This is a genomic window from Curtobacterium sp. AC273, assembly GCF_979253735.1.
In genome coordinates this window covers 331770-385698 of sequence record NZ_CEEDDU010000001.1, presented here as the reverse complement: position 1 = coordinate 385698, position 53929 = coordinate 331770, and the positions used below count along the sequence as shown (strand labels likewise).

Genomic DNA, 53929 nt, shown 5'->3' with positions numbered 1-53929 from the left:
GCACCGGCGCCGGCCTGAAAGCCAATGAACTCCTTCAGGTCCGCCGCCGCGACATCACCATCGACACCGACGGCATCCTCGTCACCGTCGCGTCCACCGGCCGCGCCGTGCCGCTGCTCGCTCGCTTCGAAGCCCTGCTGCTCGATTCCATCACCGACGTCGCCGCCGAGGACTGGGTGTTCGGCTCGGCGAAGCGGATCAAGCACGGCATCAGCACCCTCACCACCTTCCTTTACGACACCGACCGCGGCAACGAACCAGACCCCGTCACCACCCGCATGCGGAACACCTGGCTCATCACCCACCTCATCGCCCGCACCGACATGCGCGCCCTCATGACCGCCGCTGGCGTCACCAAGTTTGAACACCTCGACCAGCTCGTCGCCCACGTCCCCGCCCTCGACGCCGCCTCGTACCGCCGTCAGCTCCGCGCCGAGGTCACACGATGACCGCAGCACTCTCGAAGTACCACGACGCCGAACACGTCGACCGGTGGTTCGAACAGAGCCTCGAGATGCCCCTCGGCAAATGGGTTGAGCTTGGCCGCAAGTCAGTGAAGCGCGCTGTCCGTGAAGTATCACTCGTCTGTCGCCACGGCGATGTGCAAGCGGTGATCGAGCGCGCCAAGGCGGAGACCCGCAAGTCAAACGCCGGTCAGAAGGCGAAGTTCAGCGAAGCGAGCGCGCTCATGCTCGTGTTCGTCTCACTCCGCGTCAACGGGAAGATGTCCCTGATGGCGGCCGTGGAGATGCTCATGCGGATGAATTGGAAGCAGCGCCGTCGCCTCGGGATCACCGAGGTTGTCGAAAACCGTCAGGAGCTCATGTACGACCGGGTGTGGGCCGCACTGGCGCGGCTCCGGGACCTCGTCGACGACGAGCCCGGCGACCGCCACGAAGGCATGCTCTTCGGCGAATACCTGCAGGCGGTCGCCAACCGCGATCCCGAGGAAATGGCCGCCCGAACCCGGCGACGAGCCGAACTCATGAGCGCGATCGTCCATGGCTCAGTCCTTCTCCTTCCCCAGGAGATTCGGGACCGATCTGAGGGCGTCCACGCCATCGATGCCACCATCGCGGAACTCGTCGGCATGCACAAGACGTTCAAGAACATGAAGCCGACCGACAAGATGCCCACCAACCATGGCGGCGGCCTCTACGTTCGGCACGGCGACCACGACGGTTCCAAAGAGGGGCCTGGCAAGCGGGAAGTACGGCCAGGAAATCGAGTACTGCATCTGGGTGCGGAACGACCCCGACGCAGACAAAGACTTCCCGCTCTTGTTTACGGCTATCGGAGATCACAAGCCGGGAAAGCTCGCCGGTCACGGGCAGAAAATGCTCGAGTCGCTCATCGCGAACGGCATCAAGATCAAAACACTCATCGCCGACCGCGCCTACACGCCGAACGCCAAGGTCGAAGACCTTCAGCTTCCGTACGCGCAGCACGGTGTGAAGCTCATCATGGACTACGGCATCGATCAGAAGGGAAAGCAGGCGTTCTGGGCGAGCCCAGACGGCAAGCACAACCTCGTGATGTGCGACGGAAGCTGGTACCTCAGTTCGATGCCAGAAGCGCTCCAGCTGGCCGAGAAGACCTACGCCGACGCGAAGAAGGCGGCGAGCAAGATCGAGGACGAGACCGTCCGAGAGGAGCGAATCGCTGCAGCCCACGCGCTGGTCGTTCTCCAGCGCGCACGTCGTTCTCGCTTCCGCCCGAGCCCCGAGGCCGCCACCGCGCCGACGGAGCTCGCCAGTACTTCTACCCAGCTCTTCGACCCGAAGACCGCGTCGACATCGACCCTCAGACGGCGGAACTCGTCGAAATCACGGTGCCGAGTAAGACAGTTCTCATTCCAGGGGTCATCGGCGGAAGCAAGCGGGACGGGGAGAACGTCAAGCACCTCAAGTACGGCCAGGAGTTCGAGTACAAGTCCGAAAAGTGGCGGCGCATGTACGGGCTGCGCAACACGGTCGAATCCGGCAACGCATCCGTGAAGAACCCGGAGCACCTCGCACTCGGAATCGCAATGAAGCGCCTCGTTCGCGGCCCGTGGTTCGCTGCGCTCTGCGCGGCGATGGCAGCCGCATGCGAGAACATCAGCCGCATCGTCGACTGGTACCAGGAACGCCTCGATCTCGCACACAGGAACCGCAAGAACCGCTCGCATCCCGCCGTGTACAAGCAGCGTGACTCTGCCAAGTACTGGGCAGACCGCCGCGCGTCCACGGCACCGCAAGACATACCGGCCGCGGCCTGACCAGGCCCACTCCGAACTGAACACAACCAACCCTGCACGACGCAGAATCAGTCTCGTCGAGCCAACACCCCCTGCCCAGATCTGGGCCAGGGGGTTTTCTGCATCCGCTCGCAGCCCAGCGGGCGCTCCCCACGCCACTCGACCGCGCCCACTGAAGTCGCCTGGACCCTCGAAACGCGCCCAAGAGAGCCTCGAGCGCAATACACCGAAGCGATTCCGCCGATAGACCGATCGGTCCAGAGCTCCGCCTCCAGGATTCGAACCCGGACCTAACGGCACCAAAGGCCGTCGTGCTGCCATTACACCAAGGCGGAACACACCCCGCGGAGTGCCCGACCATCCTCCCATGCCGACGAGGCTGGCCGTGCAGCCCTCGCTTCGGCCAAGATGGTGGGATGCCGCAGGAGGACGAGGTCGATCGCATCGTCGCTGCGTGGGGACGCGAGCGTGCCGACCTCGACTTCGGGCCGCTCGAGGTGCTGTCCCGCGTCGACCGGCTCGCCCGACACCTGGACCGCGCGCGTCGCGCCGCGTTCGACGAGAGCGACGTCGAGCCGTGGGAGTTCGACGTCCTGTCGGCGCTCCGGCGGGCGGGCGACCCGTACGAGCTCAGTCCGAAGACCCTCCTGCAGCAGACCCTGGTGTCGAGCGGCACGATGACGAACCGGGTGGACCGCCTGACGGCCCGGGGCCTGGTGGCCCGTCGCACCGACCCGAAGGACGGCCGGGGCATCCTCGTCTCGCTCACGAGCGAGGGGCGCCGGGCGGTCGATGCCGCGATCGCCGATCTACTCGCCGCGGAGCGGGACATCCTCGCCGGCGTCTCGGACACCGAGCAGGACCAGCTGTCCGGCCTCCTGCGCCGACTCATCCTCGGCCTGGGCGACTGACCGCACCGCGTTCGGCTCCCGACGCGACTGACCGCCCGCCTTCACCCGGCAGGACGAACGGGGCACCCTCCCTTCGGTCCAGCGGCCGATGCCGACGAGCGGTGTTCGTCGCGACGATGAACGGGTGAACAGAGCCCGCGCCATCCTCCGCCGCTACCCGCACACCATCGCGCTCGCGACGGTGCTCGCACTGGTCGTCGGCGGCATCGCGGTGGCCACCGCGGCGATCGGGAGCTCGCACGACCGGGCGACCGCCGCGGACGCGCGCTGCACGGCGGAGTCGCTCGCCGGACGGTGGGACACCGGCCAGCTGTTCCTCGACGCCCGTTCGGTGCGCACCGGCAAGTCCGTCCTGACCGTGCGCGGGGACGAGCCCACGCAGACCGGCAGCACGATGAAGCTCCTCACGGCGTCCGCGGCGTTGAGCGCGCTCGGCCCGGACCGCCGCTTCCACGACCCGGGTGGTGGCTGGCTCGACCTCGGGAAGCGTCGTGCTCGTCGGCGGTGGCGACCCCACGCTGAGCCGGCTGCCGAGCGGGCAGGACGGCGTCTACCCGGGTGCTCCCCACCTGGACGACCTCGCACGCCAGGTCCGCGCGGCGCACCCCGGTCCGATCGACGTCGTGCAGGTGGACACCGGGTTGTTCGACGGTCCGGCCTGGCATCCGACCTGGACGCAGAGCGCGCGGACGAGCGGGAGCGTCTCGAACATCACCGCCCTGATGGTGGACGGCGATCGGGACGACCCGACCGATGCGTACTCGCTCCGGGGTTCGGCCGCGGTCGCTCGGGCGGCGTCGGCGTTCGCCGCCCTGCTCGGTCCGGACGTGCGGGTCGACACGACCTCGTTCGGGGTGCCGTCGGGTGCGACCGCGCTCGGCTCGGTGCGGTCGGCGACGGTGGCCGATCTGGTCGGGACGCTGCTCACGCACTCGGACGACACCCTCGCCGAGGTGCTCGCCCGGCACGTCGCCGTCGCGGAGGGCACCGGCCGGTCGTTCGACGCGATCCAAGCCGGCACGACGAAGGCCCTCCGACACGTCGACGTGCCGACCACCGGCCTCCGGCTGGTCGACGGGTCCGGGCTGAGCCCGGACAACCGCGTGCCGGCGTCGGCCCTGACGAAGCTGATGCGGGCGGTCGCCGAGCACCGCCACGGGCTCGCTCCGGTCGATGCGGGGCTGGCCGTGGCCGGGAAGACCGGCACCCTCGCCGAGCACGGGCGCTTCACCGGTGCGGCCGCGGACGCCCGCGGTCACGTCCGGGGGAAGACCGGGACGCTCGACGACATGTTCGGCTTGACCGGCGTCACGGACGAGGTCGGCGGCGACCGGATCGCGTTCACCGTCTTCGCCGAGGGCACCGCCGACCCGACAGCGCGGACGGACATCGACACCCTCGCGGCCGCCCTGTGGCGCTGCGGCGGCAACGCGGGCTGACCGGCACGGTACGGGAGCCCGCGACGGCGGTACCGCTCCGGCGCATGCACGCGATCACCCTGGCCGTCGCCGACGTCGCACGATCGGCGGACTTCTACCGTGCCCTGCTCGGCATCGACGGCAGCGGGGTGATCGGCACCGAGTACCCCGCCACCGAGACCGAGGCCGGCGGCACCACCGCGATGTTCACCCTCGACGACGGCTTGATCGTGAGCGTCTACGGCCGGGAGGACATGGCCAAGGACGGCGGCGTCCGCCTGGCAGGCGGCCCCAGCAGCACGATCGGGCACTTCGTGGACTCCCGCGAGGCTGCGGACGCGTTCCTCGACCGGGCACGAGCAGCGGGTGCGACGATGCTCGCGGCGCCGTACACGCGACCGTGGGGCATGTACTCCGGCTTCTTCCAGGACCCGGACGGCCACCTGTGGGAGGTCGTCGCGAACCCCGGCGGCGGCGACCCCGCGGACGCGGCTCCATCGGACAGCGGCACGCAGGACGACGTCGACCCCCAGTCCGTCGAGTAGCACCGACGGCACGAACGGGGGATGCTCAACTGCGTTGACCGTGCCCTATGGTGACGACGTGGACTACGGGCGGGCAATCCTCGGAGCGAGCACGGTCGGGGCGGTCGTGCTGGCGGTCGGTCTCGGGGTGGCGATCACACCGGGCGGCGCACTGTCGACGGAGGCCCTCGGCGGTGGCGTCTGCGGGACGTACCCGGACGACGCGACCGCCGCTTCGGCGTGGTTCCTCACGTCGTTCCGCAACGACACCGGACGGGGCGTGCGGGTCCGCGACGTCCGAGCCGTGGACGTGCACCGCGTCACGCTCTCCCACCTCGCCATCGCCACGAGTCCGAGTGACGACAGCCCTGGACTCATCGTCACCACCGAACCAGATCTGCCACGCCAGTACGGCCCCACGGTTCCGGTCGACTCGGGATTCGTCGTGCCGGCCCACGGGGAACTCGACGTCGTCGGCCGCATCGTCCTGCGTGACGGCGCTGACGCGGGGCGTGTCCACGGCTTGGTCGCGACCACCGTCGGTCCGCTCGGGACGATCCGGACCGTGACCGACCCGGAGTCCTTCGGCGTCGGTATCGGCGAGGGCCACGACGCGTCCGACATCGGCTGCACCGGCGCCTGAGCCGGCCGGTCCCCGCTACACCCCGAGCAACTCCGCGACCTCGAGCCAACGCTCCTCGAGCTGCTCGATCTCGGCCTCGTGCGCCGCGAGCTCCGCCTGCAACGCCCCGAGCCCGGCGTAGTCCGACTGGTCGTGCGTGGCGAAGGCATCGAGCAGCTTCTTCCGGTCGGCACCGACCTTCGCGATCTTCCGGTCGAGCGCCGACATCTCCTTCTCGGCCGTCCGGCGCTCGGCACCCGACAAGCCGGAGGCCGCCGCGGCCGATGCGCCGGAACCAGCCGACGCACTGGAGCCGGCCCCGCCGCCAGCCGGGCCCGTGCCGCCTGCCGTGTCGGGCCTCCCGGCAGACGCGGCGGCAGCCGCTGACGCGGTCCCGCCACCGGTGCCGGCCGCCCGGAGCCGCATGTACTCGTCGACGCCGCCCGGCAGGTGCCGGAGGTGCCCGCCGAGCACCGCGTACTGCTGGTCGGTCACGCGCTCGAGCAGGTACCGGTCGTGGGAGACGACGAGCAGGGTGCCGGGCCAGGTGTCGAGGAGGTCCTCCATCGCGGCGAGCATGTCGGTGTCGAGGTCGTTGGTGGGCTCGTCGAGGATGAGCACGTTCGGCTCGTCGAGCAGGATGAGCATGAGCTGGAGCCGACGCTTCTGCCCACCGCTGAGATCGCGAACGGGCGTCGAGAGCTGCTCCGAGGTGAAGCCGAGCCGCTCGAGCAGCTGCGACGGCGTCATCTCCTTGCCGTCCGCCACGTAGCTGGTCTTCTTGCGCGCGACGACCTCGCGGACGCGGTCGTCCGCGAACTGCGCCAGGTCGGCGAGCTGCTGGTCGAGCACCGCGACCTGGACGGTCTTGCCGGTCTTCACCCGGCCGCTCGTCGGCTGCAGCCGACCCGACACCAGGTTGAGGAGCGTCGACTTGCCCGCGCCGTTCGGGCCGAGGATGCCGGTCCGCTCCCCCGGTGCGATCCGCCACTCGATGCGGTCGAGGATCTCGGTGTCGTCGAAGGAGACGCTGACGTCGAGCAGGTCGACGACGTCCTTGCCGAGGCGCGCCGTCGCCGTCTTCGCGAGCGCGACCGTGTCGCGGATCGGCGGCACGTCGTCGATGAGCGCGTTGGCCGCGTCGATGCGGAACTTCGGCTTGCTCGTGCGGGCCGGGGCGCCGCGGCGGAGCCACGCGAGTTCCTTGCGGGCCAGGTTCTGCCGGCGCTGCTCGCTCGCCGCGGCCTGCCGGTCGCGTTCGACGCGCTGCAGGATGTAGGCGGCGTACCCGCCCTCGAACGGGTCGACGATGCCGTCGTGGACCTCCCACGTGTCGGTCGACACCGCGTCGAGGAACCACCGGTCGTGCGTCACGACCACCATGCCGCCCTGGTTCGACGACCAGCGGCGGTTGATGTGCTCCGCGAGCCACTGGATGCCCTCGACGTCGAGGTGGTTCGTGGGCTCGTCGAGGAACAGGACGTCCCAGTCGCCGACCAGCAGCCGCGCCAGCGCGACGCGGCGACGCTGCCCGCCGGACAGCTCGTCCACGCTGACGTCCCACGGGATGTCCGACACGAGTCCGCCGATGATGTCGCGGATCTTCGGGTCACCCGCCCACTCGTGCTCCTCGCGGTCGCCGACGACGACACTGCCGACGAGCTCGCCCGCGGGCAGGATGTCGCGCTGGTCGAGGTACCCGACCGTCAGACCGCGGCGGTGCGTGACCCGTCCGCCGTCCGGCTCGAGTCGCTGGGACAGCAGGGCGAGGAGCGTCGACTTGCCGTCGCCGTTCCGACCGACGACACCGATCCGGTCACCCTCGTCGATGCCGAGGGTGACGCTGTCGAAGACGACCTTGGTGGGGAACTCGAGATGCAGGTTCTCGGCGCCGAGGAGATGTGCCACCCGTCAAGGGTAGGCGGCTGGGCGGGCGGGTGGGTGCGGTGGCGCTCTGGTGGGCTTCGAACCACGTTTCCGACATCGAACCGACGCTGGCAGGTGGTGCGACGTCGGATGCGTGGTTCGTCACGCGAGAGGGTGCCGGGCAGGCGGCCTGGGAGGCGCGGCTCAGCTCCCCGGGGTCGGCTCGCCCTCGCCGGCGGCCTCCTTGGCACGGCGCAGTCGCGCCTGGGCCTCCCAGTACTCGATCTCGCGCTCGAGCTCGGCGAGCTCCTGCTCGGTCCCGGTGACGCGGGTGTCACCGTGGGCGGCACGGGCGTGCCCGAGGCTCGCGTACTGGTCCTCGTGGCGCCGCGGCTCGAGGTAGCGGCCGTGGTTCCGGTCACCGGGGGCCCAGTCGTGCCCGACGGCGAACCACACGATGCTGCCGACGACGGGCACCAGGATCACCAGGAACACCCACGCGACCTTCGGGAGGCCGCGCACTTGGTCGGCTCCCTTGGTGAGGATGTCGATCAGGGCGAAGACCAACAGGACGATCGAGGCCCCGTACAGCAGCACGCTCATGAGCAGCGAGTCTATGGATCGGCTCCGAGCCGCCGCTACGCCCCGAACGCGTGCCGCGTTGCGATCTGGCAACGGTCTCCTGCGGGGTCACACAGGTGCTCGACCGAGGTACCGCCGTACTGCCGTCAGAGGGCCGCGACCCACTCGTCGGTGCCGTCGGCGAAGCGCTGGTGCTTCCAGATCGGCACGTGCTCCTTCACGAGGTCGACCAGGGCACCGCACGCCGCGAAGGCCTCGGCCCGGTGCGGCGACGACACGGCTGCGGCGAGCGCGACGTCCCCGATACCGAGCGCCCCGACCCGGTGCAGCACGGCGATGCGGACCTCGGGGTGCGCCTCGGCGATGTCACGGGCGACCGCGGCGATGACCTCGCCGGCGCTCGGGTGCCGCTCGTAGTCGAGCGCGTGCACGCCCTTGCCGCCGTCGTGGTCGCGGACGACCCCGGCGAAGGTCACCACGGCGCCGTCCTGGTCGGTGGCGACGACGGCCGAGACCTCGTCGACGGTGATCGAGCGGTCGACGACGTCGGCGAGCACGACACGGTCGCTGGCGGGGGCGGCCCCGGTCACGACGCGCTCCGGGGCGCGTGGCCCTCGCCGTGCACCTGGGCGAGCACGTGGTCGAGCAGGCCGTCGAGCACGTCCAGCCCGTCGGCGACGCCGCCGCGCGACCCCGGCAGGGTGACGAGCAGGGCCCCGCCGCCGGTGATCCCGGCGACGCCCCGGCTCAGGAGCGCCGTCGGTCCGGCCCCCGCGAGCCCGCGGCGGCGGATCTCCTCGGTGATGCCGGGCAGGTCGAGGTCGATGAGCGGCGCCACGGCCTCGGGAGTGCGGTCAGTGGGGGTGACCCCGGTGCCGCCGGTGGTGATGACGACACGTGCCTCGCCGAGGAGTTCGGCCGACACCGTCTCGGCGATGGGTCCGCCGTCGGGCACGACGACCGGGTCGCCGACGGTGAAGCCGCGCTCGCGGAGCCAGGCGGCGATGACGGGTCCGGTGCGGTCGAGGGCGGGATCGGTGGACGCCTGGGTGGACACCACGACGACCCCCGCTCGGCCCCTGGTCGGTTGCGAGGTCATCGGTTGCTCCAGTCCCCGGAGCGTCCGCCGTGCTTCTCGAGCACCCGGACGTCCGTGATCGATGCCGTGCGGTCGACGGCCTTCACCATGTCGTAGACGGTCAGTGCGGCGACGCTCGCGCCGGTGAGCGCTTCCATCTCGACGCCGGTCCGCGAGGTCGTGCGCACGGACACCTCGACGACGACCCGGTCGCCGGCGCCGGTGATGTCGACCTCGACGCCGGCGATCGGCAGCGGGTGGCAGAGCGGGATGAGGTCGGAGGTCTTCTTGACGGCCATGATCGCGGCGATGCGTGCGGTGCCGATCACCTCGCCCTTGGGCAGCGAGCCGTCGAGGATGCGCGTGACGACGTCCGGCCGGGTGACGAGGGTCGCCGTGGCGGTGGCCGAGCGGGCGGTGACGTCCTTCTCGGAGACGTCCACCATGTGGGCGCTGCCGTCGGCCCGGACGTGGGAGAGCTGCGGTTCGGTCATCGGATGGTCCAGACGGTCAACGGGTCTCCGGGTTCGACGGTGTCGGTGCCGACCGGCACGTGCACGAGGTGCGTGGCGGCGGCGTAGTGGGCGAGGAGGTGGGAGCTCGGACCGCCGACGAAGTGCACGTGGCCGTCCTGCACCCGGCCGCGACGGACCTGGTGCTTGCCGGCGGGCGAGGTCGCGGCGTCGGCGGATGGCAGCACCTGGACGGTGCGGTCGTCCGCGACCCCGGCGTCGGCCGCGAGGACCGGACGGAGGAACACCTCGAACGAGACGAGGGCGGAGACCGGGTTGCCGGGGAACGAGACCACGGGCACGGGGCGTCCGGCGATCGTCACCGTGCCGGACGCCTGGGGCCCGCCGGGCTGCATCGCGACCGGGGTCACGGCGAGCCCACGGGGCTCGAGGGCCTGGCGGACGACCTCGTACGCACCGGCGCTGATGCCGCCCGTGGTGAGCACGAGGTCGGCCCAGTCCCCGACCGCGTCGTCGAGGGCTTCGAGGAACGCGCGTTCGTCGTCGGGCACCCGGACGGCCCGGGCTTCGACGCCGACCTCGGCGAGCGCCGCTCGCAGCGCGATGCCGTTCGCGTCGCCGATCATCGCGGAAGCGCCGTCGGGGCCCGCACCCGCACCGTCGGCCCGGAGCTCTGACCCGGTCGACACCACCAGGACCCGGAGGCGTCGGACGACCTCGACGGCGGCGACCCCCGCCGATGCGAGCGCGCCGAGGAGCGCCGGCGTCACCGGGGCACCCGCTGCCGCGAGCTCGGCGCCCTGCGGCAGATCGGTGCCGGTGCCACGGACGAAGGTGCCCGCCACGAGGTCGTCCGGAACGGGCACGTCGGTGAGCTCCAGCGCCGCGGGGAAGGAGCCCCGCACGGTTCGCTCCACCGGGAACACCGCGTCGGCCCCGACCGGGATCCGTGCGCCGGTCATGATCGGCGCTGCCGTGTCGATGTCGAGCGGCGGCGGGACCAGCCCGGCGGGGATCGGCGCGACCACCCGCACGACGCGCCCCGCGTCGTCGGCGCGGACGGCGAAGCCGTCCATCTGGCTGTTGTCGAACGGCGGCAGGGGAACCGGTGCGACGACGGCCCGTCCGAGCACCCGGTGACCCCGTCCGGCCCCGGCATCGGTCGCGAGGTCGTCGATGCCCCGTGCCTCCAGGTCGGAGCCGTGTCTGCCGGACAGGACCGGCGCGACGAGCGCGGCGATCTCGTCGCGGTGTTGACCGATCGTTCGCACGCGGGCCTCCGAACAGGTGGGAAGTGTGCCGCTCCCGGTTCGTACCGGGGCGGTCTCAGTAGGCAAACCAGCGCGCAGAACGCGCCGACGACCATTCGGAGGACCTGTGGAGAACGACGTGACCACGACCGGAGCTGTGGACGAGACCGTGGGCATCGGGGTGATCGGCGGTTCCGGCCTCTACGAACTGTTCGAACCGGGCACCGCGGACGAGGTCGACGTCGACACCCCGTTCGGCCCCACGTCGAGCCCGATCAGCATCGGCACGATGGCCGGCAAGCGGGTCGCGTTCCTCACCCGGCACGGCCGTGAGCACTCCGTCGCCCCGCACCGCATCAACCACCGCGCGAACCTGTGGGCACTGCGGTCGCTCGGGGTGCGCGCCGTCGTCTCGTCGAGCGCCGTGGGCGGGCTGCACCCGGACTACGCGCCGGGGACGTTCGTCGTCACCGACCAGCTCGTCGACCGGACGTGGGGTCGCGCGGACACCTTCTTCGAGGACGCCGTCCAGCACCTGTCCTTCGCCGACCCGTTCGACCCGGTCCTGCGACGGGTGGCCGTCACTGCGATCGAGCAGCTCGACGTGCCGTTCCGGCCGACGGGCACCTGCGTGGTGATCCAGGGCCCGCGCTTCTCGACCCGCGCCGAGTCCCTGTGGATGCGCCAGGCCGGCGGCCACACCATCAACATGACGATGACGCCCGAGGTGCCGCTCGCGGCCGAACTCGGCATCGGCACGGTGAACCTGTCGTTCGTGACCGATGCCGACGCCGGGCTGGCCCCCACCGAGCAGGAAGCGGCCGACGCCGGCGAGGCCCCCGTGACCCACGGGATGGTGATGGAACGCCTGGCCCGTGCGAACGAGGTCATCGTCCGCGCCATCGGCTCGATCGTCGCCGCGATCCCCGACGACTACACGCCGCGTGAGCTCGTGCCCGCCGCCGCGAGCGCCAGCGTGGCCGGCGGACACGCCACCACCACCGGAGCCACCGCGTGACCCGCCTGCTCGTCACCGGCGGCGCCGGGTTCATCGGCTCCGCGATCGTGCGCCGCGCCCGGGCCGAGGGCCACGAGGTCCGCGTGCTCGACTCGCTCCGCGACGACGTGCACGGCGACCCGTCCGAGATCGTCCTCGCCCACCAGCAGCAGGGCATCGAGTTCGTGCACGGCGACGTCCGTGACCGGATCGCCCTCGACGCGGCCCTCGACGGCGTCGACGTCGTGTGCCATCAGGCCGCCAAGGTCGGCCTCGGGGTCGACTTCCAGGACGCCCCCGACTACGTCTCGTCGAACGACGCCGGCACGGCGCACGTGCTCGCCGGGATGGACCGGCTCGGCATCGGCCGGCTGGTGGTCGCCAGCTCGATGGTCGTCTACGGCGAGGGCGCGTACACGACCGCTGCCGGGGAGCCCGTCCGGCCACCGGCCCGTCGTCGCGAGGACCTCGACCAGGGGCGCTTCGACCCGATCGGCGCGGACGGGCAGCCGCTCCTGCCCGGGCTGATCGACGAGTCCGCGTCGCTCGACCCGCGCAACGTCTACGCGCAGACCAAGGTCGCGCAGGAGCACCTCGCGTCGAGTTGGGCGCGCGCCACGGGTGGCCGCGCCGTCGCGCTCCGGTACCACAACGTCTACGGTCCCGGGATGCCCGCGAACACCCCCTACGCCGGTGTCGCCTCACTGTTCCGCTCGGCTCTGGCCCGCGGCGAGGCCCCCTCGGGTCTTCGAGGACGGCCGCCAGCGTCGCGACTTCGTGCACGTGGACGACGTCGCCGGGGCGAACGCCGCGTCGATCGCCGCCACCGCCGATCTGCCGTCCGAGTCCTTCCGCGCCTACAACGTCGGCTCCGGTGTGGTGCACACGATCGGCGAGATGGCCGCGGCGATCGCCGGACCCGACGGCCCCCAGCCGGTCGTCACCGGCGAGTACCGGCTCGGCGACGTCCGGCACGTCACGGCGTCGTCGGACCGGATCGCAGCGGAGCTGGGCTGGCGCGCCCGGGTGGACTTCGAGCGCGGCATGCGGGAGTTCGCGACGGCCCCGCTGCGCGCTGCGGTGCAGTAGCAGCGCGGCACCGGACCGGGCCACCCGTCGGACGGGAGGCACGTGGCGAGTCGACCCGCGCCTCCCGTCCGCCATCCGCTGCGTCCACCGCTCCCCCGCCCCCGGGTCGGGACCGCGTCGGGACCGCATCGGCGACGCGTCGGCGCCGCGAGATCGCACTTTCGCCGCCTGCCCACGCCCAGGACGCCGCCGGAGTGCGATCTCGCCGAACCACCGCCGAACCACCGCCGGCCGGACGGCCGGAAGGACCGCCAGCCGGCCCGACCAGACCGACCCGCTGCCCGCGCCGCCGCGTCCCCACAGCAGTGGACGCCCCTGTCCCCCGAACAGGGGGAACCACGCGCACCGAGTGCGCAGAACGTCCAGCGGGGGACGTCGTTCCTGTACCCCGCGGCGCCGCGACGTGTTGGCTCGAAGGCATGGAACGACAGCCGGCCGCCGACGAGACCGACCGATCCTCCGCCGCGACGCGCGCGGAACGGCCCGACACCAGTCGGTCCGCACGAGGGCACCGAATGGCAGTCATGAACGTCGACGTCATCCTCCCCTGTCTCGACGAGGCCGATGCCCTCCCCGAGGTCCTCGGCCGCCTGCCCACCGGCTACCGGCCGATCGTCGTCGACAACGGCTCGACCGACGGCTCCGCCGACGTCGCCCGCGCACACGGCGCACTCGTCGTCACCGAACCCGTCAAGGGGTTCGGCTCGGCCTGCGCCGCCGGCGTCGCCGCCGCGACCGCCGAGTACGTCGCCTTCTGCGACGCCGACGCCTCGATGGACCCCGCCGAACTCGTCCCGCTGGTCGCACGTGTCGCGACCGGCCACACCGACCTCGCACTCGGCCGCCGCGTCCCCACCACGCCCGGAGCATGGGCGCCGCACGCCCGCTTCGCGAACCGCGTCCTCGCCGTCCTCATGCACCGCGCCACCGGCTACAGGCTGCGCGACCTCGGTCCGATGCGCGTGATGCGCCGCGAGGACCTGGTCGCCCTCGACCTGCGCGACCGCCGCAGCGGCTACCCGCTCGAGATGGTCCTCGCCGCGCACGCGGCGGGCTGGCGCGTCGACGAGTCCGACATCGGGTACGCGCAGCGCATCGGTGACAGCAAGGTCACCGGCGCGCTCCGCGGCACCATCAACGCGGTCAAGGACATGTCCCGTCTGCTCCGCACGTACCGCCGAGCAGCGCAGACCGCCAGCCGGGAGGCACGGGGCCGCGTCGTCGCACCGGCACCCGTCGGGCAGTCGGCCGGGTCCACCCCGGAGATGGTCGCCTCGACGACGGACGGTGCGCGCTCGTGACCGCCGACATCACCGTCGCGGTGGTCGCGAAGGAGTGCCTGCCCGGCAAGGTGAAGACCCGGCTGACGCCGGCGCTGACCCCCGAGGGTGCCGCCCGTGTCGCCGCCGCGAGCCTCGCGGACACCCTCGCGACCGTCCGCGCCCTGCCCGCCGCACGCCGCGTCCTGTTCTTCGACGGCACCGTCCTGCCCGAGGGGGCAGACGGCTTCGATGTCATCCACCAGACCAGCGGTGGGCTCGACGAACGCCTCGGCGCGCTGTTCGACGCCGTCGACGGCCCGACGCTGCTGGTCGGCATGGACACGCCGCAGTGCAGCGCCGCCGACGTCGCCCCGGTGTTCGAGGACCCGTCGCGCGACGCGTGGTTCGGTCCCGCTGAAGACGGCGGCTTCTGGTCGCTGTACCTCCGCGAGCCGAACGGCGCGCACCTCCGGGGCGTCCCGATGTCGCAGGACGACACCGGAGCCGTGCAGCTCGCACGTCTGACCGATGCCGGCCTCGACGTGGGCGTCCTCGGGGTCCTGCTCGACGTCGACACCGTGCCCGATGCCGAGCGCGTCGCAGCACTCGTGCCGGACTCCCGGTTCGCCGGGGCCCTGCGCGCCGAAACCGTGGGGAGCCCCCGATGACCATGCACGCACCCGTCTCGTTCGGCGCCGGCGGCGGCGAGCCCTACGCCCGCGCGCTCCGCACCGATGGCCGGATCCGCCTCACCGACCCCGAGCGCCCGGACGCCGAGGTCACGCTTGACGTCGGCCGCTGGAGCGCCGCTGCCGACCGCGTCGACCGTTCGCTCCTCGACGGCGCCGACGGCCTCGTGATCGACATCGGCTGCGGGCCCGGGCGGATGCTCGTCGCCGCGCAGGCGCTGGGCATCCCGGCGCTCGGCGTCGACGTCTCCGCCGAGGCCGTGGCGATCGCCCGGCGCTCCGGCGGCACCGCACTGCAGGGCTCGGTGTTCGAGCCGGTCCCCGACGAGGGGCACTGGGACACCGCACTCGTCATCGACGGGAACATCGGCATCGGCGGCGACCCTGCGGCGCTGCTCGCCCGGTGCCGGGAGATCGTGCGCGAGGGCGGTCGTGTCATCGTCGAGACGCACGTCGACCACGAGGCCGACCGCACCTTCACCGCCCGCGTCGTGGACGCCGACGGCCACCAGAGCGCCGGTTTCCCCTGGGCCGAGGTCGGTGTCGACGCGCTGCTCGAGCACGCCGAGCGCGCCGGGCTGACCGCGCGTCAGAGCTGGACGGCCAGCGGCCGGACGTTCTGCGAGCTGCTCGCCTGAGCCTTCCTTCTTTTGCGTGATGCAAAAGTAGAAGGTAGGCTGGGTGTCATCAAGCCGACGGCGTCGCGGTCGCCGGCCTGGTGACCGACGACCCTCGGCACGACGACGAGGAGCACCCATGCAGAACCGTCAGAACCCCCTGGGCGGCGCCTACGTGACCGGCCTCGAAGCCCGCGACGAGCTCGGCGGCTACGCCGTCACCGCAGCCTGGCGTCCGATCGGCACCTACACCGGGACCGGCATCGGCCGCGCACTCGGCCGGTTCGTCGACACGCAGTTCCGGCGCCCCGGCACCGCGACGTCCTCGACGCGCACCGCGACCGGTTCGCTCCGCACGGCGACCGGATCGTTCCGCACCGCCTGAAGCACTGCCTCCCCAGACCGCGAGCGGTCGTCCTCCCGGGGTCTCCCCCTTTCACTCCGGGCTGGACGGCCGCTCGCTTCGTCAGTGCCGGACCTCGCCGGGTCGGTCGAACCTCACTCCGCTGCGATCGCTGTCCTGCGCGTTCCACACGAGCAACAGGAACGGCCCGACAACCCAGACGAGCCCTCGGCTCCGACGGGACAGCGTGCACCGTCAGACCGCTTCGCCCAGCTGACCGTATCCTTCGGACTCCGCCTTCAGCACGACGACCTGCGAGACACGATCCCGAACGTCGATCAGCCATTCGCGAGTCGATCTCCCAGTGTCAGCAAGGGGAACCAGGCCCGAATCAACGTACGCGACGAAGCCGTCAGCCAACCGCTCGGACCCGAGCATGCCCACGAGGTAGTCGAGTTCGGTCTGCAGCGCTTGGTTGTCGGCCAGGGGTGCTTCGTCGATGTCTTGCGTGAGCACTGCCTCGGCATCTGGCCAGTCGAGTCGCCAATCGAAGTTGAACTCCGCGCCGAGCAGCGACGTCATTCTCGGTGCGTGACGGACCACATCTCGGTAGAAGTCCTCGTCACTCACAGAGCACCCTCGCGGGTGACTGGTCGAGAACGGACTTCACACCGAACACTGGTGAATTCGAGAACGTTGGATCCCACCACTCATCCACGCTTCACTGGTCTGGCTACGGAGCATCGAGCGCGACTCACAGCGGCAACCCCTGCAACGCCAGCCGCGCGTCGGTCAACCACTGACGCACATCTTCACCGAAGTCGCGCCGAAAGTCGACGTCAACGTCGAACGACCGCACGAAATCCTCCACCTCCGATGTCGTCGGAAGTGCCCGTAGAATCGCATCGATCTCACTGACTATGTCAAGGCGCTCTTCCAGAGAACGGTACCCGAAAGCAAGATCAAGCGACTCATTTGCCGTTCGATCTTCGTACCAACCTTGGTAGAACAGGCCTCCGATCAGATTGGCCATGTGCGGTGCTCGCTTTTTGAGCTCTTCAACGTCCAATACGACCCCATACCGTCACTCCGAAGAGAGAATCCCCATCCGTACCGCGTAGACCGTCACCCTTCCGAACCCTTCCGGCGAAGCCCGCGGCTTAACCGGTGTGAGACAACCAGCAACCACTCTTCGCCATTCGACTTGCTCCGCACGAGCCGGGCGGACGACCGGAGGCACAATCGAACTCCTCCGTCTTCAGAGGTCCCGGAGGACCGCCCGTGCACCCTCGAGCCACTTGCGTACCCCTTCCGGGAAATCCCGATCGAAGTCGACATCGACGTCGAAGGACATGAGGTGCTCTCTGACATTTTGCTCGGAATGAAGCTGAGTGAGCAGGAGGTCGATTTCTTCTAACACACGGTCTCAATAGCCTGTCGCGCGCTGCCCGAAGGCTAGCTCTAACGCCTCGTTCGCCGTCCGGTCCTCGTACCACTGTTGTCAAAACAAAGCACCGAAAAGATTTGTCAGCTTCGGAGTTCTTCGTTTGATTCCCGAATAGTCTGTCATTCCATCTACTCGATCATGCATCCGCTGCGTCGAGCTCGGAGATGCGTCCGACGAGGTAGTCCACCCAACCGAGAGCGCTCATGTCTGCATCAACTTCCGGTTGAAAGCCACTGCCAATCGACTCCAACGGGTGGATCACGTCGGTTTCCTGACAAATCGTCCGGATATCGAGCAGCTCCAGCGCCAGCGCCCCACGGGTCGCCGGGAACCCGTCCAGGGCCTTGGACAGAACTTCATTGGCCGAAGACGACTCATCCTTCCAGCCCTGGCTGAACGCACCTCCCATCAGCGAGTCAAATGCGGGGAAATCAAGCAAGGGTCTCAAGTGATTCACCACTGCTGACGCCGTGCGACACCGTCTTGTCCACTCTCAGTGGTGGAGATGTGACGCTGCAGCCGCTCGCCGACACTCCGCAGCCACTGCCGGTCATCGATGCCATCCTCCGCTGGTACGTAGTTGCAGTCGAGTTCGACGAGACGACCAGCGAGGGAGGCTTCGTCGGGAAGGATCGAGTCGAGGTCTCGGACGTCCTCCAGGAGCGTGCGCAATGCCCCTTCGGACCCAACTGTGACGTGATCCTCCAGTGCCTGCTCGGCTGAGTACGGCTCCTCCGCCCAGTCCTGGTGGAAGTACGAGCCCACGAATGCGTCGAAGCCGTGGAAGTTCTGCGCGGTGATGCTCGCCACAGCGGGGTACGCGGTGAACACGGTGTAGCCCGACGGATTGTCGGACGCTCGCGTCAGCACGACTCGCACGCCTTCCAGGTCCTGGGGTTCCGCGAAGGGATTGCCGCGACCAGTAACACCACCCGGCACCGCGTAGATCCGCAGCGGCCGGACGGCCCCTGCAGCCACCCATTGACGAATGCGCTCGTGATTGAAGTCGAGTGCGTACGCCACGGCTTCGTTCGCGCGTTCAACGCTCGGAAAGTAGGACTCCCCGTCCGGACGGCGTGCACAGTCAACACTCGTCGCACTTCTCGTCGGTCGCCCGAGTAACCTTCTTCGTCATTGCACAACCTTTCTCAAGCCCTCGTCGTCTCAATTAAGCCTCAAGATCAGCCGACAAGATAATGCTCGTTGCTTCCGAGAAGTGGGGTCGCCTGTCGAACCCATCTCGACGCGCTTCGGTAGGCCAGAAGGCTGTCACAGAGCATCAGTCGGTAATCTCCAGACCGTCCTGCAGGCGGTCCCGGATCCCGCAAAGCCACGCGCGCGCTGATTGCGCGAAGTCGATCGTGGGCACCAGGCCCGAGCCTACGAAGTCCAAGAAGTCTTCGACATCCTGGTCGGTTTCGAGCGCACTGAGAAGCGACTTTACTTCGCGGAGCAGAGCTCTTTTCCGAGCACTGTCAACCTCGTCGATCCGACAGATCAGCACGTCCTCCGCCGATTGCCAATCGAGCATCCAGTCCTGATTGAAGTCGGCTCCCAACAGCGTGTTCATCTGCGGCGTCCGCGTCAAAACCGCGCGCAGCTCTGCTTCAGTTCTTCGCAACGAAGATCCCTCTCGGATAGGAGGTCAGCACGTTGTACGGGGGCTCGCCCTCACCGGTGTACTTCAAGACGACCCGCACGACTGAGCTGTCGGTCATCGGGGGATGCCCGTTGGGACGGTAACTGCGGCCAACGACCGACTCAGCGGGCCAATCGAAGCCCTCGGTCGGCGCGAGCTCCGGGTGACTAGCCTTTGCCTCCACCCAAGCACGGATGTGTTCGTGGTTGAAGTCAAGATTATCGGCCACGAGCTCGTTGAGGCGATCCTTCGACACAGTGTAGGCACTGTTCGGACGCTTACCTTTGAAGCGAGCCTTGATCCAGTCATCGAGTTCGGTCCCGCTCAGGCCCTCTTTGGCAAGGTGAACATCCAACGTGTGGCCGCCAGCGCGATCAGTGGCGTCCAATCCTCCGCGCTGGAGGAAGGTGCTCGACTCAACGCCGTGCTCGATTGCATCGACGTCGTGGAGACGATGGAAGTCCGGATGCTCTCGCCCGAACCGATCGAGCTCATCGCGGAAGAAGTTCGCGAACGCGTCGTCTCCGACGCCGAGCCCCGGAGAGTACCCGCTCGTCTGCGTCCACTTCGCGTACTCGCGATCGACGAGGTCCGCGAGCGCGTTCACGTTCGACTCCGACGCCCCGCCCTTCATCCAGGCGCGGACGTCTGCTTCCACCCCGCGCAGGCCGAGCTTCCCGAGCCCGGAAGCGAGCTCTTCCGCACGACCAGCTCGCCCGGCCCATCCCTCCGGCCCGAGGAAGCTCGTCCCCACTGCTGACGCTGCCGCACCGGCCGCGACTCCGGGGTTCTCCCTCGCGTCCTTCCACCAGTTCTGAGCGGCGTCGCCCATCGCACCGAGTGCCTGCCCGGACTCGCCCTTGGGGTTCACCGCGGCATCGAGCCACGACATCGGGTTCACCAGCAGACTGAACGCCACGGCGCCGTCGGCCGCACCCTTCCACGCCGAGCCGAGGTTGCCCCAGCTCCAGTCCCCACTGTTGTCCCAGCCGCCGAGGTGCGTGAGACCCAGGATCGTCGTGAGGATGTCGTCCTTGAAGCCGTCCTCGAACTGTTCCGCCCAGGACTTTCCCTTCGCCGTTCCCACGCGAGACCAGGGGAGGTCGATGCCCCGCTCGTTGAGGTCGCTCTCGGAGGGCGCTCTGTACGCCTTCTTCACGCTGGCGCCCGTGGCACGCTTGATCGCGAGCGCGCACTCGGCTTGGGCGGCTTGCAGCAGTGCCACCTGTTCGTTGATCTGCCGGACGAGCTCGTTGTTCTGCAACAGCGCGCCGGGGTCGTCGTACCACGGAACGGTCTCCGTCTCGCCGTCGTACTTCCCCGGGTCGTAGGCGTCCCATTCGGCGGCGGATTTCGGGATGGGGACCTGCTTCGCCCGGGTGACGCCGTCCTTGACGTCGGCGACGAACGCCTTCGCCTCCTTCCGCAGGACGTCCAGCTGCTTCTTCGGGCCGGCTGCCGTGCTCGCGTAGGTCTCCAGCGCCCTGGCCACCTTGCGGGCGATCCCGCCGATCGTGTGGACGTCCTCGGTCACCGGGTCCATCAGTGCGAACACCTGGTCAGACTCCGGCGCTTCGTACACCCCGGACAGCTTCTGCCACTTCGCCGGCAGGTCGTCGGCGACGGTCTTCATCGACGTGCCGCCGGTCTTGATGCTGTCGGCGCCGGTCGAGACCGCGACCAGGTCGAGATCGGCCCCGGGGATCCCGGCCGGGTTGACGAGACCGTGGTCGCCGTACGCGACGCCGCTCACCGCTGGCGCTCCGCTGCCTGGACGAAGAACGAGACGTCGTGGGTGTCTGCCGCGGTCACGCCGGCACGCTGGGCGTTCGCGGCCATGTCCAGGTCGCCCGCTTTGTAGGCGTCGACCGCGTTCGTGACACCCTGCACCCCGCCGATGAGGCGGTAGGTCACCTGGTCCACGTCGTCCTGCGTCTTCGTCAGGAACGCGCCCAGCGCTTCGTTCACCACGTCGCCCGCACCCCCGGCGACCTCGGCGACCCCGCCCTGCACGGACTGCAGCGCGCTGGCGGTGCCGTTCACCGATCCACTGACGTCGTGCAGCACGGTCTGGACCCCGGCCAGGTCGATCTTCCACCCTTGCGTACTCATCGTTCTCCCCCCGTCCGCGTGCCATCGTCGCGGGTTCCGCGGTCCCGCTGCAAGGCCTCGGGATGCATCGCATCTGCTCGGAGATCACCGAGCCGCCGACCGAGTCCGGCAGCGGCGGCCCACCGCTCGCGTTCGGTGCCGTGGAACCAGATCACGAGGCCGGGTGCGTGCGCCGGACCGACGAGGTGTCCGCCGAGCTCGCGTCGGCGCTCGAGCAGGCCGCTGGCGCGCGCGGCGCGCACACCGGAGAAGACCCCGAGCGGCGCTGGCGGCCCCGCGATCGCCGTGTCCACGACCCCGTCGGCCCGGCCACGGCTGGTGGAGAACAGGGCCGACTGCGGATGGCGACCGAGCATGACGGACTGGAGGCCCGCCTCCAGTCCGTCACGCAGCCCACGGAATCCGTCGATCCGGTCGAGGGCGCCCGGTACTGCGACCGTGCAGCGGAGCGTCTCGAAGACGGTCCGCGGGCCGCGCTCCACGGTCAGCACGCCGCCGACCACCGCTCCGCGGGTGCCCGTGACCACGAAGGTGGCCGCCCGCGGCGACCGACGCTCCGCCATGGCCGTCATCCGCGCCGGCTCGAGCGGCGGCAGCCCCTCGGCGAGGGAGGAGGCGACGTCGACGTCGAGCGCCCGTGCGAGGAACCGCGCCGGGGTCGCGCCGAGGGCGATCCCGGGTCGGGCGGGGTGCTCGATCGTGAGGTCGACGTGCAGTCGGTGCCCGACCGGGCCGCGAGCGGCATCCTCGGGGCACTCGGGCCTCCAGCGGAACCCGTGCTGCGCGAGCAGGTGCAGCGCCGCCCAGGAGATCTCGGCACCGGCCGCGGTGTGCAACGTCGCCGCGTCGCCGGCCTGCACGGCGGCGAGCAGCGCCGCGTCCGCGCGGATCGTCTCCCCCATGCACCCGACCCTACCGCCGTTCGCCAACATGTCGGATACGACGAGAACGCCCGAGGGGCCGGGGTGCCAGGATGGACCCATGAACGACCGCGCCGGCACCCCCGCGACCGCAGACGACCTCGTCGACCTCGACGCCCTCATCGCCGCCTACCACGAGCGCGTCCCGGACGTGTCCGTGCCGGAACAGAAGGTCGTGTTCGGCACCTCGGGCCACCGCGGCTCGTCGCTCGACTCCGCGTTCAACGACACCCACATCGCCGCCATCACGCAGGCGATCGTCGAGTACCGGCAGACGCAGGGCACCGACGGCCCGCTGTTCATCGGCCGCGACACGCACGCGCTGTCCGGGCCGGCGGAGCGCACCGCGCTCGAGGTCCTGGCCGCGAACGGCGTGCACGTCCTGGCCGACAGCGAGAACGGCTACGTGCCGACGCCCGCACTGAGCCACGCGATCATCGCCTACAACCGCGCGGGCCACGCCGACACCGCGGACGGCATCGTGATCACGCCGAGCCACAACCCGCCGCGTGACGGCGGCTTCAAGTACAACCCGCCGCACGGTGGCCCCGCGGACAGCGACGCGACGTCGTGGATCGCGAACCGGGCGAACGACATCATCGAGGGCGGCAACGCCGCGGTGCTGCGCACCGAGCAGGCGACACCGGACCGGTACGACTTCCTGGGCGCGTACGTCGCCGACCTCGAGAACATCATCGACGTCGACGCCATCAAGCGCGCGGGCGTGAAGATCGGCGCCGACCCGCTCGGTGGCGCGTCCCTGCCGTACTGGAACCGCATCCGCGACCACTACGGCCTCGACCTGACCGTCGTGAACCCCGACGTCGACCCGACGTGGTCCTTCATGACGCTCGACTGGGACGGCAAGATCCGGATGGACCCGTCGAGCCCGAGCGCGATGGCGTCCGTGGTCGCCCGCAAGGACGAGTTCGACGTCCTGACCGGCAACGACGCCGACTCCGACCGCCACGGCATCGTGACGCCCGACGGCGGACTGATGAACCCGAACCACTACCTCGCCGTCGCGATCGAGTACCTGTACGCGCACCGTCCGGCATGGCGCAACGACGCCGCGATCGGCAAGACCCTGGTGTCGTCGAGCATCATCGACAAGGTCGCCGAGTCGCTCGGCCGTCGCCTGTGGGAGGTGCCGGTCGGCTTCAAGTGGTTCGTGCCGGGGCTCATCGACGGCTCGGTCGCGTTCGGTGGCGAAGAGTCGGCGGGGGCGTCGTTCCTGCGGAAGGACGGCACCGCCTGGACGACCGACAAGGACGGCATCATCCTGGCGCTCCTGGCGTCGGAGATCATCGCGGTGACGGGCAAGACCCCGTCGCAGCTCTACGACGAGCTCACCGAGCGCTTCGGTGACCCGGTCTACCAGCGCGTCGACGCCGCCGCGAGCAAGGACCAGAAGGCCCGCCTCGGCAAGCTCGACGGCGACGCGATCACGGCGGAGACCCTGGCGGGCGACCCGATCACGGCGAAGCTGTCGAAGGCCCCGGGCAACGACGCGGCGGTCGGCGGCGTGAAGGTCGTCACCGACAAGGCGTGGTTCGCGGCCCGTCCGTCCGGCACCGAGGACGTCTACAAGATCTACGCAGAGAGCTTCGTCGGGCAGGAGCACCTCGAACAGGTGCAGCGTGAAGCCAAGGAGATCGTGGACGCCGCCCTCGGCGCCTGACGCCGCCGCGCGCATGGGGTGGTTCGGACGGAGGAAGCCCGACGAGGCGGCACCGAGCCTCGTCGTGCTCGCCCAGCGCGCCCTCGCCGAGCGCGGGATGGAGACCACGGTCGAGGGCCCGGCCGGTGACCTCGGCGAGGCCCGCCTGATCGCCACCGACGGCCGGGTGTTCCTGCTCGAGAACCTCGCGTCGCTCGTGCGCGGCGAGACCCCGGCGGTGCAGGCCGACATCGTCGCCGAGCACTTCGACCGGATGATCCAGGCGTACAGCGAGCCGCCGGTCGAGGACCTCGACCCTGACGAGCTCCGCGAGCGCATCCGGCTCCGGGTGCTCGCCGACGACGCCGCCGTGCCGTCCGACCCGACCGACCTGTCCTACGCGCGACCGTTCGCGCCCGGGCTCGTGCTCGGGCTGTGCGTCGACTACCCGACGATGGTCACGACGATCTCGACCCCGTCGCTCGAGCGGTTGTCGCTCGGCGTCGACGAGCTGTTCGCCATCGGCCAGCTCAACACCGACTCCGAGCCGGTCGACGAGCACACCGAACTCGCGCCCGGCGTCTTCGTCGTCGAGGGCGAGTCACTCTTCGTCGCGTCGAAGGCCGTCAACCTGCCCGCCGTGTTCGGCTCGGCGCCCTACGGCACGGTGTTCGCGATCCCGCACCGCCACCTGCTGCTCGCGGCCCTGCTCCGGGGCGCCGACGGCATCGCCGCGGTGCAGACCCTGGCCGGCATGCTCGTGCAGGTCCTCACGAACACCGAGCGCGGGTTGCCGGGTGGCCCGCTGTCCCCGCTCCTGTTCTTCTCACGGAACGGCCGGGTCAGCGCGGTGTCGGGTTTCGACGAGGAGACCGGCGCCATGCGCATCGAGGTCGACGAGCGGTTCCAGCAGGCGCTGGAAGAGGCCGCAGCGGCCTAGGCGTCGGGAGCAGCCCCGTCGCCGCCGTCCTCCGCCGTCGCGAGGGCGAGCTCGCAGAACATCGCGTCCGCCCACGAGAACCACGGACGCGAGTACTGCGTCGGGTCGTCCACGTCGAACGACTCGTGCATGTCGCCCGTGCCGGCATCCGTCGCCGCCAGCAGCTGCAGGAGCTCCCGGCGCCGCTCGCCCGACGCCGAGACGAGGCCCTCGACGGCGAGCGCGATCGGCCAGATCCGGTTCGGCAGGGTGTGCGGGCTGCCGATGCCGGACGCGGCGGTGCCGGAGAACCAGTACGGGTTCGCCGGTGACGTGACGAGCGACCGGGTCGCCGCCCACACCTCCGGGTCGAGGACGTCCGGCGCGTCGAGCGGCAGGGACAGCAACGATGGGGTGTTCGCGTCGTCCATGAGCAGCGCGCCGCCGAGGCCGTCGACCTCGTAGGCGTACACGGGCTGCCCAGCCGGCCCCGGCACGACGCCGTACCGGGCGACGCCGTCCAGGATCGCGGACCGGAGCACGTCGGCGTCGTCCGCCAGGCGGTCGTCCTGCCAGACGGCGCGTGCGATCTCGGCGACGGCGAGCAGCGCCTGTGCGGCGAACAGGTTCGCCGGCACGTTGTAGCCGAACGTGCAGGCGTCGTCGGAGGGCCGGAAGCCGCTCCACGTCATCCCCGTGACCGCCACCGGGGTACCGCGACCGTCGCGCGCGAGCGTCTCCGTCGCGATCGCCCCCGGCCGGACGAACCGGTACGACGACCGGTCGTGGTCCTGTTCGAGGGCCCACTGCTCGACGATCGTGCGGAACACCCGGTGCGCCCGCTCGTCGAGCACCGCCTCCGAACCGGTCGCCCGCCACAGCGCGTGCGCGAAGGTCACCGGGTAGGCCAGGCTGTCGACCTCGTACTTCTGCTCCCACACGAGCGGGTCGGCGTTGAGGTCGTGGTCGTCGTAGTGCGCGCCGTCCGGCTCGCGGTTGAACGAGTTCGCGTAGGGGTCGTGCTCGATGAGCCGGAACTGGCGTGCCACGACCGACCACAGCAGGTCGGCGAGCGCCGCTGATCCGCCCGCCGAACGGTCGACGAGCCGCAGGTAGGGCGTCATCTGCGTGGTGGAGTCGCGGAGCCACATCGCCGGGATGTCCCCGGTGATCACGAACGCCCCGTCGTCGTCCACCGTGATCGTGTCGGTGAGCGTCCGGACGAGCGCCCGCTCGACGCGGTCGCCGGTGTCCTGCCCGAGTGCGCTCCGGACCCGCTCGGCGGCCCGCCGCACGGTCTGGGTGATCTCGTGGTCGAGTGTCGTCGTCGTCACCGGATCCACGGTACGGCTCCGTCCTCGTCGGTGACGCGCACACGCTGCGCGTCGCCCGGCGGGTCGAGCTCGTCGGCGGTCCAGCAGTCCACCTCGAGCGGTGTGGCCAGGGGGCGGAGGTCGCTCCCCAGGTGCCGAGGGCCTCGGCGTCGAGCAGGAACGAGGACGCGACCGCCCCCGCCGGCGGCACGTCGACGGTCAGCAGGGCGAGGAGCACCCGCCGTCGTGGTCGCACCCCCGGTTCGCGTCGCCGCCCCCAGAGCGGGACCGACACCCGTCGGTGCACGGGGGACGCGTTGGTGACGGTGACCGGCACGCGGACCGTCCCACCGGCCTGGAGGCGCGACACCGTGATCGCGTCGGTTGCCTCCCCGAGTGCCACGTCCACTGCCCGCCCCGGCCCCGGCAGGCCGGTCACGGTGTTCGGGGCGGTGACGTCGACGTACCCGCGCGCGGTCTCGAGTCGTTCGTCGTGCGCGACGGGCACGACCCCGTCGGCTCCGGGCCAGGTCGCCGGCAGCCGTCCCTCGGCGGGCGCCCCGAAGAGCACGTCGACGACCGCGGCGCCGCCCGTGGGACCGGGGAACGGCACGACGAGGACGGCGTCGGCGAGCGCCCGGACCTCGGTGAGGACCCGGGGTCGGCCGTCGACCACGACCGCGACGACCGGCAGCCCCGAGGCGTGCGCGCGCCGGAGCACGGCGAGCTGCGCCTCCGGGACCGCGACGGACGCGAGGTCGACGCCCTCACCGTTGGTGGTGTCCGGCGCCGGGCCGCTCACCGCCCCGTTGTCCTCGAAGCCGTCGTCGTAGGCGCGGCGGCTCGACCCGCCGAGCACCACGACGGCGACGTCCGCCCCGGTGAGTGCCGAGGCGACCGCGGCGTCGGAGTCCGGCAGGGGGTGTCGGAGGCGACTGCCCGCGGTGTGCCGGACCCGGTCGGGGCCGAGCCGCGCCTCCAGGGCGGAGCGGACGGTGGACGTCCCCGGGTCGGGCGCTGGTCGCGGCGGCGAGTAGTCGCCGAGCAGGGCGTCGACGTCGTCGGCGTTGGGCCCGAGCAGGGCGACGGTCGAGTCCGGTGCCAGCGGCAGCGCACGGGTGTCGAGCGCGACCACCGCGCGTCGGGCGGCCCGGTCGGCGAGCACCGCGGTGGCACGCTCCCGCGCCGGGTCGTGCACGGGCGGGACGGGCGGGCCGCCGAGCAGCCCGACCCGTTCCTTCAGGGCGAGCACCCGGCCGACCGCGCGGTCGAGGTCGGTCAGGTCGACGAGCCCACGGTCGAGGGCCTCGTCGAGGTGGGTGTACGCCTCGTCCCACAGGCTCAGGTCGACCCCGGCCCGCAGCGCGACGGCGGCGGCGGTCGCGGGGTCGGGGGTGGTGTCGCGCAGGCGGTCGATCGCGGTGCCGTCGGCCATCACCAGGCCGTCCCAGCCCCACCCGTCGCGGACGGTGTCGGTGAGGAGCTCGCGGTTGCCGCAGCAGGGCACGCCGTCGACGTCGTTGTAGGCGGCCATGAACCCGGCGACGTGCTCCGCGGCGGCGGCGTGGGCCGGCGCCAGGTGCACCTCGGCGAGTTCCCGACGACCGATCGGCGCACCGGACCCGTTGCGGCCGCCGATGCCGGCGCCCTGTCCGGCGAGGTGCTTCGCGACGACAGCCACGTGCTGCTGGTCGATCGGTCCGGCACCGCCGCCCTGCATGCCCCGGACGGTCGCGCGCACCATGATCGCGGCGAGCCGGGCGTCCTCCGACCAGCACTCCTCGGCGCGACCCCACCGCCGGGTCGCGGAGCACGTCGAGCCCGGACACGAGCGCCACGTGGGTGCCGCGGGCCCGCACCTCGGCGGCGACGGCGGCGGCGAGTTCCTCGACGAGTTCGGCGTCCATCGCGGCGCCGAGCGCGAGGTTCACCGGCACGGTGGTGCCGCCGAGCGCCTGCAGGCCGTGCGGGACCTCCTCGACGAACAGGGTCGGGACGCCCCCGTCGCTGTGGGCGACCACGTGGTCCTGGACCGCGGCGTAGGCCTCGGCGGAGCGTTCCGGCGGGATCCCGTTGCGCCAGTGCACGCCCGACCACGGGTCGGCGCGGAGGACGCCGTACAGCGCGCCGATCCCGCCCCACCGGTCGACCTCGGCCCGCAGCACGTCGGTGATCCGCGGGCGCCCGTCGACCCAGCGGACGGCTTCCCACCCCTTCAGCCGCTGGTTGACCTGGCCGATCCGGGCTCGGACGTCGAGCATGCTCGGGGTGGTCGGGGTGGTCTGGGTGGTCCGGGTGCTCGCGGTCATCCCTTGATCGCCCCGGACACGAGCGCACGTTGCATCTGCCGCTGCAGGATCGTGTAGCCGAGGTACACCGGCAGCAGCGTGAACAGGGTGCCGGCCATGAGCATGCCGTAGTTCGTCCCCGCGTCGACCTTGAGCGTCGGCAGCGCGACCTGGATCGTGCGCTGCGCGGTGTCCGGCCCGATCAGCACGAGGGCGTACAGGTACTCGTTCCAGAACGACAGGAAGTTGAGCAGCAGCACCGTGGCGATGCCGGGGATGCAGATCGGCAGGTACACCTGCCGCATCACCTGCCACGGGGAGGCGCCGTCCATCGACGCCGCTTCCTCGAGTTCGCGCGGGATCGTGCGCATGAACTGGGTGAGGATGACGATCGCCAGGGGCATCGCCGTCGCGGGCAGGAGCAGGACGAGGAACGTCCGGGTGTGGAACAGCCCCATCCCCGCGGCGAGCAGGAACGTCGGGAAGAGCGCGGCGAACGACGGGATGAGGAACCCGAGGGAGAACAGCCCCTCGACCACCTTCCCGGCGCGGCCGGTGGCCCGTGCGAGGGCGAACGACGCCGGCAGGGCCAGCAGGAGGGTGAGGACGAGCGCCGCCACCGTCGTGATCGCCGAGTTCGCGATCGCCGTACCGAGGGACGCCTGTCGGATCGCGTCGGCGAAGTTGCCGAGGTCCCACGACGCAGGCAGCGACAACGGGGACTCGAAGATGCCGTCGTTGTCCTTGAAGGACGAGACGACGAAGTAGTAGAACGGCAGGATCAGCAGCGCCGCGTAGATCCACGCCACGGTGCCGCTCGTGATGGAGCCGATCCGGTCGCGGAGCTTGGTGCCGGGGGTCGCTTTCGCCATGGTGGCCTCCCTGGTCAGTGCGTCTTGCGCAGGACGCGGCGGATGATGAACATGCCCACGAGGCCGAACACGAAGAGGACGACCCCGACCGCCTGGCTGTAGCCGAGGTCGGTGTCCACGAAGGCCTTCTGGTACACGAGGTACGACAGCGTCGTGGTCGCCGTGCCCGGTCCGCCCTGGGTGAGCAGCAGGACGTTCTGCGCCGAGCTGAAGAGCATCGACAGGAACTGCAGCATCGCCACGACGCCGATGAAGTCACGGGCGATCGGCCAGTAGACGCCCCACGCCAGCCGCCACGACCCGGCACCGTCCATCCGCGCAGCCTGGACGACCTCGCCGTCGACCCCGTCGAGGCGCGACGCGATGAGTACGGCCGAGTAGCCGATGCCCGCCCACAGGTCGACGACGATGAGCGCGCCGAGGGCGGTGGACGGGTCGGCCAGCCAGGCCTTCCCACCGATGCCGACGGTCTCGAGCACCCCGTTCACCAGCCCGTCCGGGTTGAGCATCGCGTAGAACATCATCGCGGTCGCCGGCGCCGAGATGAGCGCGGGGATGAAGAGCAGGTACCGGAGCACGCGGTGTCCGCGGGGCTTCTGCACCACGTGGAAGGCGAGCAGGAACGCGAGCACGATCATGATCGGCAGACCGACGACGATCTGCACGGAGCTGTTCCGGACGGCCGCCCAGAACGTCTCGTCCGAGAACAGCACCCGGAAGTTGTCGAGCCCGGCGAAGGTCGGGCTGACGAGCATGCCCGGCCAGCTCAGGAAGGCGATCACGATCATCGCCACGACGGGCCCGATCATGAACAGGCCGTACCAGGCGAGCGCCGGGATCGCGAAGGTCGGGAAGCTGCCCCGGGCGGTGCCGACCGCGGTGCGCCGACGGGGTGGGCGGGGTGGTGCGCCGGCGGACCGGACGGGTGGTTCCTCGACGAGCACTGCCATGGGGAGCTCCTAGCGGGACGGGTGGGGCTGCTGGGGAGGGGGACGGCTCAGGCGGCCGTGTAGGCCCGTTCGAACAGGTCGATGATCCGTTCGGCCGAGGTGCCGGTGCCGTACGCGAGCGAGGTCGCGCGGATCATCGGTTCGTACGCCGAGTCGGGCACGAGCAGGTCGGGGAGCATCACCGGCGTGACCTGGTCGTCGGTGAGCTTCGACGCCTGGGCGACCAGCGGGAAGTCGCGACTGACGGTGTCCGTGACGCGGCTCATGTCGCGACCGGAGTCGAGGATGAACTCGCTCGTCACGGCGGCCGAGTAGAGGTACTGCACGAACGGCTTGATGAGGTCGAGCTTGTCGCGGCCGTTCTCGCTGATCCAGATGCCGTGCCCGTTGTAGCTCTTGATGACGCTCGGGTGGGCGATCGCCGCGTGCTGGGACGGCACCGGCCAGCCGCCGACGGTGACCTCCTTCGCCCGTTCCTTCGACACGAGCGCGAGGGCCGACGACATAGCGGGGACGATCGCCGCCTTGCGGGTGTTGAACTGCGTCAGCTCGGAATCCGAGGTGAAGCCCTGGACGGAGTCGACGAAGACGCCGGCGGCGCGGAGCTCGACGAAGTGCTCGACCCCTCGGACGGCCCCGGCGCTCTCGGAGATCTTGCCGGTGGAGAACACCGTCGTGGCCTCGTCCTGCGAGACGAACCCCTGGATGACCTGCATCAGGAGCTTCTGTCCGCTCCAGTCCGACCCGCCGACCGTCACGGGCCCGATCCCGGCGGCGCGCAGCCGGTCCGCCGCGGCGATGAGCTGGTCGGAGGTGGTGGGGATCTCGCTCACCCCGGCCTGCTCGAGCAGCGCGGTGTTGTACGACACCGGCCAGTTCGTCCGGGTGAAGGGGAACGCCCGGACCCGCCCCTCGGAGTCGGTCCACTCGTCGATCGCCTCGGGGATGATGAGGTCGCGCAGGCCCCACTCGTCGAGGTAGCGGTTCACGGGGAGCGTGGCGTGCTCCCCGGTCCACGAGAGCGTGCGACCGACCATGTTGACGATCGCGACGTCCGCTTCCTTGCCGGCGAGCGAGCTGGTCTCGAACACGATCGGCAGGTCCGATCCGTTCGAGAGCAGTGCGACGTCGCGGTCGGTCCGGCGGCGGTAGGCGGCGACGACGTCCGTGAACGTCTGCGCCCCGGCGACCGCGCCGCTGAGCTGGGTGTGCACGCTGAGGGTCCCCGGCCCGCTCGAGGCCGGGGTGAGCGCGCTGCACCCGGCGAGGATCGGCGCGAGGAGCCCGGCGCCGAGGCCGGCTCCGAGGAGGGTGCGCCTGCTGATGCCGTCCGTCACGGTGCCTCCCTGGCAGTGGTCGGTGGAGCGGTTCGCGATGCGTTTGGTACAGCGGTGTACTTCAGGTGACGAGCAACGTATACCGCTTTACACGAATGGGTCAACCCTCTAGTCTCGACGGCATGAGCGACACCACCGCCGGAGCCGTCGACCGTCGTCGCGTGACGATCGCGCAGGTCGCCAAGCGGGCCGGCGTCTCGACCTCCGCCGTCTCGCACGTGTTCAACGGGCGCCCCAACGTCTCCGCCGCCACGGCCGCTCGGATCCGGAAGGCCGCCGACGACCTGAACTGGCGGCCGAACCTGGCGAGCCGGAAGCTCTCGGGCAGCGCCGGCCGGAGCCTCGGGCTCGTGCTCGCCCGGTCGCGCGACACCTTCCAGCGCGACCCGTTCACGATGCGGCTCATCGCGGGGCTCACCGAGCCGCTCGCCGCGATCGGCTGGTCCCTGTCGATGACCCTGGTGCGCGCCGAGGACGAGGCCGAGGTCTACCGCCAGTGGTGGACCGAGCAGCGCGTCGACGGGTTCCTGCTCGTCGACGTCCGCACCGACGACCCGCGCGCCTCGCTGCTGCAGCACCTGTCCGCGCCCGCCGTCATGCTCGGCTCCCCCGTCCCCGGCAGCACGATCCCCGCCGTCACGGTGGGCGACGCCGATGCGACCGAGGCGCTGCTCGACCACCTCGGGTCGCTCGGGCACCGGCGGATCGCCCGCGTCGGCGACGGTCCGACCCTCGCGCACACCGGTTCCCGCGACGCCCGCTTCACGGCGGCGGCCGGCCGTCGGGGCGTCGACGCCCTCGTGCTCGACTGGCGGGCCCACGCCGAGGACCCGGTCGCCGACCTCCTCGGCCGCCTCGACGGGGCCACCGCCATCGTCCTCGACGGCGAGGCGATCGCGGCCGAGGTCATCGCCCACGCGCCCGAACTCGGGGTCCGCATCCCCGACGACCTCTCCGTCGTCGCGTGGGAGGACTCGTGGGTGTCGTCGATCGTCCGCCCCACGCTCACCGCGCTGGACGCCCCCGTCGAGGAGTCCGCACGCACCGCCGTGGCCCTGGTCGAGCGGCTGGTCCGCGGCGACGAGGTCACCGACGCCGAGGTGAGCGGCCGTGCGCTGCACGTGCGGGGCTCGAGCGGCCCCTCGCTCCGTCCGGCGCGCCCGCCACCACGCCCACCCAGGCCACCCGGGCCGCCCCGACCGAGGGAGACCGATGACCACCGCCACCCGCTTCGGCGTGAACTACGTGCCGTCCACGGACTGGATGTTCCAGTGGCAGTCCGTCGACGTCGACGTCGTCCGCCGTGACCTCGAGGCCGTCGCCGGGCTCGGGCTGGACCACGTCCGCCTGTTCCCGCTCTGGCCGACGCTGCAGCCGAACCGGACGCTGATCCGCCGCCGTGCCCTCGACGACGTCGCCGCAGTGGTGGACGTCGCCGCCGAGTTCGGGCTCGACGCCAGCGTGGACGTGGTCCAGGGACACATGTCGGGGTTCGACTTCGTGCCCGCGTGGCTCGTGAACTGGCACGACGGCAACATGTTCACCGACCAGCCGGCGATCGACGCGCAGGCGGCCCTCGTCGCCGCGGTCTACGACGCCGTCCGCGACCGCCCGAACTTCACCGGCCTGACCCTCGGCAACGAGGTCAACCAGTTCCAGCCGCCGAACCCCGCCGCGATGCCGGCCGACACCCCGCAGGTGACGCACTGGCTCCGGTCGCTGCTCCAGGCGCCACGCGACAAGGACCCGCGCCACGTGGTCACGCACAGCGAGAACGACCACCTCTGGTACCGCGACGGGCACCCGTTCGTGCCCGCGCACGCGAGTCGACTCGGTGACGTCACGACGGTGCACTCGTGGATCTTCAACGGCGTGGCAGACCGGTACGGGCCCCTGTCGGACGAGTCCGTCCGGCACGCCGAGTGGATGATCGAGCTCGCCCGCGCCTTCGCCACCGACCTCGAGCGTCCGGTCTGGCTGCAGGAGGTCGGCGCGCCGGACCGGCACCTCGCCGAAGCGGACATGCCCGAGTTCCTCGAACGCACGGTCGCGGCGGCGCTCACCAGCGAGCGGCTGCACGCCGTGACCTGGTGGTGCTCGCACGACGTCTCGCGGGAGCTCGGCGACTTCAAGGACCTCGAGTACTCACTCGGCCTGATCGACGTCGACAACCGCGTGAAGCCGCTGGGCCGTCGCTACGCCGAGGTCGTCGCCGACGCCCGACGGTCGGCCCCGGCACCGACCGCCCGCACCGCGGCGGTGGTCGTCGAGGTGGACGGTGACGACCTGCCGCTCCGACGGGGTGACCTCGCCCCGGGCGGCGTGGTCTTCGAGCGCTGGCACCGCCTCCGGGCCGCCGGCGAGGCCGTGACCGTGGTGACCAGCCGCACCGCGGCAGACCCGGCGGCGCTGGCCGAGCGCGGTGTGACGCGGCTGGTCGAGGCCGCGGCGGTCTGACGGGCGCACGCCGCGCCTCCCGTCCGACAGGTGGTCCGGCCACGGCCTGGAGGCGCGACCCACCTCAGTCCGTCAGCACCCGCTGGTACCGCAGCCAGTCCTCGCAGAGCCGCGTCCACCGGGACGTGTGCGGCTCGCGCACGGCGGTCCCGAGGCCGTGCCTGCCGTGCGGGAAGACGTGCACCTCGACCTCGACCTCGTTGCGGACGAGGGCGTCCGCGTAGGCGAGCGTGTTGGTCGCCCGGACGATCCGGTCGTCGGCGGTCGTCCACACGAACGTCGGGGGCGTCCGGGCGTCCACGCGGGTCTCCATCGAGAGCGCACGGCGCTCCCGCCAGCTCGGTGTGTCACCGAGCAGGCCGACCACGGGCCTCGGCCGGGTCGGCGTCTCCATGCTGATCACCGGGTAGGCCAGGACGCAGAACGCCGGCCGGTCGAGCTCCGGGTCGTCGATGCCGTTGGCGAGCGAGGCGGCCAGGTGTCCACCGGCGCTCGACCCGACGAGGCCGACGCGGTCGGTGTCCACCTCGACGCCGGACCCGGGCGCTCCGGCGCGGAGCCACGCGAACACCCGCCGCGTCGCGTCGATCGGTGCGGGGTGCAGCGGACCGGCGAGGTCGGGCGTCCGGAGCGGGTACCGGAACAGGAAGGCGTGCACGCCGATGCCGGCGAACCAGTCCGCCATCGGTTCCGAGCTCGCACGCCCGTGTTCCTCGTACCCGCCGCCGGGCAGGACGATGACCGCTGGCCGGGGACCCGGCCGCAGGGCCGGGTGGACGGTGACGTCGTCGGGCGTGCTCATGCCGGCGACCCTACTGACCTGCTGTCGCCGCTGCCGCGGGGCTGCCGGTCCGCTGGGGAACCGGCTCAGCGACCGGCCTGTTGGTGCGCGGCGACCTCGGACGGGCTGAGGAGCCGGTCGAACACCCGGACGCCGTCGACCGAGCCGGTGAAGTAGTTCGACGGCGGGAAGTCGGACCAGTCGTTCGAGATGCGGTCGTACCCGACACGCCAGTAGCCGGCGTAGGGCTTCGACGAGGTCACGTCCGCCCTGGACCCGACGAGCGCGCCGTCCAGCCACAGCTCGAGCCGTCCTGCGGTGTACTGGCCGACGACGTGGTGCCACTCGCCGTCCGCGACGCGAGAGGTCGACGTGACGGTCCGCGGCCAGGCGTCGTCGTGGACGCCGAACACGAGCTTGCCGGACGCCCCCACGTACACCGCGCGGTCGTAGGACCCGGAGGCGCCCGACGCCCCGCTCCCGAACCCGATGATGCGACCCTGTGCACGGTCGGTGCGGAACCACGCCTCGGCGGCGAAGACCGCGGGCCCGGTCGTGCGACGAGTGCTGACGACGGTCCCGAGTGCGCCGGAGGTGGCCGTCAGGTCCACGGACGGAGCATCGGCGCACGTCCCGGTCCGGCGCTGGACGCCGGCCGACATGGTGCCGGTCCCGCCGGAGCCGGTCGAGTCCGCGGCGACCGAGCCGCCCTTCTCGGAGAAGTCCCACGCGAACACCGGGTCCCCCTGCACCGTCGAGAAGCACGGGAACGCCGCAGACGACCGCATGGTCGCCGCGGTGACGGTGGACCCGGAGAAGGCCGCACTCGCGCCGGTGGCGGCGACGAGCGCCAGCGCCACGGCCACGGCCGAGACGCCCGCCGCCGATCCCCAGCGGTCGCTGTGGACGCCCGCCGTGTCCCCCAGTACTCCGCGCGGCGAACCGCACCGAGCGCAGGGTGCTCCGGCGAGGATGCGTCGGTCGGCGCGGGACAGCATCACGAAGAGGGCGACGGCGGCCGCACCGGCCGCGAGCGACCGCCATTCCCCGGAACGGATCCACGTGCCGGGGAGGCCGACCAGCGGGACCCGGACCACGCCGACCCCGAGGACCGCGTCCGGGGAGACGGGCGTGCGGTCGGCCGCCGGGTTGGCGTCGCCGCGGAGCCGCAGGGAACCGTCGCGCTCGACCCGCTCCAGGCGGTGCAGCCGGAGCCGGTCGGTGTGGTCGGGGTCGTCGACGAGGAGCACCCGCCCGGGCGTGTGCTCGCGGTCGTCGACCGGCACGGCCGCGACGACGTCCCCGGCTGCGATGGCGGGTGCCATGGAGCCGGAGACGACCGTCGTGACGTGCCACCCCAGTGCGGCGGGCACAGCGGCCCAGACCCCCAGGAGCACCAGCGTCCAGAGGAGGGTGCGCGCCGCGAGCGCGGTGGACACCGGCAGGGCGTCACCCGCGCAGCGGGCGGGACGCGGGTCGGACATCCGTCGCATGGCGGCTCCTCTGGCTCGAACGGTGGGTGGGCGGTGGTCGGGAGTGCGACGGATCAGTCGGACTGGGCTTCCCACACGAAGGTGGTGCCGGCGGCGGCGCCCTGCGCGGTGTTCGGCGTAGCCGGGTCGAGCTCGTACGAGAACCGGTAGGTCGCGGCATCGGTCCCGGTCGACGGCGTCCAGGAGTCCAGACCCGACGCGAACGAGGTGGCGGTCGCGAGGGACGCCAGGGTGCCGTCGTGGATGGTCGACGACGCGGTGAAGGTCGAGCAGTCCCCGGCCGTCCCCAGCGCACCGCGCTCGACGGTCATGCCGAGGTGCTGGGCGACGGCGTCCTCGTCGAGGTTGTCGGCGGTGAAGAGCTTCACCGTGGACGCCTTCGAGGTGTCCGCGGTGACGGTGATGCAGTTGGAGCCGGTGTCCCCGGGGACCAGCTCGGCGACGTCGAACAACGCCAGCCCCTGGTCGTCGTCCTGTAGGGCGACGGCGCTGGTCCGCCACGAGTTGCCGGCGTTGTCCGTGGACGCCGAGAACGCGGCGTACGACGCGGTGGCGATGACGGCTCCGCTCGCCACCACGGCGAGGGGCAGCGCGATCCAGGCGGCGAGACGGCTCTGACGGGTGGTGATGTGCATGGTGCTCCTTCAGCAGTGCGGTATGTGCAATCTGAAATACACTGTACCAACGTTCACGAGCAGGTGCAATGGAATCAGCCACGGCGACCGTGGACCCGTCCGTGACACCGGGCGTACCGTGGCCGCGTCGACCCCTCGTCGCGGAACCGACCGACGTCCCACCGGCGCTGCGCCCGGCTGCCGATCCACTCAGGAACCCGCTCCGGGCGAACGCGCCCGTTGCGGCAGATGTAACTTTGCAGCGAGCGCAAAGTTTTCGGGAGACCCTGCACATGACCCAGACCGCGACCGCACCCGCGGCACCGACGACCTCGTCGAACGCCGTGATGAACCACCGGCAGATCCTGCTGGTGATCTACGGCCTGATGGCCGGCATGTTCCTCGGCGCCCTCGACCAGACGATCGTCGGCACCGCGATCCGCACCATCGGCGACGACCTGCACGGGCTCGACCAGCAGGCGTGGGTGACGACGGGCTACCTGATCGCGTCGACGATCACGACGCCGATCTACGGCAAGCTCTCCGACATCTTCGGCCGTCGCCCGCTGTTCCTCACCGCGATCGGCATCTTCATCGTGGGGTCGTTCGCGGCGTCGTTCTCGACGTCGATGCTCATGCTCGCCGGCTTCCGCGCGCTGCGGGCCTCGGTGCCGGTGGCCTGATGTCCCTGCCGCTGGCGATCATGGGCGACATGCTCGCGCCCCGCGAGCGGGCGAAGTACCAGGGCTACTTCCTGGCCGTGTTCGGCATCTCGAGCGTGATCGGCCCGTTGGTCGGCGGGGTCTTCGCCGGGTCTGGCGAGCTCCTCTTCATCTCCGGCTGGCGCTGGGTCTTCCTGATCAACGTGCCGATCGGCATCATCGCGCTGTTCATGGTGCTGACGTTCCTGCACCTGCCGAAGTTCGGGAACCGCGGCAAGCCCCGCATCGACTGGTGGGGTGCGACCCTCGTCATCGTCACGCTCGTGCCGCTGCTCCTCATCGCCGAGCAGGGTCGCGAGTGGGGCTGGGACTCCGCGGCGGCCTTCGCCTGCTACGGCATCGGAGCGGCCGGCCTCGTCGCGTTCGTCCTCGTCGAGCGCGCCATGAAGGACGACGCGATCCTGCCGCTGAAGCTGTTCGGGTCGCGGGTCTTCTCGATGTCCGCAGTGCTGTCCGTCCTGGTCGGCTTCGGCATGTTCGGCGCGATGCTGACCATCCCGCTCTACCTGCAGATCGTGAAGGGCGTCACCCCGACCGAGTCCGGCTTCGCGATGCTGCCGATGGTGCTCGGCCTGATGATCTCGTCGATCGCGTCGGGCCAGATCATCTCGCGGACCGGCAACTACCAGGTCTTCCCGATCACCGGCACGGCCTTCACGGCCATCGGCTTCACGGTCCTGACGTTCCTCACCGCCGATCGGCCCCTCTGGTTCCTGATGCTCGGCATGTTCGGCATCGGCCTCGGGCTCGGGCAGCTGATGCAGACCCTGACCCTGGCGGCGCAGAACTCCGTCAGCCCGCGGGACATCGGCGTCGCGACCAGCGCGGCCACCTTCTTCCGCCAGATCGGCGGCACCATGGGCACCGCCGTGCTGCTCTCGGTGCTGTTCACCCTGATGCCGACGAACATCACCGCGGCGATGCAGAACGAGAGCGATCTCAAGCCCGCCCTCAACGCCGCCCTCACCCCCTCGGTCGCGAACGCCGCCGACAACAAGGGCGTGATGGACCAGATCTGGAACAAGATCGTGGACCCGGTGAAGCAGAACGTGCAGGACGGCCTCAACAAGGGTGCCGTGCAGGCGAAGGAGGCGGCCGACGCCGCCGTGACGAAGCAGGTCACCGCGACCGTGCAGCAGCAGGTCGCTGCGGGCCGGGTGCCGGCTGCGTCCGCCGACGCGGTCATCGCGCAGCAGGTCGCCGCGGCGAAGCCCGCCGCCGAGCAGCAGGCGCTCGAGACCGCCGCGACGAAGGCGGACGCCGAGGTCGTCGACGGCACGCTCCAGGTCGACTACTCGAACGCCGACCAGCGGTCGAACGTCGTCGACGAGGTCGCGCCGACCCTCGTCAAACAGCTCAAGAGCGGTGACTCGAGCGCGAACTCGTCGTCCAGCGCCGCGACGAGCGACACCTCGTTCCTCAACGGCGCAGACAAGCGTCTGACCCGCCCGTTCCTGGTCGGGTTCAGCGACTCCGCAGTCGTCGTCTACTGGGTCGGGCTCGCCGTGATCCTGCTCGCGTTCGTCCTCACCTGGTTCTTCCGGGTGCCGCCGCTCCGCAAGGTCTCGGCCCTGCAGGAGCAGGCGAACGCCGCGAAGGACGACGCCGACCGTCTGTCCGTCGACGCCCAACGCGCGGCAGCGGACACCGGGTCCCTCGTCTCGCCCGACACCGGGTCGATGGCGATCGTGCCGACGTCGCCGGACGTCCCGTCACAGCCCCGGTCCGCTGGTTCCGCGGTCGGGTCGGGACAGCCTGGAGGCACGACCGCCTCCGCCACGCCGGCACCGACCAATGCCACGCGCGCACCCCTGCCGAACGCGACCACGCACGGCGCGCACTCCGCCGCCGCCCCGGTCGACGAGCCGCCCACCACCACCGGTGCCATCCGGACCCGGGCTGCCCACGCCGCTCCGACGCTCGTCGACGCGACCCCGGAACCGACCGCAGCGGACGCGGCGGACCCGAGCCGCGCCTCCAGGCCGGACGAGCACGCGCACGGCCGGCACTCGGCCGAGTAGCCGACCACCCGACGGGCCCTTCGGACTCGGAACGACGTGCTCGATGTCGGACGACGTCGGCGCTGTCGCTCGTTGCGCACGCGGGTCCGCGCGCGTCGACCCGCCCGCGTCAGCTCGCGGAGGCGGCGGGCGGTCCCGTGATCTCGAACGACGCACCGGGCAGCCGACGACGCATCACGTCGACGGCCACCGGGTTGTCGTCCACGAGCACGAAGCGTCGGCCGAGCGCCCGCGCGACCGCACCCGTCGTGCCGCTGCCCGCGAAGAAGTCGAGGACCCAGTCCCCCTCGCGCGACGACGCCTGCACGATCCTCCGCAGCACCCCCTCGGGCTTCTGCGTCGGGTAGCCGGTCTTCTCCTTGCCGGTCGGCGACACGATCGTGTGCCACCAGACGTCGGTGGGGAGCTTGCCGCGCTCCCGCTTCTCCGCAGTGACGAGCCCTGGCGCCATGTACGGCTCGCGATCGACCGCCGACGAGTCGAACCAGTACCGCGACGGGTCCTTGACGTAGACCAGGATCGTGTCGTGCTTCGTCGGCCAGCGGGAGCGTGACTTCGCGCCGAAGTCGTACGCCCAGACGATCTCGTTGAGGAACGCGTCGCGGCCGAAGAGCGCGTCGAGCAGGACCTTGGCGTAGTGCGACTCGCGGTAGTCCAGGTGCAGGTAGAGGGTGCCGTCGTCGGCGAGGAGCCGCCACGCCTCGAGCAGCCGGGGCTCGAGGAACGACCAGTAGTCGTCGAACCGGTCGTCGAAGCGCATCAGGTCGCCGCGGACGCGCTCGTAGCTGCTCCCCCGGAAACCGGTCACGGTCTCGCGGCGTCGGTCGGCGCTGCCGGTCGTGTCGCGGACCGCTGCGCTCGCGTGCCGGCGCTGGTAGCGGCCCGTGTTGAACGGCGGATCGAGGTAGACGAGCGTGAAGGAACCGTCCGCCAGGGTCGGCAGGACGTCGAGGTTGTCCCCGAGGACCACCCGGTCCGGACCGCGATCGTCTCCGCTCTGCACCCGTTCATTCTGGTGTACCCGGGCGATCAGCCGATCGTGTCCGAGCGCGGGTATCTTCGCCGTCATGGCATCACCCGAGGTCCGCAACGACACGGACAAGCAGCAGTACTCCCTGGTCGAGGACGGCGAGGTCATCGGCTTCGCCGCGTACGAGCTCGACGACGACGAGATCCGGTTCGTGCACACGGAGGTCGACCCCGCGCACCGTGGTGGCGGTCACGCGTCGATCCTGGTCGAGCACGCGCTCGACGACGTCCGGTCCGGCTCGTTGCGTGTCGTGCCGCAGTGCAGCTACGTGAAGGCCTGGATCGAGAAGCACCCGGACTACCAGGAGCTCGACCCGCTGAGTGGCGCCGTGCCGCGGCTCAGTAGCTGCGGTCGTGCGTGCCGGCGCGGGCTTCGTGCCGGCCGGCGCTCCGCACCGCGGGGACCTTGATGAGCACGCTGCCGCTGAGCAGGTCGTGGTCGTCGTCCGCCGGCGTCGGGGCTTCCTCGGGGAGGCGCGACTGCCGTTCGTACTCCGCCTGCGTCTCGTGACGGGTCGGCGCGAAGACCTCGTCCATCATCGAGATCACGCCGCCGGAGCCGCCGCTGCGTGTGGCCTTGTTCGACAGGTCGATCCACCCCACGCGATCGGCGACCCACACCACGACGGCCGCGGCAGCCACCGCCCCCAGCAGGATCAACCAGTTCACGCTGACGAGGCTACGTGGGGTCCCGAGGGCCGACATCAGCCGCGCGGGGGATTCTCGTGATCCGCACACGTCGTCCTGCAGGACGATGTCCGGCCCGGGTGCGCGTGCCAGGATGACGACGTGCTCGACGACGCAGACCGTGACCTGATGCGGGCGTTCGCCCGCTACATCGAGAAGGCGAACGAACTCGCCGCCGCCGAGCAGCAGGCGGTGCTCACGCCCGTCGGTGAACGCATCCGCGAGCACCTCGGCGTCGACCCGCAGTCCGTCCCCGTGGTCACCGAGGAGTTCCCGGACCACCGGCTCGTCGACGCGGACATCGCGCTCGAGGAGCTCGCCGGCACCGCGGAGGACGCACTGGTCGGCATCGCCGGCGACGACAGCCGCTTCCACAGCTCGGTGAGCGAGCTCGTCGCCAACCCGCACACGCGCTGGGCCACGGGCCCGGTGAGCTACGCGCCGCGGGCGACCAGTGCCGACGACACCCGCCGCGTGGTGTCGTTCGGTCTCCGGTTCCTGACGTTCGACGGCACTCCGGTGGCCGTCGTGCAGCGCTCGGCGAAGCCCGAGTACGGGCGCGCACAGGCGACGCTCGAGATCCTCGCCGCCGACCCGGACGCCGGCAGCGCCTTCCTGCTGCGGCTCCGCGCGCTGATGATCGAGCGGAGCGTCCTGCGCGGGCAGGTGCTGTCGTTCGTGCAGTCCGAGTACGGGTCCGACGCCGGCGCGACGTTCCTCCGACGCCCCGAGGTCACCGCCGACGACGTCGTGCTCGGCGACGGCGTGCTCGACGAGGTGGTCGACCACGTCGTCGGGATCGGCGAACAGCGCGAGGCACTCCTCGCCGCCGGGCAGCACCTCAAGCGCGGCGTCCTGCTCTACGGGCCGCCCGGCACCGGGAAGACGCTCACCATCCGGCACCTGCTGGCGCGGACGCCCGGTGTGACCGCCATCCTGCTCACCGGGTCGAGCATCCGGGCGATCGGCTCCGCGGCCGAGATCGCGCGGACGTTCCAGCCGTCGATCGTCGTCCTCGAGGACATCGACCTCGTGGCGATGGAGCGCCACAGCTCCCGCAGCCGCTCCTGTTCGAGGTGCTCGACGCCCTCGACGGGCTCGACGGCGACGCCGACGTGGCGTTCGTGATGACGACGAACCGGGTCTCCGTGCTCGAACGCGCCCTCGCCGACCGTCCGGGTCGGGTGGACCTGGCCGTCGAGATCCCGTTGCCCGAACTGCCCGAGCGGGTCCGGCTGTTCCGTCGGTACGCCGCTGCGCTGCCGTTCTCCGACGAGGCCCTGTCCGAGGCGGCCGAGCGGGCTGAGGGCACCACCGGGTCGTTCGCGAAGGAGCTCATGCGTCGGAGCGTCCTCGGCGCTGCCCTGCGTGACGCCGAGCCGTCGGACCTCGATCTCCGTGCGGCGCTCGACTCCCTGCTCACCGAGCGGTCGGCGCTGACGCGGAAGCTGCTCGGCACCCGGTCGGGCGACGAGGACGACGCCGAGGACGACGAGGACCCCGACGACGAGGTCACCTACTCGGGGTCCTACGTGGCCGTCGCGCCGCTCGCGCACACCACGTTCGCCCCGGGTCCGATGCAGGGCCGGCTCGACCTGACCCTCCGGTCACCCGAGGAGGACGACGACGAGGACAGCCCCGGGACGCGTGATCAGGGAACGCGCTCGAGCCACTCCTGCGTCGCGAACTTCGTCCGTACGAGCTCCTGCGCCCGGGCCCGCTCGGCCTGGGTCACGTGCCCCTCGTGCGCGCCGTAGAGCTTCGCGAAGGTGCCCTTCAGCCGCTCGATGATCTCGGCACGGCTCAGCCCGGTCTGGGACCGCAGCGGGTCCACGCGCTTCGCCGCGCTCGTGGTGCCCTTGTCGCTCATCTTCTCGCGGCCGATCCGGAGCACCTGCACCATCTTCTCGCCGTCCATGTCGTAGCTCATGGTGGCGTGGTGGAGCAGTGACCCGGTGCCGAGACGCTTCTGGGCGGCGCCGCCGATCTTCCCCTTCGTCGAGGAGATGTCGTTGAGCGGCTGGTAGTACGCCTCGATGCCGAGGGACTTCAACGCTTCGATCACCCACTCGTCGAGGTACGCGTACGAGTCGGCGAAGGTCATGCCCTGCACGAGGTCGGTCGGCACGTAGAGCGAGTACGAGATGATCGCGCCGGCGTCCATGAACATCGCGCCGCCGCCGGAGATCCGGCGGACGACCTCGACGCCGTACTTGGCCGCGCCCTCGGGGTCGACTTCGTTCTTGAGCGACTGGAAGGACCCGATGACGACGGCCGGCTGGTCCCACTCCCAGATGCGCAGGGTCGGGCCGCGGCGGCCGGCCCCCACCTCTTCGGTGAGGACCTGGTCGAGGGCGAGGTGCTCGTTCGGGCTGATCGGCCCCTCGTGGACGATCTCCCAGTCGTACTCCTGCCACGTGCTGGCGCGGGACAACGCCCGGCGGACGGCGACGCCGACGGACTCGGGGGTGAAGCCGAGGAGCACGGCGTCCTCCGGCAGGGCGGCCCGGACGGCCGTGGCGATGCCGGCGGCGTCGGTGGTCGCCGGCAGGCCGTTCACCGCCTGGTCGATGAGCGGGAGCGCGTCGTCGGGCTCGAGGAAGAAGTCCCCCGCCAGACGGAACTCGTGGATGACGCCGTCGACGACCTCGAGGTCGACGACGACCAGCTTGCCCCCGGGGACCTTGTACTCACCGTGCATGACGCAACCCTATTCCGGGCGGGTGACGGTCCGGCGGTGGGCCCGGCAACCGCGGGCCTGGAGGCGCGTGGCGGCGCCGCCACGCGCCTCCAGGCCCGGTGGGTCGCACCTGCAGACCGCCGCCGGTCGCGTCGGCGTCAGCGGGCCGTCGCCCGGTCGAGCCACGCGACCAGGTCGGCGACGACCTCGTCGCGGTTGGTCTCGTTGTAGACCTCGTGCCGCGCACCCTCGTACACCTGCACCGTCACGTCCGAGAGCCGACCCCGCCGCCGGTACGCCTGCGCCAGCCGCTCCACGGAGCGCGGCCCGCCGAGCGTGTCGTCGGAGCCGACCTGCAGCAGCATCGGCAGGTCGTGCGGGATGCCCCGTCGCGGCACCCCGAGCAGTCGCAGCGTGTCCGCCAGGCCGAACAGGCCGATGACGTCCGCCTCGACCGCCAGCGGGTCGACCGACATCGCGTCGATGACCTTCCGGTCACGGGTGAGCCACTCGAACCTCGACGGACCGGACCCCGCGTGCCGGGCGTTGAGGTCGCCGCTGTTCATCCACCCGGGCAGCCGGTACGCGCTGGCGGAGAGCACCACGCCGTCGTACGACCCGGACGAGGTGTTCACGATCCGCTGGGCCATGAGCGAGCCCCACGAGTGCCCGAGGAGCACGAGGGGGACACCCGGGGTGTCCTCCTTCGCGACCGCGGTCATCTGCTCGACTGCAGCGATCGCGGCGCGGAGGCCACCGGGGCCGAGCCGACCGAGCTTGGCGTGGTCGCCCTCCCACTGCCCGAGGCCGGTCCGACCGTGCCCGCGGTGGTCGTTGACGTGGACGGTGTACCCGGCGCGGACGAGGTCCTGCGCGAGGGGCTCGTAGCGGAGCCCGTGCTCCCCCACACCGTGTGCGATCTGCACGATGCCCTTCGGCCGCGCCGCCCGCCAGGTGGAGTAGACGATCTCGACACCGTGGGCGTCGGTGAACGAGGCGTCGCCTCGCGCTGCGGAGAAGGTGGGCACCTGTTGATCCTCCCAGATCAGGGACCGGTCCAGCCTGTTCACCCGGCGTTCACGCAGCCGGTGCGGGGCGGGCCTACCGTCCCCGGCATGGACGTCCTCGTCACCGTCGTGCTGGTGATCGTGGTGGCCCTCGTGTTCGACTTCACGAACGGCTTCCACGACACCGCGAACGCCATGGCCACCTCGGTCGCCACGGGTGCCCTCAAGCCCCGCACCGCCGTGCTCATCTCCGCCGTCCTCAACGTGGTCGGCGCCTTCCTCTCCACCGAGGTCGCCAAGACCGTGTCCCAGGGGATCATCCGCGAGGGGCAGGACGGCGTCCACATCTCCCCGACGATGATCTTCGCGGGGCTCGTCGGCGCCGTGCTCTGGAACCTCGCCACGTGGTACTTCGGCCTGCCGTCGTCGTCGACCCACGCACTGTTCGGCGGCCTCATCGGGGCGTCGATCATCGGCGCCGGGCTGCACTCGGTCGACTGGACCACGGTGGTGTCGAAGGTCGTGCTGCCGGCGCTGCTCTCCCCCGTCATCGCCGGGGTGATCGCCCTCGTCGCGACCTACCTGGCGTACACGCTCACGAAGAACGCGACCACGCACGGTGCGGCGACGGGCTTCCGGCACGGCCAGACGATCTCCGCGTCCCTGGTGTCGCTCGCGCACGGCACGAACGACGCGCAGAAGACGATGGGCGTGATCACGCTGACCCTGATCGCCGCGAACTACCAGTCGGCGGGCACCGGCCCGGCGCTCTGGGTGATCCTGGCCTGCGGCCTGGCGATCGGCCTCGGCACCTACACGGGCGGCTGGCGGATCATGCAGACCGTCGGCAAGAAGATCTCCGACGTGCAGTCCCCGCAGGGCTTCGCGGCGGAGACGAGCTCGGCGGCGACGATCCTCGTGTCGTCCCACCTCGGGTTCGCGCTCTCGACGACGCACGTCACGAGCGGCTCCGTGATCGGCTCCGGCCTGGGCAAGAAGCTCGCCGACGTGCACTGGTCGGTCGTCGGCCGGATCGTCGTCGCGTGGGTGATCACGCTGCCGGCGGCCGCGGTGGTCGGGGCACTCGCCACGGCCCTCGCCGCGACGTCGACGTTCGGCCTGGTGATCGTCGCCGTGCTCGCGCTCGCGGCCGGCCTGGCGTTCTTCGTCCTCGCCCGGCGGAAGCCGATCAACGCCGACGACGTGCGCGAGGACGACGCGGACGGTTCCCGGGACTCCGGCGGTTCCCGCGACTCCCACGACGAGGACCCGGCCGTCGCGCCGGCGCAGGCCTGAGGGGCACACGCATGGACATCGACTTCACCAGCATCGCCACCGTGGCGGGCGTCGGGTTCGTCGCCGCGGTCGGCGTGGTGCTCGTCTACACGCTCGGCCTGCGGCTGCTCGGCACCGGACAGCCGACGGACGCGGGCGGTGACCACACGCAGTACGCGCAGGAGTCCGCTCGGTCGGGGCACACGCCGCCGATCGCGCTCGCCGGCGCGGTGGTGTGCTTCGCGGTGTGCGTCGCCGCGGTGCTCGTCGGGATCTGGCTCACGATCCCGCAGTTCCACTAGGGCGTTCCTTCCCATCACACTTGCGGTGGGAAGCGGGAACGGGCGTACCCGGTCAAGAGTTCTGACCAGGTACGCCCGTTTCCACCAGGTACGCCCGATTCGACCGGGTACGCGCGTCAGTGCGCGCTGTAGCCGCCGTCGACCAGGTGGTAGCTGCCGCTGATGAAGGACGCCTTGTCGCTCAGCAGGAACAGCACGAGCGCGGCGACCTCGGCATCGGTGCCGAGGCGCTTCGCGGCGTGCTCGGCCTCGAGCGCCGACAGGGCCTCGGGTGACAGCGAGGCCCGGACGAGCGGGGTGTCGATGAAGCCCGGGCCGACGGCGTTCGTGCGGACGCCCTGCGCCGTGTACTCGAGCGCGGCGACCTTGGTCAGCCCGACGAGTGCGTGCTTCGAGGCGACGTACGCCGCGTTCTCGGCGATGCCGACCGAGCCGAGCACGGACGACATGTTGACGATCGCGCCGCCGCCGGAGGCGAGCATCGCCGGGATCTCGTAGCGCAGGCCGTAGAACACGCCGTCGAGGTCGACCGCGCGCACGCGGTCCCAGGCGGCGACGTCGTACTCGCCGATCGGCTGCGGGGCAGCACCGATGCCGGCGTTGTTCACGGCGAGGTGGAGCGCACCGTACGTGTCGACTGCGAACTGCACCATGCGCTCGTTGTCACCCGCGACGGCGGAGTTGGCCTCGAACGCGCTGGCGGTGCCGCCGGCGGCCTCGATCTCGGACGCGACGCGCTGTGCGGCGTCGAGCTTGATGTCGGTGGCGACGACCTTCGCGCCCGCCGCGGCGAGCTCCTTCGCGATGGACTCACCGATGCCGCTGCCACCGCCGGTGACGATCGCGACCTTGCCCTCGAACTCGGACATGTTCTCCTTCTCTCTTGGCAACACCTGTTGTCTACCCGAAGCGTACACCCGCGAACCAGTTCGTTCGCTGAACTAATGAGGTAGGCTAACGACCTGTGACCGACGCCACCGACCTCCGCATCGCCGTGAACCGGCTGTCCCGGACACTCCGCGCGCAGAAGGCCGACACGACGGTCACCGACGCACAGTTCTCCGCCCTCGCCCGGCTGCACCGCGACGGCGCGATGTCGCTCGCCGACCTCAGCCGGCAGGACGGCGTGACGCCGCCGTCGATGACGAAGACGATCGCGGTGCTCGTCGAGCGCGGGCTCGTGTCGAAGGACGGCCACGGCGACGACCGGCGCAAGGTCCTGCTCTGCGCCACCCCCGCCGGGGCCTCCTTCGTCGAGGAGACCCGCCGCCGCCGTGACGGCTGGCTCACCCCGCGCCTCGCCGACCTCACCGAGGCCGAGCGCCAGACCCTGGCCGACGCCACCGAGATCATGAGGAGGCTGGCCCAGCAGTGACAGCCATGTTCCGCTCCCTGTCCACCCACAACTACCGCATCTGGTTCGCGGGAGCCCTCGTCTCCAACGTCGGCACCTGGATGCAGCGCACCGCCCAGGACTGGATCGTCCTAACCAAGCTCTCCGACAACGACGCGATCGCGGTCGGCATCACGATGGCGCTGCAGTTCGGACCGCAGCTGCTGCTCCTCCCCCTGACCGGCCTCGCCGCCGACCGCTTCGACCGGCGGAAGATGCTCATGCTGACGCAGGGCCTCATGGGTGCCCTCGGGCTGGGCCTCGGCGTCATGGTGCTCACCGACACCGCGACGCTGTGGTCGCTCTACGGGTTCGCCCTCGCGCTCGGCATCGTCGCCGCGTTCGACACCCCGATCCGGCAGGCGTTCGTGTCCGACGTCGTGCAGGGCGAGCACGTCGCCAACGCCGTGGCGCTCAACTCCGCCTCGTTCAACGCTGCGCGACTCATCGGCCCCGCGGTCGCCGGCGTGCTCATCGCCGCGATCGGCTCCGGGTGGGTGTTCGTCATCAACGCCGGCTCGTTCCTGGCCGTCCTCATCGCGCTGCGCTTCGTCGACCCCGCTCAGCTCGCCGAACGCATCCGGGCGAAGCGGGGCAAGGGCCAGATCATCGCCGGCTTCCAGTACGTGCGGACCCGGCCGGACATCATCGTCGTGCTCTGCATGATCTTCGTCGTCGGCACGTTCGGCGTGAACTTCCCGATCTTCACCTCGACGATGGCGCGGGTGGAGTTCCACAAGGGCGCCGGGGAGTTCGGCCTGCTCAACTCCGTGATGGCGATCGGCTCGGTCGCCGGGGCGCTCCTGTCGGCACGACGGGACCGCCCGCGGATGCGCACCCTCGTGATCGCGTCGGCCGGGTTCGGCATCGCCTGCGTCGCCGCCGCCCTGGCGCCGACGTACTGGACCTTCGCGTTCGTGCTGGTGTTCGTCGGCCTCGCCTCGCTCACCTTCATGACGACGGCGAACGCCCTCGTGCAGACGACGACGGCGCCCGCGATGCGCGGCCGGGTGATGGCGCTCTACATGGCGATCTTCGCCGGCGGCACCCCGATCGGCGCGCCGATCGTCGGCGCGGTCGCCGACGCCTGGGGTCCGCGTTGGGCCATCGCGGTCGGTGCCGCCTCCGGGTTCGTGGCGCTCGCGATCGCGCTCGTCTGGCTCATCCGGTGGGAGCGCTTCCGGGTCCGGTACGACGCCGACACCCGCCTGCACCTGGCGATCACGCACGCCGTGCCCGTGGTCGGGACGCGCGCCTCGCGCGCCGCGGTACGGCACGACCTGGAACGCGACGAGGCGGTCGCCGACCGGTCCAGCGCCGTCTGACCCGACCCACCGACGGCCTGGAGGCACGTGGCGGCCCCGCCCCGCGCCTCCAGTCCGGGACCCGCCCGCCCGCAGCCTGCCGTCGCCCCGCCCCGCCCCCCAGCACGAAAGCGGCAGATGGCCGCCGGACGTTCGCGCGCATCTGTCGCGATCGCGACCATGACGGCTGACCGGCCCGGCGAACTGTCGGTCTGCCGCACTCGTGGACCGGCAGCCGGCACCCGGCACCCGGCACCCGGCACCCGGCGGGACGGACCTACCGGGCCGGCTCCGCTGCCGCGAAGACGCGTTCGTCGAGTGCGGCGGCGACCCGGTCGGCAGCGACCGCGAGGCGCTGCCCCGCCGTCCGTGCGACCAACAGCGCGGTGTCCACCGACACTGACTCGAGGTCCCGCCGGGTCTCGGCGAAGGCGCCCACCTCGTCCTCGATGCAGGACGGGGCGACGTCGGCGAGGCACTCGTCGGTCCGCCGCGCGAGGAACCGGAGGGACCGCGGGCTGTGCTCGTCGAGGAGCAGGAACGCGGCCGCGTCCTCGGGGCCGAGTGTGTGGTGGTCGCGACCGCGGTGGAAGGCCTCACCGGCACCGCAGGCACGGAGCGCAGTGGCCCACGACGATCCGGACTCCGGGTCGAGCAGCCCGGAGGCGACCAGCCGCGCCGTCGCCGCACACCGCTGCAAGGGACCGGCCGAGGGTGAAGAACTCCCAGACCTCGTCGCGGCTGGCGTCCGCCTCGACCACGCCGATGGCGAGGGCGCTGCGCTCGCGGACCCACCCGAGGAACTCGTGCGCCCGATCGGTCGAGACCTTCCGCGGCATGCGCGACCGGGTGACGTTGAGGCAGTCCCACAGCTCGGTGGAGACGACGTCGCGCGCACGGCGGGCGTTGTCCCGGGCCACCGCCACGGCCGACGCGATCGAGGCGGGTTCGTGCCGGTCGAGGGCGAGCGAGTCGACGGTCGACGCACGGTCCGGGTCGTTCGCCGGACCGGCCGCACCGACGACCGACCGGAGCTCCGCGGCCACCGCCCGGTCCTGGTCGACCCCGGCCGGATCGCCCCGTGCGACGTAGACGTCGAGCATCCTGGCGACGACGTCGGTGCGTTCGACGGCGTTCCCGACGTGGAAGACGCTCCCCGCGAGTCGGCTCAGCACGTCGGCTCCTGCATGTCGTGAACCTACTGACCGGTCGTTGCCGGGGTGTTTCGTCCCCGCGTCACGGGTGTTGCAGTCGGCCGATCGGCGCACTCGCTAGACAAACTAACTAGAGCGTCTAGCATTGTCGTCATGACTTCCGAGGTGACGACGAGTGCCGCGGGATTCTGGTACGGCGATGACTCCAGGGTCGACGCGGTGGACGTGCTCAACGCGCTCCGCAGGTACCGGACCGCCGAGAGCTCCGCGCAGCGGCGTGCCCGTGAAGCGCTCGGCATCGGCGAGAACGCCCTGCTGGCGCTCCGGGTCCTCCTCGACGCCGAGAAGGCCGACCGCACCGTCAACGCAAAGGACCTCGCCGAGCAGCTCGAGATCACCGCGGCGTCGACCTCGGCGCTCGTCGACCGGCTCGTCCGCAGCGGCCACGTCGTGCGGCACGCCGACCCGAACGACCGTCGTGGCGTGATCCTCACCGCCACGGGGGCGTCGATGCGCGACGTCATGCGCGTGCTCGGCCAGCTGGACTCCCGCGCGATCGAGGCCACCGAACACCTGTCGGACGCCGAGATGGCGGTCATCGTCGCGTTCCTCGACCAGATGGCCCGCGTGGTCGACGACGTGGACTCCGTCCGCGGGCGCTCCGCGTAACCTGCTCCCATGGCAGAAACGGGCTCGCACGGTCCGACGCCCGCGCCGCACGACCCCGAGGACGACATGCCCCTCGCGGAGCTCGACGCCCGCGCCCGCGCCGACGCGGCACTCCGGCGCATCCGGAACGGATCGGACCCGGCGCGTGAGGCGTTCGACCTCGCGAACACCATGAACGACGAGACCGTCGGACGGCTGACGAACGCCGTCCGACGGTTCTTCCGCCGGGGCTAGCGCGGGGTCGCGCCGGTCAGCGCGGGTCGAACGCGGTTCCGACCGCGGCGATGTCGTCGCCACCGTGGCCCGCTGCGCTGGCGTCCGCGTAGACCCGGCCGAGGGCGTCGAGCAGCACGGTGGAGACGCCGGAGGTCCGTGCGGCATCGGTGATGAGGCCGATGTCCTTCCGCAGACCGTCGAGCGCGAACTGCGCCGGGAACTCCCCCGCGATCATCGACTTCCCCTTGGTGTGCGCGTAGGCGGAGTCGCTGGCGCCGCCCGCGATGGCCTCGAGGAAGAGCGCCGGGTCGAGCCCGAGCGACCGGGCGACCGCGAGCGACTGCCCGGTGGCGGCGGTGATCGAGGCGATCCAGGCGTTCGCGGCGAGCTTGAGCGCGGTCCCTGCACCGACCTCGTCGCCCGCGCGCACCGTCTTCGCACCGATGGCGTCGAGGACGGGGTCGATGCGGTCGAGCACGTCGGCGGGGCCGGCCGCGAGCATCGTCAGCTTCCCCTGCTCGGCGGGGGCCTTCGTGCCGAGCATCATCGCCTCGACGAGCGTGATGCCGTACTTGCCGGCGAGCTGCACGATCGTCTCGGTACCGGCGACCCCGATGGTCGAGGCCTGCACCCACACGGTGTCCGTCGGGGCGTCGCCGGCGGCGCTCTCGAGCACGTCGAGCACGGCGTCGGTGTCGAACAGGGTGAGCAGGACGACCTCGGCGTCGGCGACCGCTGCCGCCGGGTCGGTGGCGACGGTGGCTCCCCGCTCCGCCAGGGGTGCGGCCTTGTCGGCGGTCCGGTTCCAGACCGTCACCTCGTGTCCCTCGCGGAGCAGCGACCCCGCCACTCCGGCGCCCATCGTGCCCGTCCCCAGTACCGTCACCCGCACGTGCGTCTCCGTCCTCGAGCGACACCGTGCCGCCCTCCGGTCGACGCTACGCGCTCGAGGTTCGGAGCAGGCCCCGATGTCAGAGCAGGCCGCGGCTCCGGAGCCACACTGCCGGGTCGACCGGGGTCCCGCCGACGATGACCTCGAAGTGCAGGTGCGAGCCGGTCGAGACGCCGGTGTTGCCCACCGCGCCGATCCGCTCGCCGGCCGCGACCGACTGCCCGACGCCGACGCCGATCTGCGACAGGTGACCGTACCGCGTCTGCGATCCGTCGGCGTGCTGCAGCAGGATCTGGTTGCCGTAGCCACCGAACACGCCGGCGGACACCACGCGGCCGGACATCGCCGCGACGACGGCGGTACCGGTGGGAGCGGCGAAGTCGAGCCCCTGGTGGTTCGTCGAGCAGGACGCACAGCCGCGGACCCACCGGGAGCCGAACCCACCCGCCGCCGGGATCGCTCCGGCGACCGGACGGACGGACGGCGCTGCCCCGCCGGTCGACGGCGGTGGTGCACCGGGGATCCGGATCGGGACCCCGCCGATCGCGAACGCGTCGCGGAGGACGGGGATCGTGTCACCCGCGGCGACGCTGTAGCGCTGTGCGTCGAGCGCGGGGACGGCCGCCTGGGGTGGCGCCGCCAGCGCCGACTGCGGGGTCGCGACCGTGACGAAGAGGCACACGGCCACCGCGGTCGCCGTGACCGGGACCGCCCTGGCCGAGGCGACCGCGTGCCCGATCGACCGCAGCGGGAGGGTGATCGCCTGGGTCACGGAGCGGGCCAGGGAGTCGGCCGCGGGCCTGGAGGCGCGGCTCACCCTGGGTGGGTCGACTCGCGCCCGGTCGGTGGTCGGTCCGGGAGCGGTGGTGACCGAGGCGGCGGGAGTGGTCGCCGCCGCCCCGGTGGTCTGGTGGTGACGCTCGGCTTCGTGGGGACGCGCGGTGACGTGGGAACGCGGCGCGTGGTCGTGACGGGCCGCGTCGTGACGTCCGGCCCGCCGGCGTCTCACCTCCGACGCCCCGGACTCGGCCGCCCGGCGGGCTCGACGCGTCTGGTGGCCCTCGGCCGCGGCTGCCGCCTCGAGGTCCGCCGCGTGCCGGGCGGCTCCGCGTGGACGCATCGGCGGGAGGTCGGTCGTGGTCATCGGGAGCGCGGACCGCGGGTCAGGCGCGGACGACGCCGTCGCGGGTGATCTGCTCGAGCTCGGTCACGACAGCGTCGACGACGGCGCGGGTGATCGCGTCGGCGACGGCCTCGACGAGGACGAGCTGCTCCGCACGGACGGCGTGCCCCGCATCGGCAGCGGCGGCGACCCGGACCGGGATCTCCTCGATGGCGGCGACGAGGGCCGCGGGGACGAGCATCGAGTCACGCGAGCGGACCGGGGCGCCCCCCCGACATCGGCGAGGTGGGAGCGGGGGTGAAGCTCGCGCGGGCCGTGGTGGGGAGGGACACGGCGCCGGTCAGGACGGGGGCCGAGGCGGCCTGCGTGGCTGCCGTCCCCGTGGTGCGGCGGGCGATGGAGTCGAAGAGCGGGGTGGAGGACATGCTGCGGACCTGCCGATCAGTGTGAGGCGATCCGTTCTCGGCCGGACCGCGGTGGAGTGTGCCCTGGGCACGCCCTCATTAACACCGATATTTCAAATGTGCAATAGCGTCCGTGGAGATACTCGATGATCAGTCGGGTTGGACGGCCTCGGTCGGGTCGTCGCGCCGGAGCGCCTGCCGCACGCGCTCCACGATCGTCGCCGGCGGGTTGTTGTACGCGTTCGCGGGTTCCTGCCCGCTGAGCTCCTGGATCGCGGCCATCACCGCG

58 protein-coding genes, 1 tRNA gene and 9 pseudogenes (2 of these 68 only partly in view) are annotated in these 53929 nt (G+C 71.3%); 28 read left to right on the top strand and 40 right to left on the bottom strand.

Annotated elements, in window-relative coordinates:
- Positions 1-449: the final stretch of a hypothetical protein gene (locus ACZ8AI_RS02375; protein ID WP_464856212.1), read on the top strand. It extends 487 nt beyond the left edge of the window; only the last 449 of its 936 coding nucleotides appear in the window; the start codon falls outside the window, past its left edge; the stop codon is at positions 447-449.
- A gap of 254 nt (positions 450-703) precedes the next feature.
- Here the strand turns inward: ACZ8AI_RS02375 and ACZ8AI_RS02370 are convergent, their stop codons facing one another.
- Positions 704-1003, bottom strand: a complete 300-nt coding sequence (locus tag ACZ8AI_RS02370) for a hypothetical protein (protein WP_464856210.1) — start codon at positions 1001-1003, stop codon at positions 704-706.
- A gap of 139 nt (positions 1004-1142) precedes the next feature.
- On the opposite strand from ACZ8AI_RS02370, the gene ACZ8AI_RS02365 reads away from it, so the two are divergent.
- A complete protein-coding gene (locus tag ACZ8AI_RS02365; RefSeq protein WP_464856208.1) occupies positions 1143-1997 on the top strand; it encodes a hypothetical protein in 855 nt (284 codons plus the stop codon).
- Positions 1952-2260: a hypothetical protein gene (locus tag ACZ8AI_RS02360; RefSeq protein ID WP_464856206.1), complete on the top strand. Its 309-nt coding sequence runs from the start codon at positions 1952-1954 to the stop codon at positions 2258-2260. Before ACZ8AI_RS02365 ends, ACZ8AI_RS02360 begins: the two co-directional genes overlap by 46 nt.
- A gap of 242 nt (positions 2261-2502) precedes the next feature.
- On the opposite strand, the gene ACZ8AI_RS02355 is transcribed toward ACZ8AI_RS02360, so the two are convergent.
- Positions 2503-2574: transfer RNA gene (locus tag ACZ8AI_RS02355), tRNA-Gln, on the bottom strand.
- Between the two features lie 81 nt (positions 2575-2655).
- Between ACZ8AI_RS02355 and ACZ8AI_RS02350 the strand changes: the two genes are divergently transcribed.
- Positions 2656-3150, top strand: coding sequence for a MarR family winged helix-turn-helix transcriptional regulator (locus ACZ8AI_RS02350; protein ID WP_071294081.1), 495 nt, complete (start codon positions 2656-2658; stop codon positions 3148-3150).
- 153 nt (positions 3151-3303) lie between these two features.
- Here the strand turns inward: ACZ8AI_RS02350 and ACZ8AI_RS02345 are convergent, their stop codons facing one another.
- The gene (locus tag ACZ8AI_RS02345) at positions 3304-3489 is read right to left on the bottom strand and encodes a hypothetical protein (protein WP_464856204.1); all 186 of its coding nucleotides are present in this window, start codon (positions 3487-3489) and stop codon (positions 3304-3306) included.
- Between ACZ8AI_RS02345 and ACZ8AI_RS02340 the strand changes: the two are divergent.
- The 4 genes and pseudogenes from ACZ8AI_RS02340 to ACZ8AI_RS02325 form a co-directional block, all read left to right on the top strand.
- Positions 3482-3541 (top strand): annotated as a pseudogene (locus tag ACZ8AI_RS02340) (hypothetical protein); the annotation flags it as partial. The gene ACZ8AI_RS02345 and the pseudogene ACZ8AI_RS02340 overlap by 8 nt on opposite strands.
- 100 nt (positions 3542-3641) lie before the next feature.
- Positions 3642-4589 (top strand): D-alanyl-D-alanine carboxypeptidase, encoded by a 948-nt coding sequence (locus ACZ8AI_RS02335; RefSeq protein ID WP_464856202.1) that lies wholly within the window; start codon positions 3642-3644, stop codon positions 4587-4589.
- A gap of 44 nt (positions 4590-4633) precedes the next feature.
- On the top strand, positions 4634-5113 hold the full coding sequence (locus ACZ8AI_RS02330; RefSeq protein WP_464856376.1) for a VOC family protein: 480 nt from the start codon (positions 4634-4636) through the stop codon (positions 5111-5113).
- 58 nt (positions 5114-5171) lie between these two features.
- Positions 5172-5735 (top strand): hypothetical protein, encoded by a 564-nt coding sequence (locus tag ACZ8AI_RS02325; RefSeq protein ID WP_464856200.1) that lies wholly within the window; start codon positions 5172-5174, stop codon positions 5733-5735.
- A 15-nt stretch (positions 5736-5750) separates the two neighbouring features.
- Here the strand turns inward: ACZ8AI_RS02325 and ACZ8AI_RS02320 are convergent, their stop codons facing one another.
- The 7 genes and pseudogenes from ACZ8AI_RS02320 to ACZ8AI_RS02290 all read right to left on the bottom strand — a co-directional run bounded on the left by ACZ8AI_RS02320 (position 5751) and on the right by ACZ8AI_RS02290 (position 10984).
- On the bottom strand, positions 5751-7130 hold the full coding sequence (locus ACZ8AI_RS02320; RefSeq protein WP_464856374.1) for an ABC-F family ATP-binding cassette domain-containing protein: 1380 nt from the start codon (positions 7128-7130) through the stop codon (positions 5751-5753).
- A gap of 23 nt (positions 7131-7153) precedes the next feature.
- Positions 7154-7622 (bottom strand): annotated as a pseudogene (locus tag ACZ8AI_RS02315) (ATP-binding cassette domain-containing protein); the annotation flags it as partial.
- A gap of 162 nt (positions 7623-7784) precedes the next feature.
- Positions 7785-8183: a PLD nuclease N-terminal domain-containing protein gene (locus tag ACZ8AI_RS02310; RefSeq protein ID WP_464856198.1), complete on the bottom strand. Its 399-nt coding sequence runs from the start codon at positions 8181-8183 to the stop codon at positions 7785-7787.
- 125 nt (positions 8184-8308) lie between these two features.
- Positions 8309-8752, bottom strand: coding sequence for a molybdenum cofactor biosynthesis protein MoaE (locus ACZ8AI_RS02305; protein ID WP_464856196.1), 444 nt, complete (start codon positions 8750-8752; stop codon positions 8309-8311).
- Complete coding sequence (locus ACZ8AI_RS02300; protein ID WP_464856194.1) at positions 8749-9261, bottom strand: MogA/MoaB family molybdenum cofactor biosynthesis protein; 513 nt, start codon at positions 9259-9261, stop codon at positions 8749-8751. Before ACZ8AI_RS02300 ends, ACZ8AI_RS02305 begins: the two co-directional genes overlap by 4 nt.
- Positions 9258-9734, bottom strand: coding sequence for a cyclic pyranopterin monophosphate synthase MoaC (gene moaC, locus ACZ8AI_RS02295; RefSeq protein ID WP_464856192.1), 477 nt, complete (start codon positions 9732-9734; stop codon positions 9258-9260). The genes ACZ8AI_RS02300 and moaC overlap by 4 nt, the downstream gene beginning before the upstream one ends.
- Entirely contained in the window at positions 9731-10984 is a 1254-nt protein-coding gene (locus ACZ8AI_RS02290) for a molybdopterin molybdotransferase MoeA (RefSeq protein ID WP_464856190.1), read from the bottom strand. The genes moaC and ACZ8AI_RS02290 overlap by 4 nt, the downstream gene beginning before the upstream one ends.
- Before the next feature lie 118 nt (positions 10985-11102).
- On the opposite strand from ACZ8AI_RS02290, the gene ACZ8AI_RS02285 reads away from it, so the two are divergent.
- From ACZ8AI_RS02285 to ACZ8AI_RS02260, 6 genes and pseudogenes are all read left to right on the top strand, one after another.
- Complete coding sequence (locus ACZ8AI_RS02285; RefSeq protein WP_464856188.1) at positions 11103-11981, top strand: MTAP family purine nucleoside phosphorylase; 879 nt, start codon at positions 11103-11105, stop codon at positions 11979-11981.
- A pseudogene (locus ACZ8AI_RS02280) lies at positions 11978-13049 on the top strand (NAD-dependent epimerase/dehydratase family protein). Before ACZ8AI_RS02285 ends, ACZ8AI_RS02280 begins: the two are co-directional and overlap by 4 nt.
- 419 nt (positions 13050-13468) lie before the next feature.
- Complete coding sequence (locus tag ACZ8AI_RS02275; RefSeq protein ID WP_464856186.1) at positions 13469-14350, top strand: glycosyltransferase family 2 protein; 882 nt, start codon at positions 13469-13471, stop codon at positions 14348-14350.
- Positions 14347-14979, top strand: coding sequence for a TIGR04282 family arsenosugar biosynthesis glycosyltransferase (locus tag ACZ8AI_RS02270; protein ID WP_464856184.1), 633 nt, complete (start codon positions 14347-14349; stop codon positions 14977-14979). Before ACZ8AI_RS02275 ends, ACZ8AI_RS02270 begins: the two co-directional genes overlap by 4 nt.
- Positions 14976-15638 (top strand): class I SAM-dependent methyltransferase, encoded by a 663-nt coding sequence (locus ACZ8AI_RS02265; RefSeq protein ID WP_464856182.1) that lies wholly within the window; start codon positions 14976-14978, stop codon positions 15636-15638. Before ACZ8AI_RS02270 ends, ACZ8AI_RS02265 begins: the two co-directional genes overlap by 4 nt.
- 118 nt (positions 15639-15756) lie before the next feature.
- On the top strand, positions 15757-16002 hold the full coding sequence (locus ACZ8AI_RS02260; RefSeq protein ID WP_071294094.1) for a hypothetical protein: 246 nt from the start codon (positions 15757-15759) through the stop codon (positions 16000-16002).
- 213 nt (positions 16003-16215) lie between these two features.
- On the opposite strand, the gene ACZ8AI_RS02255 is transcribed toward ACZ8AI_RS02260, so the two are convergent.
- From ACZ8AI_RS02255 to ACZ8AI_RS02220, 8 genes and pseudogenes are all read right to left on the bottom strand, one after another.
- On the bottom strand, positions 16216-16542 hold the full coding sequence (locus ACZ8AI_RS02255; RefSeq protein ID WP_464856180.1) for a contact-dependent growth inhibition system immunity protein: 327 nt from the start codon (positions 16540-16542) through the stop codon (positions 16216-16218).
- 172 nt (positions 16543-16714) lie between these two features.
- Complete coding sequence (locus ACZ8AI_RS02250) at positions 16715-16993, bottom strand: contact-dependent growth inhibition system immunity protein (protein ID WP_464856178.1); 279 nt, start codon at positions 16991-16993, stop codon at positions 16715-16717.
- A gap of 550 nt (positions 16994-17543) precedes the next feature.
- Complete coding sequence (locus ACZ8AI_RS02245) at positions 17544-17867, bottom strand: hypothetical protein (RefSeq protein ID WP_464856176.1); 324 nt, start codon at positions 17865-17867, stop codon at positions 17544-17546.
- Positions 17861-18463: pseudogene (locus ACZ8AI_RS02240) on the bottom strand (contact-dependent growth inhibition system immunity protein); the annotation flags it as partial. The gene ACZ8AI_RS02245 and the pseudogene ACZ8AI_RS02240, both read right to left, overlap by 7 nt.
- A gap of 223 nt (positions 18464-18686) precedes the next feature.
- Positions 18687-18977: a contact-dependent growth inhibition system immunity protein gene (locus ACZ8AI_RS02235; RefSeq protein ID WP_464856174.1), complete on the bottom strand. Its 291-nt coding sequence runs from the start codon at positions 18975-18977 to the stop codon at positions 18687-18689.
- Between the two features lie 37 nt (positions 18978-19014).
- Positions 19015-20799, bottom strand: coding sequence for an RNase A-like domain-containing protein (locus ACZ8AI_RS02230; protein WP_464856172.1), 1785 nt, complete (start codon positions 20797-20799; stop codon positions 19015-19017).
- Positions 20796-21158: a DUF6507 family protein gene (locus tag ACZ8AI_RS02225; RefSeq protein ID WP_464856170.1), complete on the bottom strand. Its 363-nt coding sequence runs from the start codon at positions 21156-21158 to the stop codon at positions 20796-20798. Before ACZ8AI_RS02225 ends, ACZ8AI_RS02230 begins: the two co-directional genes overlap by 4 nt.
- Positions 21155-22060 carry a DUF6177 family protein gene (locus tag ACZ8AI_RS02220; RefSeq protein WP_464856168.1) on the bottom strand — a complete coding sequence of 302 codons (906 nt, stop codon included), beginning with the start codon at positions 22058-22060 and terminating at the stop codon, positions 21155-21157. Before ACZ8AI_RS02220 ends, ACZ8AI_RS02225 begins: the two co-directional genes overlap by 4 nt.
- Positions 22061-22139: 79 nt before the next feature.
- Here ACZ8AI_RS02220 and pgm point away from each other — a divergent pair, with 79 nt between their 5' ends.
- Positions 22140-23759 carry a phosphoglucomutase (alpha-D-glucose-1,6-bisphosphate-dependent) gene (gene pgm, locus ACZ8AI_RS02215; RefSeq protein ID WP_464856166.1) on the top strand — a complete coding sequence of 540 codons (1620 nt, stop codon included), beginning with the start codon at positions 22140-22142 and terminating at the stop codon, positions 23757-23759.
- A gap of 64 nt (positions 23760-23823) precedes the next feature.
- Complete coding sequence (locus ACZ8AI_RS02210) at positions 23824-24678, top strand: hypothetical protein (protein ID WP_464856164.1); 855 nt, start codon at positions 23824-23826, stop codon at positions 24676-24678.
- Here the strand turns inward: ACZ8AI_RS02210 and ACZ8AI_RS02205 are convergent.
- From ACZ8AI_RS02205 to ACZ8AI_RS02180, 6 genes and pseudogenes are all read right to left on the bottom strand, one after another.
- Positions 24675-25991 carry a glycoside hydrolase family 125 protein gene (locus ACZ8AI_RS02205; RefSeq protein WP_464856162.1) on the bottom strand — a complete coding sequence of 439 codons (1317 nt, stop codon included), beginning with the start codon at positions 25989-25991 and terminating at the stop codon, positions 24675-24677. The genes ACZ8AI_RS02210 and ACZ8AI_RS02205 overlap by 4 nt on opposite strands.
- A gap of 526 nt (positions 25992-26517) precedes the next feature.
- Positions 26518-27714, bottom strand: a pseudogene (locus ACZ8AI_RS02200) (glycoside hydrolase family 3 protein); the annotation flags it as partial.
- 73 nt (positions 27715-27787) lie between these two features.
- Positions 27788-28231 (bottom strand): annotated as a pseudogene (locus tag ACZ8AI_RS02195) (glycoside hydrolase family 3 N-terminal domain-containing protein); the annotation flags it as partial.
- A gap of 44 nt (positions 28232-28275) precedes the next feature.
- A complete protein-coding gene (locus ACZ8AI_RS02190) occupies positions 28276-29130 on the bottom strand; it encodes a carbohydrate ABC transporter permease (RefSeq protein WP_464856160.1) in 855 nt (284 codons plus the stop codon).
- A gap of 14 nt (positions 29131-29144) precedes the next feature.
- Positions 29145-30080 (bottom strand): carbohydrate ABC transporter permease, encoded by a 936-nt coding sequence (locus ACZ8AI_RS02185; RefSeq protein ID WP_083403084.1) that lies wholly within the window; start codon positions 30078-30080, stop codon positions 29145-29147.
- A 47-nt stretch (positions 30081-30127) separates the two neighbouring features.
- Complete coding sequence (locus ACZ8AI_RS02180; protein ID WP_464856157.1) at positions 30128-31417, bottom strand: ABC transporter substrate-binding protein; 1290 nt, start codon at positions 31415-31417, stop codon at positions 30128-30130.
- 122 nt (positions 31418-31539) lie between these two features.
- On the opposite strand from ACZ8AI_RS02180, the gene ACZ8AI_RS02175 reads away from it, so the two are divergent.
- On the top strand, positions 31540-32724 hold the full coding sequence (locus ACZ8AI_RS02175) for a LacI family DNA-binding transcriptional regulator (protein ID WP_464856155.1): 1185 nt from the start codon (positions 31540-31542) through the stop codon (positions 32722-32724).
- Positions 32630-33874 (top strand): glycoside hydrolase 5 family protein, encoded by a 1245-nt coding sequence (locus ACZ8AI_RS02170; protein ID WP_464856153.1) that lies wholly within the window; start codon positions 32630-32632, stop codon positions 33872-33874. The genes ACZ8AI_RS02175 and ACZ8AI_RS02170 overlap by 95 nt, the downstream gene beginning before the upstream one ends.
- Positions 33875-33938: 64 nt before the next feature.
- On the opposite strand, the gene ACZ8AI_RS02165 is transcribed toward ACZ8AI_RS02170, so the two are convergent.
- From ACZ8AI_RS02165 to ACZ8AI_RS02155, 3 genes are all read right to left on the bottom strand, one after another.
- Complete coding sequence (locus ACZ8AI_RS02165; RefSeq protein WP_464856151.1) at positions 33939-34676, bottom strand: alpha/beta hydrolase; 738 nt, start codon at positions 34674-34676, stop codon at positions 33939-33941.
- Positions 34677-34741: 65 nt separating this feature from the next.
- Entirely contained in the window at positions 34742-36139 is a 1398-nt protein-coding gene (locus ACZ8AI_RS02160; RefSeq protein ID WP_464856149.1) for a LamG-like jellyroll fold domain-containing protein, read from the bottom strand.
- 62 nt (positions 36140-36201) lie between these two features.
- Complete coding sequence (locus tag ACZ8AI_RS02155; RefSeq protein ID WP_464856147.1) at positions 36202-36783, bottom strand: hypothetical protein; 582 nt, start codon at positions 36781-36783, stop codon at positions 36202-36204.
- A gap of 272 nt (positions 36784-37055) precedes the next feature.
- On the opposite strand from ACZ8AI_RS02155, the pseudogene ACZ8AI_RS02150 reads away from it, so the two are divergent.
- Positions 37056-39505, top strand: a pseudogene (locus tag ACZ8AI_RS02150) (MDR family MFS transporter).
- A 109-nt stretch (positions 39506-39614) separates the two neighbouring features.
- Here ACZ8AI_RS02150 and ACZ8AI_RS02145 read toward each other — a convergent pair.
- Positions 39615-40574, bottom strand: coding sequence for a DNA-methyltransferase (locus ACZ8AI_RS02145; protein WP_464856145.1), 960 nt, complete (start codon positions 40572-40574; stop codon positions 39615-39617).
- Here ACZ8AI_RS02145 and ACZ8AI_RS02140 point away from each other — a divergent pair.
- Entirely contained in the window at positions 40573-40944 is a 372-nt protein-coding gene (locus ACZ8AI_RS02140) for a GNAT family N-acetyltransferase (RefSeq protein WP_464856143.1), read from the top strand. The two genes, ACZ8AI_RS02145 and ACZ8AI_RS02140, sit on opposite strands and share 2 nt — an antisense overlap.
- On the opposite strand, the gene ACZ8AI_RS02135 is transcribed toward ACZ8AI_RS02140, so the two are convergent.
- Positions 40874-41203: a hypothetical protein gene (locus ACZ8AI_RS02135; RefSeq protein WP_464856141.1), complete on the bottom strand. Its 330-nt coding sequence runs from the start codon at positions 41201-41203 to the stop codon at positions 40874-40876. The genes ACZ8AI_RS02140 and ACZ8AI_RS02135 overlap by 71 nt on opposite strands.
- A 120-nt stretch (positions 41204-41323) precedes the next feature.
- On the opposite strand from ACZ8AI_RS02135, the gene ACZ8AI_RS02130 reads away from it, so the two are divergent.
- Both ACZ8AI_RS02130 and ACZ8AI_RS02125 read left to right on the top strand, forming a co-directional pair.
- Entirely contained in the window at positions 41324-42349 is a 1026-nt protein-coding gene (locus tag ACZ8AI_RS02130) for an AAA family ATPase (RefSeq protein ID WP_464856139.1), read from the top strand.
- Positions 42298-42978, top strand: coding sequence for an ATP-binding protein (locus ACZ8AI_RS02125; RefSeq protein WP_464856137.1), 681 nt, complete (start codon positions 42298-42300; stop codon positions 42976-42978). Before ACZ8AI_RS02130 ends, ACZ8AI_RS02125 begins: the two co-directional genes overlap by 52 nt.
- Here ACZ8AI_RS02125 and ACZ8AI_RS02120 read toward each other — a convergent pair.
- Both ACZ8AI_RS02120 and ACZ8AI_RS02115 read right to left on the bottom strand, forming a co-directional pair.
- On the bottom strand, positions 42873-43922 hold the full coding sequence (locus ACZ8AI_RS02120; RefSeq protein WP_464856135.1) for a lipoate--protein ligase family protein: 1050 nt from the start codon (positions 43920-43922) through the stop codon (positions 42873-42875). The two genes, ACZ8AI_RS02125 and ACZ8AI_RS02120, sit on opposite strands and share 106 nt — an antisense overlap.
- 137 nt (positions 43923-44059) lie before the next feature.
- Positions 44060-44929, bottom strand: coding sequence for an alpha/beta hydrolase (locus ACZ8AI_RS02115; RefSeq protein WP_464856133.1), 870 nt, complete (start codon positions 44927-44929; stop codon positions 44060-44062).
- 87 nt (positions 44930-45016) lie between these two features.
- On the opposite strand from ACZ8AI_RS02115, the gene ACZ8AI_RS02110 reads away from it, so the two are divergent.
- Both ACZ8AI_RS02110 and ACZ8AI_RS02105 read left to right on the top strand, forming a co-directional pair.
- Positions 45017-46204 carry an anion permease gene (locus ACZ8AI_RS02110; RefSeq protein WP_464856131.1) on the top strand — a complete coding sequence of 396 codons (1188 nt, stop codon included), beginning with the start codon at positions 45017-45019 and terminating at the stop codon, positions 46202-46204.
- Between the two features lie 11 nt (positions 46205-46215).
- A complete protein-coding gene (locus tag ACZ8AI_RS02105) occupies positions 46216-46485 on the top strand; it encodes a hypothetical protein (protein ID WP_071294119.1) in 270 nt (89 codons plus the stop codon).
- A 116-nt stretch (positions 46486-46601) separates the two neighbouring features.
- Here ACZ8AI_RS02105 and ACZ8AI_RS02100 read toward each other — a convergent pair whose 3' ends face one another.
- Entirely contained in the window at positions 46602-47354 is a 753-nt protein-coding gene (locus tag ACZ8AI_RS02100) for an SDR family NAD(P)-dependent oxidoreductase (protein WP_464856129.1), read from the bottom strand.
- A 95-nt stretch (positions 47355-47449) separates the two neighbouring features.
- Between ACZ8AI_RS02100 and ACZ8AI_RS02095 the strand changes: the two genes are divergently transcribed.
- Both ACZ8AI_RS02095 and ACZ8AI_RS02090 read left to right on the top strand, forming a co-directional pair.
- Entirely contained in the window at positions 47450-47860 is a 411-nt protein-coding gene (locus ACZ8AI_RS02095) for a MarR family winged helix-turn-helix transcriptional regulator (protein ID WP_464856127.1), read from the top strand.
- 5 nt (positions 47861-47865) lie between these two features.
- A complete protein-coding gene (locus ACZ8AI_RS02090; RefSeq protein ID WP_464856125.1) occupies positions 47866-49203 on the top strand; it encodes an MFS transporter in 1338 nt (445 codons plus the stop codon).
- Between the two features lie 256 nt (positions 49204-49459).
- Here the strand turns inward: ACZ8AI_RS02090 and ACZ8AI_RS02085 are convergent, their stop codons facing one another.
- The 3 genes and pseudogenes from ACZ8AI_RS02085 to ACZ8AI_RS02075 form a co-directional block, all read right to left on the bottom strand.
- Positions 49460-49621, bottom strand: a complete 162-nt coding sequence (locus ACZ8AI_RS02085; RefSeq protein WP_464856412.1) for a hypothetical protein — start codon at positions 49619-49621, stop codon at positions 49460-49462.
- A pseudogene (locus tag ACZ8AI_RS02080) lies at positions 49622-49882 on the bottom strand (alpha-E domain-containing protein); the annotation flags it as partial. It lies immediately after the preceding gene.
- Entirely contained in the window at positions 49779-50357 is a 579-nt protein-coding gene (locus ACZ8AI_RS02075; protein WP_464856122.1) for an alpha-E domain-containing protein, read from the bottom strand. The pseudogene ACZ8AI_RS02080 and the gene ACZ8AI_RS02075, both read right to left, overlap by 104 nt.
- Before the next feature lie 132 nt (positions 50358-50489).
- Between ACZ8AI_RS02075 and ACZ8AI_RS02070 the strand changes: the two genes are divergently transcribed.
- Both ACZ8AI_RS02070 and ACZ8AI_RS02065 read left to right on the top strand, forming a co-directional pair.
- Positions 50490-51005 (top strand): MarR family winged helix-turn-helix transcriptional regulator, encoded by a 516-nt coding sequence (locus ACZ8AI_RS02070; RefSeq protein ID WP_464856120.1) that lies wholly within the window; start codon positions 50490-50492, stop codon positions 51003-51005.
- Between the two features lie 9 nt (positions 51006-51014).
- Positions 51015-51239, top strand: coding sequence for a hypothetical protein (locus ACZ8AI_RS02065; RefSeq protein ID WP_464856118.1), 225 nt, complete (start codon positions 51015-51017; stop codon positions 51237-51239).
- A 16-nt stretch (positions 51240-51255) separates the two neighbouring features.
- Here the strand turns inward: ACZ8AI_RS02065 and ACZ8AI_RS02060 are convergent, their stop codons facing one another.
- The 5 genes and pseudogenes from ACZ8AI_RS02060 to ACZ8AI_RS02040 form a co-directional block, all read right to left on the bottom strand.
- The gene (locus tag ACZ8AI_RS02060; protein WP_464856116.1) at positions 51256-52107 is read right to left on the bottom strand and encodes an NAD(P)-dependent oxidoreductase; all 852 of its coding nucleotides are present in this window, start codon (positions 52105-52107) and stop codon (positions 51256-51258) included.
- Positions 52108-52192: 85 nt separating this feature from the next.
- Positions 52193-52930, bottom strand: a complete 738-nt coding sequence (locus ACZ8AI_RS02055; protein ID WP_464856114.1) for a M23 family metallopeptidase — start codon at positions 52928-52930, stop codon at positions 52193-52195.
- Positions 52931-53276: 346 nt separating this feature from the next.
- Positions 53277-53477 (bottom strand): hypothetical protein, encoded by a 201-nt coding sequence (locus ACZ8AI_RS02050; protein WP_464856112.1) that lies wholly within the window; start codon positions 53475-53477, stop codon positions 53277-53279.
- Positions 53478-53481: 4 nt separating this feature from the next.
- Positions 53482-53661 (bottom strand): hypothetical protein, encoded by a 180-nt coding sequence (locus tag ACZ8AI_RS02045; protein ID WP_464856110.1) that lies wholly within the window; start codon positions 53659-53661, stop codon positions 53482-53484.
- Positions 53662-53790: 129 nt separating this feature from the next.
- Positions 53791-53929 (bottom strand): annotated as a pseudogene (locus ACZ8AI_RS02040) (lysophospholipid acyltransferase family protein) (it continues 605 nt past the right edge of the window).

Excerpts from the sequence above, each read along its gene's own strand:
- ACZ8AI_RS02330 (WP_464856376.1), top strand. The coding sequence starts at position 4,634 with ATGCACGCGATCACCCTGGCCGTCGCCGACGTCGCACGATCGGCGGAC.
- ACZ8AI_RS02190 (WP_464856160.1), bottom strand. The coding sequence starts at position 29,130 with ATGGCGAAAGCGACCCCCGGCACCAAGCTCCGCGACCGGATCGGCTCC.
- ACZ8AI_RS02045 (WP_464856110.1), bottom strand. The coding sequence starts at position 53,661 with ATGTCCTCCACCCCGCTCTTCGACTCCATCGCCCGCCGCACCACGGGG.
- ACZ8AI_RS02145 (WP_464856145.1), bottom strand. The coding sequence starts at position 40,574 with ATGACGGCGAAGATACCCGCGCTCGGACACGATCGGCTGATCGCCCGG.
- ACZ8AI_RS02365 (WP_464856208.1), top strand. The coding sequence starts at position 1,143 with ATGGCGGCGGCCTCTACGTTCGGCACGGCGACCACGACGGTTCCAAAG.
- ACZ8AI_RS02260 (WP_071294094.1), top strand. The coding sequence starts at position 15,757 with ATGCAGAACCGTCAGAACCCCCTGGGCGGCGCCTACGTGACCGGCCTC.
- ACZ8AI_RS02155 (WP_464856147.1), bottom strand. The coding sequence starts at position 36,783 with ATGCACATCACCACCCGTCAGAGCCGTCTCGCCGCCTGGATCGCGCTG.
- ACZ8AI_RS02225 (WP_464856170.1), bottom strand. The coding sequence starts at position 21,158 with ATGAGTACGCAAGGGTGGAAGATCGACCTGGCCGGGGTCCAGACCGTG.
- ACZ8AI_RS02310 (WP_464856198.1), bottom strand. The coding sequence starts at position 8,183 with ATGAGCGTGCTGCTGTACGGGGCCTCGATCGTCCTGTTGGTCTTCGCC.
- ACZ8AI_RS02235 (WP_464856174.1), bottom strand. The coding sequence starts at position 18,977 with ATGAACACGCTGTTGGGAGCCGACTTCAATCAGGACTGGATGCTCGAT.
- ACZ8AI_RS02250 (WP_464856178.1), bottom strand. The coding sequence starts at position 16,993 with ATGGCCAATCTGATCGGAGGCCTGTTCTACCAAGGTTGGTACGAAGAT.
- ACZ8AI_RS02265 (WP_464856182.1), top strand. The coding sequence starts at position 14,976 with ATGACCATGCACGCACCCGTCTCGTTCGGCGCCGGCGGCGGCGAGCCC.
- moaC (WP_464856192.1), bottom strand. The coding sequence starts at position 9,734 with ATGACCGAACCGCAGCTCTCCCACGTCCGGGCCGACGGCAGCGCCCAC.
- ACZ8AI_RS02160 (WP_464856149.1), bottom strand. The coding sequence starts at position 36,139 with ATGTCCGACCCGCGTCCCGCCCGCTGCGCGGGTGACGCCCTGCCGGTG.
- ACZ8AI_RS02065 (WP_464856118.1), top strand. The coding sequence starts at position 51,015 with ATGGCAGAAACGGGCTCGCACGGTCCGACGCCCGCGCCGCACGACCCC.
- ACZ8AI_RS02100 (WP_464856129.1), bottom strand. The coding sequence starts at position 47,354 with ATGTCCGAGTTCGAGGGCAAGGTCGCGATCGTCACCGGCGGTGGCAGC.
- ACZ8AI_RS02300 (WP_464856194.1), bottom strand. The coding sequence starts at position 9,261 with ATGACCTCGCAACCGACCAGGGGCCGAGCGGGGGTCGTCGTGGTGTCC.
- ACZ8AI_RS02360 (WP_464856206.1), top strand. The coding sequence starts at position 1,952 with ATGTACGGGCTGCGCAACACGGTCGAATCCGGCAACGCATCCGTGAAG.
- ACZ8AI_RS02220 (WP_464856168.1), bottom strand. The coding sequence starts at position 22,060 with ATGGGGGAGACGATCCGCGCGGACGCGGCGCTGCTCGCCGCCGTGCAG.
- ACZ8AI_RS02165 (WP_464856151.1), bottom strand. The coding sequence starts at position 34,676 with ATGAGCACGCCCGACGACGTCACCGTCCACCCGGCCCTGCGGCCGGGT.
- ACZ8AI_RS02275 (WP_464856186.1), top strand. The coding sequence starts at position 13,469 with ATGGAACGACAGCCGGCCGCCGACGAGACCGACCGATCCTCCGCCGCG.
- ACZ8AI_RS02090 (WP_464856125.1), top strand. The coding sequence starts at position 47,866 with ATGTTCCGCTCCCTGTCCACCCACAACTACCGCATCTGGTTCGCGGGA.
- ACZ8AI_RS02140 (WP_464856143.1), top strand. The coding sequence starts at position 40,573 with ATGGCATCACCCGAGGTCCGCAACGACACGGACAAGCAGCAGTACTCC.
- ACZ8AI_RS02255 (WP_464856180.1), bottom strand. The coding sequence starts at position 16,542 with ATGACGTCGCTGCTCGGCGCGGAGTTCAACTTCGATTGGCGACTCGAC.
- ACZ8AI_RS02070 (WP_464856120.1), top strand. The coding sequence starts at position 50,490 with ATGACTTCCGAGGTGACGACGAGTGCCGCGGGATTCTGGTACGGCGAT.
- ACZ8AI_RS02175 (WP_464856155.1), top strand. The coding sequence starts at position 31,540 with ATGAGCGACACCACCGCCGGAGCCGTCGACCGTCGTCGCGTGACGATC.
- ACZ8AI_RS02350 (WP_071294081.1), top strand. The coding sequence starts at position 2,656 with ATGCCGCAGGAGGACGAGGTCGATCGCATCGTCGCTGCGTGGGGACGC.
- ACZ8AI_RS02370 (WP_464856210.1), bottom strand. The coding sequence starts at position 1,003 with ATGGACGATCGCGCTCATGAGTTCGGCTCGTCGCCGGGTTCGGGCGGC.
- ACZ8AI_RS02110 (WP_464856131.1), top strand. The coding sequence starts at position 45,017 with ATGGACGTCCTCGTCACCGTCGTGCTGGTGATCGTGGTGGCCCTCGTG.
- ACZ8AI_RS02050 (WP_464856112.1), bottom strand. The coding sequence starts at position 53,477 with ATGCTCGTCCCCGCGGCCCTCGTCGCCGCCATCGAGGAGATCCCGGTC.
- pgm (WP_464856166.1), top strand. The coding sequence starts at position 22,140 with ATGAACGACCGCGCCGGCACCCCCGCGACCGCAGACGACCTCGTCGAC.
- ACZ8AI_RS02120 (WP_464856135.1), bottom strand. The coding sequence starts at position 43,922 with ATGCACGGTGAGTACAAGGTCCCCGGGGGCAAGCTGGTCGTCGTCGAC.
- ACZ8AI_RS02170 (WP_464856153.1), top strand. The coding sequence starts at position 32,630 with ATGACCACCGCCACCCGCTTCGGCGTGAACTACGTGCCGTCCACGGAC.
- ACZ8AI_RS02185 (WP_083403084.1), bottom strand. The coding sequence starts at position 30,080 with ATGGCAGTGCTCGTCGAGGAACCACCCGTCCGGTCCGCCGGCGCACCA.
- ACZ8AI_RS02105 (WP_071294119.1), top strand. The coding sequence starts at position 46,216 with ATGGACATCGACTTCACCAGCATCGCCACCGTGGCGGGCGTCGGGTTC.